The organism is Microvirga sp. P4_A5 (assembly GCF_056402495.1).
This window is the reverse complement of record NZ_JBFUHH010000028.1, coordinates 1-44470: the sequence shown is the minus strand read 5'-3', so window position 1 is coordinate 44470 and position 44470 is coordinate 1. Positions and strand designations below refer to the sequence as shown.

The 44470-nt window shown below is 64.7% G+C and carries 52 protein-coding genes, 1 tRNA gene, 1 pseudogene and 1 other annotated feature; of the genes and pseudogenes, 18 read left to right on the top strand and 36 right to left on the bottom strand.

Annotated elements, in window-relative coordinates; all coding sequences use genetic code 11:
* Positions 1 to 396 (top strand): annotated as a pseudogene (locus AC1DVM_RS10180) (hypothetical protein); the annotation flags it as partial.
* A 252-nt stretch (positions 397 to 648) separates the two neighbouring features.
* On the opposite strand, the gene AC1DVM_RS10175 reads toward AC1DVM_RS10180, so the two are convergent.
* The 4 genes from AC1DVM_RS10175 to AC1DVM_RS10160 all read right to left on the bottom strand — a co-directional run bounded on the left by AC1DVM_RS10175 (position 649) and on the right by AC1DVM_RS10160 (position 5431).
* Positions 649 to 2034 (bottom strand): class II 3-deoxy-7-phosphoheptulonate synthase, encoded by a 1386-nt coding sequence (locus tag AC1DVM_RS10175; RefSeq protein WP_477254197.1) that lies wholly within the window; start codon positions 2032 to 2034, stop codon positions 649 to 651.
* A 109-nt stretch (positions 2035 to 2143) separates the two neighbouring features.
* Positions 2144 to 2683: a M48 family metalloprotease gene (locus AC1DVM_RS10170; RefSeq protein WP_477254195.1), complete on the bottom strand. Its 540-nt coding sequence runs from the start codon at positions 2681 to 2683 to the stop codon at positions 2144 to 2146.
* 97 nt (positions 2684 to 2780) lie between these two features.
* A complete protein-coding gene (gene gor, locus AC1DVM_RS10165; RefSeq protein WP_477254193.1) occupies positions 2781 to 4166 on the bottom strand; it encodes a glutathione-disulfide reductase in 1386 nt (461 codons plus the stop codon).
* Positions 4163 to 5431 carry an O-antigen ligase family protein gene (locus AC1DVM_RS10160; RefSeq protein WP_477254192.1) on the bottom strand — a complete coding sequence of 423 codons (1269 nt, stop codon included), beginning with the start codon at positions 5429 to 5431 and terminating at the stop codon, positions 4163 to 4165. Before AC1DVM_RS10160 ends, gor begins: the two co-directional genes overlap by 4 nt.
* 130 nt (positions 5432 to 5561) lie before the next feature.
* Between AC1DVM_RS10160 and AC1DVM_RS10155 the strand changes: the two genes are divergently transcribed.
* The 3 genes from AC1DVM_RS10155 to AC1DVM_RS10145 all read left to right on the top strand — a co-directional run bounded on the left by AC1DVM_RS10155 (position 5562) and on the right by AC1DVM_RS10145 (position 8581).
* The gene (locus AC1DVM_RS10155; RefSeq protein WP_477254190.1) at positions 5562 to 6530 is read left to right on the top strand and encodes a Bug family tripartite tricarboxylate transporter substrate binding protein; all 969 of its coding nucleotides are present in this window, start codon (positions 5562 to 5564) and stop codon (positions 6528 to 6530) included.
* 81 nt (positions 6531 to 6611) lie between these two features.
* Positions 6612 to 7073: a tripartite tricarboxylate transporter TctB family protein gene (locus AC1DVM_RS10150; protein WP_477254188.1), complete on the top strand. Its 462-nt coding sequence runs from the start codon at positions 6612 to 6614 to the stop codon at positions 7071 to 7073.
* A gap of 8 nt (positions 7074 to 7081) precedes the next feature.
* Positions 7082 to 8581 (top strand): tripartite tricarboxylate transporter permease, encoded by a 1500-nt coding sequence (locus tag AC1DVM_RS10145; RefSeq protein ID WP_477254187.1) that lies wholly within the window; start codon positions 7082 to 7084, stop codon positions 8579 to 8581.
* A 93-nt stretch (positions 8582 to 8674) separates the two neighbouring features.
* On the opposite strand, the gene AC1DVM_RS10140 is transcribed toward AC1DVM_RS10145, so the two are convergent.
* The 4 genes from AC1DVM_RS10140 to AC1DVM_RS10125 all read right to left on the bottom strand — a co-directional run bounded on the left by AC1DVM_RS10140 (position 8675) and on the right by AC1DVM_RS10125 (position 11047).
* The gene (locus tag AC1DVM_RS10140; protein ID WP_477254186.1) at positions 8675 to 8995 is read right to left on the bottom strand and encodes a DUF2853 family protein; all 321 of its coding nucleotides are present in this window, start codon (positions 8993 to 8995) and stop codon (positions 8675 to 8677) included.
* A 165-nt stretch (positions 8996 to 9160) separates the two neighbouring features.
* Positions 9161 to 9667 (bottom strand): DUF2059 domain-containing protein, encoded by a 507-nt coding sequence (locus AC1DVM_RS10135; RefSeq protein ID WP_477254184.1) that lies wholly within the window; start codon positions 9665 to 9667, stop codon positions 9161 to 9163.
* A gap of 32 nt (positions 9668 to 9699) precedes the next feature.
* Complete coding sequence (gene rpiA / locus AC1DVM_RS10130; protein ID WP_477254183.1) at positions 9700 to 10395, bottom strand: ribose-5-phosphate isomerase RpiA; 696 nt, start codon at positions 10393 to 10395, stop codon at positions 9700 to 9702.
* A gap of 181 nt (positions 10396 to 10576) precedes the next feature.
* Positions 10577 to 11047, bottom strand: a complete 471-nt coding sequence (locus AC1DVM_RS10125; RefSeq protein WP_477254182.1) for a hypothetical protein — start codon at positions 11045 to 11047, stop codon at positions 10577 to 10579.
* Between the two features lie 90 nt (positions 11048 to 11137).
* Here AC1DVM_RS10125 and AC1DVM_RS10120 point away from each other — a divergent pair, with 90 nt between their 5' ends.
* Positions 11138 to 11827 carry an HAD family hydrolase gene (locus tag AC1DVM_RS10120; RefSeq protein ID WP_477254180.1) on the top strand — a complete coding sequence of 230 codons (690 nt, stop codon included), beginning with the start codon at positions 11138 to 11140 and terminating at the stop codon, positions 11825 to 11827.
* Positions 11828 to 11892: 65 nt separating this feature from the next.
* On the opposite strand, the gene AC1DVM_RS10115 is transcribed toward AC1DVM_RS10120, so the two are convergent.
* Positions 11893 to 11967 (bottom strand) — tRNA-Val (locus AC1DVM_RS10115).
* A 245-nt stretch (positions 11968 to 12212) separates the two neighbouring features.
* Between AC1DVM_RS10115 and AC1DVM_RS10110 the strand changes: the two genes are divergently transcribed.
* Complete coding sequence (locus AC1DVM_RS10110) at positions 12213 to 12797, top strand: L,D-transpeptidase (protein ID WP_477254178.1); 585 nt, start codon at positions 12213 to 12215, stop codon at positions 12795 to 12797.
* A 46-nt stretch (positions 12798 to 12843) separates the two neighbouring features.
* Here AC1DVM_RS10110 and AC1DVM_RS10105 read toward each other — a convergent pair whose 3' ends face one another.
* The 3 genes from AC1DVM_RS10105 to AC1DVM_RS10095 form a co-directional block, all read right to left on the bottom strand.
* Positions 12844 to 13224, bottom strand: coding sequence for a PIN domain-containing protein (locus AC1DVM_RS10105; protein WP_477254176.1), 381 nt, complete (start codon positions 13222 to 13224; stop codon positions 12844 to 12846).
* Positions 13218 to 13433 carry a ribbon-helix-helix protein, CopG family gene (locus AC1DVM_RS10100; RefSeq protein WP_477254174.1) on the bottom strand — a complete coding sequence of 72 codons (216 nt, stop codon included), beginning with the start codon at positions 13431 to 13433 and terminating at the stop codon, positions 13218 to 13220. Before AC1DVM_RS10100 ends, AC1DVM_RS10105 begins: the two co-directional genes overlap by 7 nt.
* Positions 13434 to 13503: 70 nt before the next feature.
* Entirely contained in the window at positions 13504 to 13869 is a 366-nt protein-coding gene (locus tag AC1DVM_RS10095; protein ID WP_477254173.1) for a gamma-butyrobetaine hydroxylase family protein, read from the bottom strand.
* Positions 13870 to 13969: 100 nt separating this feature from the next.
* On the opposite strand from AC1DVM_RS10095, the gene moaA reads away from it, so the two are divergent.
* The 4 genes from moaA to AC1DVM_RS10075 all read left to right on the top strand — a co-directional run bounded on the left by moaA (position 13970) and on the right by AC1DVM_RS10075 (position 18525).
* Positions 13970 to 14998 carry a GTP 3',8-cyclase MoaA gene (gene moaA / locus AC1DVM_RS10090; protein ID WP_477254171.1) on the top strand — a complete coding sequence of 343 codons (1029 nt, stop codon included), beginning with the start codon at positions 13970 to 13972 and terminating at the stop codon, positions 14996 to 14998.
* Between the two features lie 91 nt (positions 14999 to 15089).
* On the top strand, positions 15090 to 15881 hold the full coding sequence (locus AC1DVM_RS10085) for a transporter substrate-binding domain-containing protein (RefSeq protein ID WP_477254169.1): 792 nt from the start codon (positions 15090 to 15092) through the stop codon (positions 15879 to 15881).
* Positions 15882 to 15931: 50 nt separating this feature from the next.
* The gene (locus tag AC1DVM_RS10080) at positions 15932 to 16834 is read left to right on the top strand and encodes an NAD(P)-dependent oxidoreductase (protein ID WP_477254202.1); all 903 of its coding nucleotides are present in this window, start codon (positions 15932 to 15934) and stop codon (positions 16832 to 16834) included.
* Between the two features lie 75 nt (positions 16835 to 16909).
* Positions 16910 to 16965 (top strand) — a sequence feature (sul1 is cis-regulatory element that is thought to sense ions involved in sulfur or methionine metabolism; They are found in Alphaproteobacteria).
* Between the two features lie 72 nt (positions 16966 to 17037).
* Positions 17038 to 18525: a SulP family inorganic anion transporter gene (locus AC1DVM_RS10075; RefSeq protein WP_477254167.1), complete on the top strand. Its 1488-nt coding sequence runs from the start codon at positions 17038 to 17040 to the stop codon at positions 18523 to 18525.
* An 18-nt stretch (positions 18526 to 18543) separates the two neighbouring features.
* Here the strand turns inward: AC1DVM_RS10075 and AC1DVM_RS10070 are convergent, their stop codons facing one another.
* The 5 genes from AC1DVM_RS10070 to cobT are packed head-to-tail and all read right to left on the bottom strand — an operon-like array spanning position 18544 to position 21807.
* Positions 18544 to 18750: a hypothetical protein gene (locus AC1DVM_RS10070; RefSeq protein ID WP_477254165.1), complete on the bottom strand. Its 207-nt coding sequence runs from the start codon at positions 18748 to 18750 to the stop codon at positions 18544 to 18546.
* 9 nt (positions 18751 to 18759) lie between these two features.
* Entirely contained in the window at positions 18760 to 19551 is a 792-nt protein-coding gene (locus AC1DVM_RS10065) for an enoyl-CoA hydratase-related protein (protein ID WP_477254163.1), read from the bottom strand.
* Positions 19548 to 20198: a uracil-DNA glycosylase family protein gene (locus AC1DVM_RS10060; protein WP_477254161.1), complete on the bottom strand. Its 651-nt coding sequence runs from the start codon at positions 20196 to 20198 to the stop codon at positions 19548 to 19550. Before AC1DVM_RS10060 ends, AC1DVM_RS10065 begins: the two co-directional genes overlap by 4 nt.
* Before the next feature lie 55 nt (positions 20199 to 20253).
* Positions 20254 to 20784, bottom strand: a complete 531-nt coding sequence (locus tag AC1DVM_RS10055) for a thermonuclease family protein (RefSeq protein WP_477254159.1) — start codon at positions 20782 to 20784, stop codon at positions 20254 to 20256.
* A gap of 3 nt (positions 20785 to 20787) precedes the next feature.
* Positions 20788 to 21807: a nicotinate-nucleotide--dimethylbenzimidazole phosphoribosyltransferase gene (gene cobT / locus AC1DVM_RS10050; protein ID WP_477254157.1), complete on the bottom strand. Its 1020-nt coding sequence runs from the start codon at positions 21805 to 21807 to the stop codon at positions 20788 to 20790.
* A 77-nt stretch (positions 21808 to 21884) separates the two neighbouring features.
* Here cobT and cobS point away from each other — a divergent pair, with 77 nt between their 5' ends.
* From cobS to AC1DVM_RS10035, 3 genes are read left to right on the top strand one after another with little or no spacing between them, the layout of a single operon-like run.
* Entirely contained in the window at positions 21885 to 22721 is an 837-nt protein-coding gene (gene cobS / locus AC1DVM_RS10045; protein WP_477254155.1) for an adenosylcobinamide-GDP ribazoletransferase, read from the top strand.
* Positions 22722 to 22742: 21 nt separating this feature from the next.
* Positions 22743 to 22940, top strand: coding sequence for a DUF1289 domain-containing protein (locus AC1DVM_RS10040; RefSeq protein WP_477254201.1), 198 nt, complete (start codon positions 22743 to 22745; stop codon positions 22938 to 22940).
* The gene (locus AC1DVM_RS10035) at positions 22937 to 23641 is read left to right on the top strand and encodes a retropepsin-like aspartic protease family protein (protein WP_477254154.1); all 705 of its coding nucleotides are present in this window, start codon (positions 22937 to 22939) and stop codon (positions 23639 to 23641) included. The genes AC1DVM_RS10040 and AC1DVM_RS10035 overlap by 4 nt, the downstream gene beginning before the upstream one ends.
* A gap of 14 nt (positions 23642 to 23655) precedes the next feature.
* On the opposite strand, the gene AC1DVM_RS10030 is transcribed toward AC1DVM_RS10035, so the two are convergent.
* The 3 genes from AC1DVM_RS10030 to AC1DVM_RS10020 all read right to left on the bottom strand — a co-directional run bounded on the left by AC1DVM_RS10030 (position 23656) and on the right by AC1DVM_RS10020 (position 25811).
* Positions 23656 to 24507 (bottom strand): sulfite exporter TauE/SafE family protein, encoded by an 852-nt coding sequence (locus AC1DVM_RS10030; RefSeq protein ID WP_477254152.1) that lies wholly within the window; start codon positions 24505 to 24507, stop codon positions 23656 to 23658.
* A 90-nt stretch (positions 24508 to 24597) separates the two neighbouring features.
* A complete protein-coding gene (locus tag AC1DVM_RS10025; protein WP_477254151.1) occupies positions 24598 to 25386 on the bottom strand; it encodes an ADYC domain-containing protein in 789 nt (262 codons plus the stop codon).
* A gap of 65 nt (positions 25387 to 25451) precedes the next feature.
* On the bottom strand, positions 25452 to 25811 hold the full coding sequence (locus AC1DVM_RS10020; RefSeq protein ID WP_477254149.1) for a hypothetical protein: 360 nt from the start codon (positions 25809 to 25811) through the stop codon (positions 25452 to 25454).
* Positions 25812 to 26389: 578 nt separating this feature from the next.
* Between AC1DVM_RS10020 and AC1DVM_RS10015 the strand changes: the two genes are divergently transcribed.
* On the top strand, positions 26390 to 27328 hold the full coding sequence (locus tag AC1DVM_RS10015) for a DUF5996 family protein (RefSeq protein WP_477254147.1): 939 nt from the start codon (positions 26390 to 26392) through the stop codon (positions 27326 to 27328).
* A 100-nt stretch (positions 27329 to 27428) separates the two neighbouring features.
* Positions 27429 to 27806 carry a hypothetical protein gene (locus tag AC1DVM_RS10010; RefSeq protein ID WP_477254146.1) on the top strand — a complete coding sequence of 126 codons (378 nt, stop codon included), beginning with the start codon at positions 27429 to 27431 and terminating at the stop codon, positions 27804 to 27806.
* Between the two features lie 9 nt (positions 27807 to 27815).
* On the opposite strand, the gene AC1DVM_RS10005 is transcribed toward AC1DVM_RS10010, so the two are convergent.
* Complete coding sequence (locus AC1DVM_RS10005; protein ID WP_477254144.1) at positions 27816 to 28913, bottom strand: NADH:flavin oxidoreductase/NADH oxidase; 1098 nt, start codon at positions 28911 to 28913, stop codon at positions 27816 to 27818.
* A 206-nt stretch (positions 28914 to 29119) separates the two neighbouring features.
* On the opposite strand from AC1DVM_RS10005, the gene AC1DVM_RS10000 reads away from it, so the two are divergent.
* The gene (locus tag AC1DVM_RS10000; RefSeq protein WP_477254142.1) at positions 29120 to 29521 is read left to right on the top strand and encodes an SET domain-containing protein; all 402 of its coding nucleotides are present in this window, start codon (positions 29120 to 29122) and stop codon (positions 29519 to 29521) included.
* 7 nt (positions 29522 to 29528) lie between these two features.
* Here AC1DVM_RS10000 and AC1DVM_RS09995 read toward each other — a convergent pair whose 3' ends face one another.
* From AC1DVM_RS09995 to AC1DVM_RS09980, 4 genes are all read right to left on the bottom strand, one after another.
* Complete coding sequence (locus AC1DVM_RS09995) at positions 29529 to 31715, bottom strand: CHASE2 domain-containing protein (RefSeq protein ID WP_477254140.1); 2187 nt, start codon at positions 31713 to 31715, stop codon at positions 29529 to 29531.
* 44 nt (positions 31716 to 31759) lie between these two features.
* Positions 31760 to 32920 (bottom strand): FecR family protein, encoded by a 1161-nt coding sequence (locus tag AC1DVM_RS09990; RefSeq protein WP_477254138.1) that lies wholly within the window; start codon positions 32918 to 32920, stop codon positions 31760 to 31762.
* A gap of 86 nt (positions 32921 to 33006) precedes the next feature.
* On the bottom strand, positions 33007 to 33264 hold the full coding sequence (locus AC1DVM_RS09985; RefSeq protein WP_477254136.1) for a hypothetical protein: 258 nt from the start codon (positions 33262 to 33264) through the stop codon (positions 33007 to 33009).
* A gap of 137 nt (positions 33265 to 33401) precedes the next feature.
* Complete coding sequence (locus AC1DVM_RS09980; protein ID WP_477254134.1) at positions 33402 to 33656, bottom strand: hypothetical protein; 255 nt, start codon at positions 33654 to 33656, stop codon at positions 33402 to 33404.
* Positions 33657 to 33886: 230 nt separating this feature from the next.
* Between AC1DVM_RS09980 and AC1DVM_RS09975 the strand changes: the two genes are divergently transcribed.
* On the top strand, positions 33887 to 34387 hold the full coding sequence (locus AC1DVM_RS09975) for a BA14K family protein (protein ID WP_477254132.1): 501 nt from the start codon (positions 33887 to 33889) through the stop codon (positions 34385 to 34387).
* A 51-nt stretch (positions 34388 to 34438) separates the two neighbouring features.
* On the opposite strand, the gene AC1DVM_RS09970 is transcribed toward AC1DVM_RS09975, so the two are convergent.
* The 4 genes from AC1DVM_RS09970 to dusA form a co-directional block, all read right to left on the bottom strand.
* Positions 34439 to 35245 carry an ADYC domain-containing protein gene (locus AC1DVM_RS09970; protein ID WP_477254130.1) on the bottom strand — a complete coding sequence of 269 codons (807 nt, stop codon included), beginning with the start codon at positions 35243 to 35245 and terminating at the stop codon, positions 34439 to 34441.
* Between the two features lie 60 nt (positions 35246 to 35305).
* Complete coding sequence (locus tag AC1DVM_RS09965) at positions 35306 to 35524, bottom strand: hypothetical protein (protein WP_477254128.1); 219 nt, start codon at positions 35522 to 35524, stop codon at positions 35306 to 35308.
* A gap of 54 nt (positions 35525 to 35578) precedes the next feature.
* Complete coding sequence (locus AC1DVM_RS09960; protein ID WP_477254127.1) at positions 35579 to 35803, bottom strand: hypothetical protein; 225 nt, start codon at positions 35801 to 35803, stop codon at positions 35579 to 35581.
* 291 nt (positions 35804 to 36094) lie between these two features.
* On the bottom strand, positions 36095 to 37057 hold the full coding sequence (gene dusA / locus AC1DVM_RS09955) for a tRNA dihydrouridine(20/20a) synthase DusA (protein WP_477254199.1): 963 nt from the start codon (positions 37055 to 37057) through the stop codon (positions 36095 to 36097).
* Between the two features lie 452 nt (positions 37058 to 37509).
* On the opposite strand from dusA, the gene AC1DVM_RS09950 reads away from it, so the two are divergent.
* Positions 37510 to 38160, top strand: coding sequence for a hypothetical protein (locus AC1DVM_RS09950; protein WP_477254126.1), 651 nt, complete (start codon positions 37510 to 37512; stop codon positions 38158 to 38160).
* Here the strand turns inward: AC1DVM_RS09950 and AC1DVM_RS09945 are convergent.
* The 7 genes from AC1DVM_RS09945 to xdhB all read right to left on the bottom strand — a co-directional run.
* On the bottom strand, positions 38136 to 38357 hold the full coding sequence (locus tag AC1DVM_RS09945; RefSeq protein WP_477254124.1) for a hypothetical protein: 222 nt from the start codon (positions 38355 to 38357) through the stop codon (positions 38136 to 38138). The genes AC1DVM_RS09950 and AC1DVM_RS09945 overlap by 25 nt on opposite strands.
* Entirely contained in the window at positions 38354 to 39208 is an 855-nt protein-coding gene (locus tag AC1DVM_RS09940; protein ID WP_477254123.1) for a DNA cytosine methyltransferase, read from the bottom strand. Before AC1DVM_RS09940 ends, AC1DVM_RS09945 begins: the two co-directional genes overlap by 4 nt.
* A 498-nt stretch (positions 39209 to 39706) precedes the next feature.
* Positions 39707 to 40375, bottom strand: coding sequence for a metallophosphoesterase (locus tag AC1DVM_RS09935; RefSeq protein ID WP_477254122.1), 669 nt, complete (start codon positions 40373 to 40375; stop codon positions 39707 to 39709).
* Between the two features lie 27 nt (positions 40376 to 40402).
* On the bottom strand, positions 40403 to 41002 hold the full coding sequence (locus AC1DVM_RS09930) for an urease accessory protein UreE (RefSeq protein ID WP_477254121.1): 600 nt from the start codon (positions 41000 to 41002) through the stop codon (positions 40403 to 40405).
* A 61-nt stretch (positions 41003 to 41063) separates the two neighbouring features.
* On the bottom strand, positions 41064 to 41549 hold the full coding sequence (locus tag AC1DVM_RS09925; protein ID WP_477254120.1) for a nucleoside deaminase: 486 nt from the start codon (positions 41547 to 41549) through the stop codon (positions 41064 to 41066).
* Positions 41546 to 42511, bottom strand: coding sequence for a xanthine dehydrogenase accessory protein XdhC (gene xdhC / locus AC1DVM_RS09920; RefSeq protein WP_477254118.1), 966 nt, complete (start codon positions 42509 to 42511; stop codon positions 41546 to 41548). Before xdhC ends, AC1DVM_RS09925 begins: the two co-directional genes overlap by 4 nt.
* A partial coding sequence (gene xdhB, locus AC1DVM_RS09915) for a xanthine dehydrogenase molybdopterin binding subunit (RefSeq protein WP_477254116.1) occupies positions 42508 to 44470 on the bottom strand: 1963 nt, incomplete at its 5' end. The genes xdhC and xdhB, both read right to left, overlap by 4 nt.

Below are 44470 nucleotides of genomic sequence, written 5' to 3'. Positions count from 1 at the left end.
GCCACCCTCACCGTCCCGGACAACTGGAAGATCGAGGAGATCGAGTTTGGCTTCTCGGCGCAATCGCCCGGCAGGGACGTCTTCTTCTCCATGGAATACGCGAGCAAGAAAAAGCTCGATGCGATGATGAAGACCAACGAGGAGTGGATGAAGGAAAACGAGATCGATTTCGGGAAAAAGCCGGAAGAACGCGAAATGGATTTCAACGGAATTTCGGGAACGGTCCTGCGCTATGACACGACGGATGCGAACGGTCCCACCATCGTCGATTTCATCCTTCTGCCCGCCGGCAAGAACCGCGTCGTGATGCTGACCCTTTGGGGATCGGAAACCGAGCGCAGCAAGCACAAGGTCGCCATCAAGTCGATCATGGACAGCGTCCGCCCCATCAACTGAGAAGCATTTTCAGCCGCCAAGTTTGCCGTGGAACCGCTCCTCGCCTTCGTCGTTATTGAACCATTGAGGCAACAGGAGACGGCAATGTTTAAAGGCGGACTACTTTGGTTGATCGGCATTCCCCTTCCGATCATCCTCATTCTGTTCTTTATGGGTTGGCTGAGCTGATCTTCTTCTGCCTGACTTCCAAAGACCCAAAACTAAAAGGGCGCTTTTCAGCGCCCTCTTTTTTTATTGTCTCGTCGCCGCGTCCTATTCGGCCGCTTCGAGATCGGGCCGCCCGCGGGCCTGCCGCTCGCGCTTGATCATTTCCGAAGTCAGGAACGCGATTTCGAGCGCCTGTTCGGCGTTCAGGCGCGGGTCGCAATAGGTGTGGTAGCGATCCGACAGGTCGGCATCGGTCAGGGCGCGCGCGCCGCCGGTGCATTCCGTGACGTTCTTGCCGGTCATCTCCAGATGAATGCCGCCCGCGTGGGTGCCTTCCGCCTGGTGGACCGCGAAGAAGTCCTGAACCTCGCTCATCACCATTTCGAACGGCCGGGTCTTGTAGCCCGACGCCGCCTTGATGGTGTTGCCATGCATGGGATCGCAGGACCACACGACGGTGCGGCCTTCCTTCTTCACCGCCCGAACGAGGGCCGGGAGATTGTCGAACACCTTGCCGGCGCCGAACCGGCAGATCAGCGTGAGCCGACCCGCCTCGTCCTCGGGATTGAGGCGCTCGATCAGCTTCAGGAGATCGTCCGCCTCGAGCGTCGGTCCGCATTTCAGCCCGATCGGGTTCTTGATGCCGCGCATGTATTCCACATGGGCGTGGTCGAGCTGGCGCGTGCGGTCGCCGATCCACAGCATGTGGCCGGAGGTGGCGTACCAGTCGCCGGAGGTCGAATCGACCCGCGTCAGCGACTGCTCGTAGCCGAGCAGCAGCGCCTCGTGGCTGGTGTAGAAATCGGTCGCGCGCATTTCCGGATGCGTCTCGGGATTGACCCCGATGGCGCGCATGAAATCGATGCTCTCGGTGATCCGCTCCGCGATCTCACGGTATCGCGACGATTGCGGCGAGTCCTTCACGAATCCCAGCATCCAGCGATGCGCGTTCTCGAGATTGGCATAACCGCCCGACGCGAAAGCGCGCAGCAGGTTGAGGGTCGCGGCCGATTGCCGGAAGGCCGAAATCTGGCGCGACGGATCGGGAATGCGCGATTCCGGCGTGAACGCGATGTCGTTGATGATGTCGCCGCGGTAGCTCGGCAGTTCGACCCCGTCGACCGTCTCGGTGTTCGCCGAGCGGGGCTTGGCGAATTGACCGGCCGAACGGCCGACCTTCACCACCGGCGAGGAGCCTGCGAAGGTCAGGACCACCGCCATCTGCAGGAACAGGCGGAAAAAATCGCGGATGTTGTCGGCCGAATGCTCGGCGAAGCTTTCGGCGCAATCGCCGCCCTGGAGAAGAAATGCCTCGCCCTTGGCGACGCTGCCCAACGCCCGCTTGAGCTTGCGCGCCTCGCCTGCAAAAACCAGCGGCGGATACCCTGCGAGTTCCCGCTCGACGGCACCGAGGGCCTCGAGATCCGGATAGGAGGGAACCTGCTGGATCGGCTTTTGTCTCCAGCTGTCGGGCGTCCAACGCTCAGTCATGACACTCTGTCTCCGTGTCGGTAAGGAACCTCATCGCTAACCGCAGAATACGGCACGAAGGGGTCTCTATACACGAGGGAAGCAAAAAGGCGAGTACGGAGAGAGGTGGTCATGACCCGGTTTGAACTCCGGTCGACGCGACACTCCGTCCTTCCGGGGCGCAAAGCGAGCCCGGAACCCAGACGCGCTCACGGTGCCGGAGTTCGTGCCCGATGACGAAGCGGAGCTGCTCCTCGTTGTCGGCATCGATCAGTGCCGAGGTCAGCCAGACGTAGCGGGTCTTTCCGAGCAGACGCAGCGCAAAGGCGTTCATCACCCCGCTGGAATTGTACACGAAAGTCCGCGGAGGAGCCTCCAGACCGAGCCTGTTCGCGCCCTCCACCACCATTGCGTGGATGTGCGGAAACTGGTCGGGCCCCACCATCACATGATGTCCGAACATGTAGGCCCGGACGAGGGCCTGGGTGATCGTCAGCACGCCCCAGATTACAACGGCATAGACGCCAAGCGCGATTGCCATCGGGATGGGTTGCTCACTCAAGGCAACGAATATGACGGTCAGCACCCAAAGCGCCCCGCCGCCCAGAAGCGTTGCCGGGCCGTAAAAGCGCTCTTTCTGATGTCGCATGGCGTTGATGTCGAAGATCACCGGAAATCTCCCTTTTCCGGCAGCCTAACCAGCAACTCCCACTGATAACGATACATAATATCCTATCGATCGCGGTTATCCCCGACTTTCCGCCCCCTCACACCACATCCACCGGCTTCTTCACCACATACGGCACCCGCATCGTCACGAGCTCCTCCGACGCCGTCGGGTGGACCGCGATGGTACGGTCGAAATCGGCTTTGGTTGCTCCCATGGTGACGGCGATGCCGGCGAGCTGGATCATTTCGCCGGCGTCGTGGCCGACGATGTGGAGACCCACGACCTTGTCGGTGGCCCGATCGACGATGAGCTTCATCAGCACGCGGTCGCTGGCGCCCGAAAGGGTGGCATGCATGGGGCGGAAGGCGGTCTTGTAGACGTCGATCTCGCCATAGGTGGCGCGGGCGGCATCCTCGCCGCAGCCGATGACGCCGATCTCGGGCGTCGAGAAGACCGCGGTAGGGATCAGGTCGTAATTCACCATCGTGGGCTTGTTGCCGAACACCGTGTCGGCAAAGGCGTGGCCCTCGCGGATCGCGATGGGTGTGAGCGCCGCGCGGTTGGTGACGTCGCCGATGGCGTAGATCGACGGCACCAGCGTCTGCGAATAGGCGTCGACCGGGATCGCGCCCACCGCGTCGACGGCGATGCCCACCTTGTCGAGCCCGAGACTGGCGGTGTTGGGCCGCCGGCCGGTGGCGACCAGCACTTCGTCCACATGGACCACAGAGCCGTCGGAGAGCGTCGCGGCGATCCCGTCGACGCTCCTGTCGAGGCGCTCCACCGTGCGGCTGAGTGCCAGCGTGATGCCGCGCCGGGCATAGGCCTCGCCCAGCGCGTCGCGCACGTCCTCGTCGAAGCCGCGAAGTAGCTTGTCGCCCCGGTGCAGGAGGGTGACCTCGCTGCCGAGCGCGTTGAAGATCCCGGCGAATTCCACTGCGATATAGCCCGCGCCCACCACGAGGATGCGCTTCGGCAGGCGCTCCAGATGGAAGACCTCGTTGGACGTGATGGCGAGTTCGGCGCCGGGGATTTTCGGCTCCAGGGTCGGATGCGCGCCCACGGCCACGAGGATGTAGCGGGCGCGCACGCGCTTGCCGGTCTTCACGAGGCGGATTGTGTGGGCATCTTCGAGGACCGCGCGGTCCTCGACGATCTCGACGCCGGCATTCCCCAGATTGGTCCGATAGATATCTTCCAGCCGGTCGATTTCCCGGTCCTTGTTGCGGATCAGGGTCGCCCAGTCGAAGGTTGCGCCGGACAATGTCCAGCCGAAGCCCGCCGCATCGTGGAAATCGTCGGCGAAGCGGCCGGCATAGACGAGGAGCTTCTTGGGCACGCAGCCGCGAATAACGCAGGTTCCGCCGACGCGATACTCCTCCGCCACCATCACGCGGGCGCCGTAGCCGGCAGCGATCCGACCCGCGCGCACGCCGCCGGAGCCGGCCCCGATGACAAACAGATCCACGTCGAACGCGCTCATCGGATGGTCTCCTGTTTCATGCGACGCAAGGCCAGCAGCCAGACGATGGCGGCGCCCAGCGACGCCGCCCACCAGCCCTGCCAGGCGCCATGCCCCACGAGGGCAACCGCCGTCGCGCCGGCCATGAGGGCAAGCGCCGCCGAAGCCACGATGCGCTGTTGTCTGGCGATGGACCGGAGGATCTGCAGGACAATCAACAACGTAAGCACGACCCCCACGATGCCAAGCTCCGCCCAGATCTGAATCGCGGCATTGTGAGGGTGGCCCACCCCCAGAAGCTGGCGGTGCTCAGGCGCGACCTTTCGGGCGACCGACGTCTTGTCCATGAGCGGACTGACCCCGAAGCCGCCGCCGAGGATTGGGTCCTGCCAAATGGCGTCGCCGAAGCTGAGCCAGATATCGATGCGGTCGCGCGAGTGATCGTTGGCGAGGCGTTCGTGGACCGAGGCCGGTATCGCGCGGTCGCCGAGGGGCCCGAGCAAGGGCGCAAGCGCCAGGACGGCCACGAAGGCAATGGCAGCCGCCCGCGTAACCAGCCGGGGGCCCAGCCAGGCGAGGATGAAAATCGCCATCGCCGCGTAAACCCCCAGAAACGCCGCGCCACTTTCCGAGCGGCCGATGGCGAAGGCGACAAGCGCGCTCAAGCCGATCGCCGCGACGACGCCGATGGTCCGGCGGCCGGCCAGGAAGCCGGCGACGACCGGCAGGAGCAACATCAGGGTCAGCATCGGGCGGTTGAAGATGAAGGTGTTCGGACGGACATGCAGCGCCCGGCGCAGGGCCATGCCGGTTGAGAGCTCCGCCAGCATCATGATGGCGGCGAGCGCGCAGGAGGTCGCAAGCAGCCAGAAGGATTGACGGGTCATGCGTCCGGGCAGGGTCACGGCCAGCACGAATGCGAATGCGACCGACAGCCAGAACTCGCCGAGCGCGAAAAGCGACGCGACGGGAAATTCGCTCCACCCGACCGATACGACGCTCCAGACGAGGAAAGCCAGCACGGTGAGCCCGAGGCGGGTCGACAGGATGGCCCGCGCGTCTTTGACGAATTCCGAAAGGCGTCCCTCGCTGGCGAGCGCGAGCATCGCCAGCATCGCGGCGACGCCCAGAAAGGCCGGGCTCGACCGATGGGCGACGGCCATGCCGATGGGCAGGATGGCGAGGGTGGCGATGGCGGCGCGCCACAGGGCGCGCGAGCGACCCTCGCTCTCGCCCAGCGGGCGGGAGAGCGGCAAATCCTGACTCGGGCTGACGCGGCTGTTCATAGGCAGGCTCTTACGCCAAGGTTTCCCCGCGATAAAGAACCAACCGCTTGCCGCCCCCGGTTTCCCCCTTTACCGTTCGGCCAGGACGCCGCCCTGAGTTGAATGGCAGCGCCATAAGAGGAAACGAAAGATGATCCATACCCGCAAAAGTCTCTGGCGCGGCGCCATCGCTGTCGCGGCCGTAGCAGGCTTTGTCACCTCCGCTGCCGCGCAGATGGAACTCAAGATCATGGCGCCGGCAGCGCCCGGCGGTGGCTGGGACCAGACCGCGCGTTCCATGCAGCAGGCCCTGACCCAGTCCGGCATCGCCAAGAGCGCCCAGGTCACCAACGTCCCCGGCGCGGGCGGCTCGGTCGGCATCGCGCAATTCGTCAATAGCGGCAAGGGCGACGGCAACCAGCTCATGGTCATGGGCTACGTGATGGTGGGCGCGCTTCTCACCAACAAATCCCCGGTCACCCTCGACCAGACCACGCCGATCGCGCGCCTGACGGCCGAATACGAAGCCCTGGTGGTGCCCGCCGACAGCCCGATCAAGAACGCCAAGGACCTGGCGGCGGCCGTGAAGGCCGATCCCGCGAAGGTGACCTGGGCGGGCGGCTCGGCCGGCGGCGTCGATCACATCGCGGCGGCGCTGTTCGCCAAGGAAGCGGGCGCCGATCCGACCAAGATCAACTACATCCCGTTCTCGGGCGGCGGCGAAGCGCTGGCGGCGATTCTCGGCGGCAAGGTCACGGTCGGAATCTCCGGCTACGGCGAGTTCGAAAGCCAGATCAAGGCCGGCAAGCTGCGCCTGATCGGCCTGACCTCGGCCACCAAGCTGCCGAACATCGAGGGCCAGTCCCTCAAGGACCAGGGCATCAACCTGGAAATCGCCAATTGGCGCGCCGTCGTTGCCCCTCCCGGCATCACCGCCGACCAGAAGAAGGCTCTGGTCGACGCCATGGACAAGCTGAGCAAGTCGAAGGAATGGACCGAGATCCTCAAGGCCAAGGGCTGGGACGACGCGTACCTGTCGGGTGACGCCTTCGCCAAGTTCCTCGCCGACGATCAGGTCCGCACCAAGGACGTGCTGATGTCGGTCGGCCTCGTCAAGTAAGGCTCGCGGCCGGAACCGAATCCTTCGAAGCGCCGCACCCGTTGCGGCGCTTCTTCTTTCCAGAACCTTGCGGGGTTTCCCATGACTCGGCGCATCGACGCGGCAGGCCTCGTCATCGCATTCATCCTGCTGGCCATCGCCGGCGCGATCTGGTGGGACATGTCGTCCCTCAGCATCTCCTCCGTCTACGGCGTCGGCCCCAAGGCGATGCCGATGATCGTCGCCATCGGGCTTGCGATCCTCGCCCTGGGCAATGCCGTCATGGCGTTTCGCGGCGACCTGCCGGCGCGCGACAGCCTCGACTGGCGGCCCATCATCCTGATCATCGGCGGCCTCGCGGCGCTGATCGTGCTCATCAAGATAGGCGGCGGCTTCATTCCCGCGACCGCCATCCTGTTCGCCGCCACCTCCACGGCTTTCGGCCGGCGCGCCATCATCGCCGACCTGGCGATCGGCTTCGTCATCGCGGTCGTCGTGTATCTCCTTTTCTCGAAGCTTCTCACCCTGTCTCTTCCGGTGGGTCCGCTTGAACGTTTGATCTGAGTGCCGCCATGGAAGCGTTTCTCTCCCTCGCCCACGGATTGACCATCGCGATCCAGCCGATGAACCTCATGTTCGCGCTCATCGGCGTGCTTCTCGGCACCGCCGTCGGCGTGCTGCCCGGCATCGGTCCCGCGCTGACGGTGGCGCTGCTGCTGCCGATCACCTTCAAGCTCGATCCCGGCGGGTCGATCATCATGTTCGCGGGCATCTATTACGGCGGCATGTACGGCGGCTCGACCACCGCGATCCTCATCAACACCCCCGGGGAGAGCGCCTCCATGGCGACCGCCCTCGAGGGCAACAAGATGGCCAAGGCCGGGCGCGGCGGACCGGCGCTCGCGACCTCCGCCATCGGCTCGTTCGTCGCCGGAACCATCGCCACCATCGGCCTGACCTTCCTCGCACCCTATCTCGTCGAGCTCGCGGTGAAGTTCGGTCCGGAGGATTATTTCGCGCTCATGTGCGTGGCCTTCGTGACGGTCTCCGCCACCTTCGGGGATTCACCCATCCGCGGCCTCACCAGCCTGTTCATCGGCCTGGCGCTCGGGCTCGTCGGCATCGACATTCTCACCGGCCAGTCCCGCCTCGCCTACGGGGTGCCGGAGCTCTTCGACGGCATCGAGGTGACGACCCTCGCGGTCGGTCTTTTCGCTGTCGGCGAAGCGCTCTATGTGGCGTCGCGCCGGCACATTCACGAGGAGAAGCTCGAACCCGTTCGCGGTTCCCTGTGGATGACCAAGGAGGATTGGAAGCGTTCGTGGAAGCCGTGGCTGCGCGGAACCGCCCTGGGCTTCCCCATCGGCGCCCTGCCCGCCGGCGGCGCCGAGATCCCCACCTTCCTGTCCTATTCCACCGAKAAACGGCTGACGAAATATCCGGAGGAATTCGGCCATGGCGCCATCGAGGGCGTGGCCGGACCGGAGGCTGCCAACAACGCATCGGCCGCCGGCACCCTGGTGCCGCTGCTGACGCTCGGCCTGCCGACCTCCGCCACCGCCGCCATGATGCTGGCGGGCTTCCAGCAATACGGCCTCAACCCCGGCCCGCTCCTGTTCGCCGAGCGGCCCGATCTGGTCTGGGGCCTTATCGCCAGCCTGTTCATCGCCAACGCGATGCTGCTGGTGCTGAACCTGCCCCTCGTCGGCTTGTGGGTGCGCCTGCTCGCCATCCCGCAGCCCTGGCTCTATGCGGGCATTCTGGTCTTCGCCACCATGGGCACGATCGCCGCGAACCCGTCGCCGGTCGAATTGATGATGCTGTCCGCCTTCGGCATCCTGGGCTTCCTGATGCGCCGCTTCGACTTTCCCATCGCGCCCGTCGTGGTCGGCCTGATCCTCGGTCCCATCGCCGAAAGCCAGCTCCGCCGGGCTCTCTCGATCAGCCTCGGCGATCCCATGGTGCTGCTGCAAAGCCCCTTCTCCGCGACCCTGCTGCTGATCGCGCTGGTGGCGCTGGTGCTCCCCTTCTTCCTGAAGGGCATGGGGCGGTTCAAGGCCGTCGAGGATTAGCCGAGACCGAACTCCCCGCCTCGTGCCGGGGGGTGCCTGAATCTGAGGCGACGGGCGGGTCTTTCGCGGCGGGACCCGCCCCTCGATGTCGTCTCAGGCGAACGCGCCCAATTTTCCGAAATGTTCCGCCAGCAGGTAATACACCGTCACGCGGTTCTTGGTCCGGTCGCCCTTCAGCTTGTCGCCCACGGCCTGGATAGCCTTGTCGAGATCCGCGTCGGGGGCGGTCAGCGCCAGCTTCTTCTTGAGGAAGCCGTCACGGATCCGGTCCAGCTCCGCTTTGTCCGAGAAGGACACGAGGGACGAGTCGCGCTTTTGCAGCGCGATCCCGCAATGGCGCACGATGGCCGCGATCGCCTTGTCGTCGGCGTTCGGCGCGTATTTCCTGACGTCGGAAGCCCAGTCAGCGGTCATGGTTCTCTCCGTTGGAAGGCGCCCCGCGACGGGGCGGCAAACGGCATCACAGGACGCCGGCGGGTCATGCTAATGCCGAGCTTGACGATGCGGCAAGTGCCCATCGGAGCACAAAAAAAAGGCCCGGCATTGCCGGGCCTTTGTCGCATCCATCATGCGAAGGGATTACTGCAACTGGTGGCCGCGCTTGTTCATTTCGGCGCGGGCGCGGATCATCACGTATTCGGAGACGTTCTGCGTCCAGGTCGCCAGATCCTTGACGATGTCGTCGAGGAGGCTCGGCTGGATATTGACGTATTTGACGCCGACGGGCGACTTGTAGAAGGCGGCGATTTCCGTCAGCTCCGCCTCGGTGAGCTTGGAGGCGAAGACGCGCGCCACGGTGTCGAGCATCTTCTCCTTCTGGAGTTCGATCTCCGGGCGAAGCATCGCCGTGACCTCGTCGAGGTCCTTTTTGATCTCCGGACGCGTGACGTTCATCTGCGTGAGCTGCTCGAGGAAGGGTTCGGTCATGGCATCGAACGAGCGTGTCATGCCCGAAGCGGTGGCGACTTCCCGCGCCACCGCCACATGACTTGGCGTCAGAGGAGCGGCAGTCTGGGCAAAGGCGGGGGCTGCGAGCAGAGCCAGCGCGAAGGTCGTCGCAACGAGGCGGGTAGCGGAACGGATCATGGGGGTAGCTCCAAGCTGAATAGATGTCATGGTCAAACCTGACCGAGTTCGACGAGCCCGTCGCCGGTGGCGAGAATCGCCCCCGTGCAGAGGCCGAGAAAGAGACCGTGCTCGACGACGCCCGGAATGCGGTTCAGCGCATCGGCCAGCGCCTCCGGCCGCTCGATACGGCCCAGATGCGCGTCGAGGATGAAATGGCCGCCATCGGTCACCAGAGGCGATCCGTCGGCGGTCTTGCGCAGGCGCAAATCCTGCGGGAGCCCCTGGCTTTTCAGAAGCTTCGCGATGGCGATTTCGGTGGCCTTGAGGCCGAACGGCACCACCTCGATCGGCAGGGGAAAGCGCCCCAGGGTCGAGACATGCTTGGAGCCGTCTGCGATCACCAGCATCCGGGCGCTCGCCGCGGCCACGATCTTTTCGCGCAGATGGGCTGCGCCGCCGCCCTTGATCAGGCGGAGCTGGTCGTCGATTTCGTCGGCGCCGTCGATGGTGAGGTCGAGTTCGGGCATGTCGTCGAGGGTTGTGAGCACGATGCCCTCGGCGGTCGCGAGCGTCCGGGTCGCCTCCGAGGTGGGAACGCCTACGACCTTCAGCCCCGCCCGCACCCGGTCACCCAGGGCGCGGACGAAAAGCGCCGCCGTCGAACCCGTGCCGATGCCGAGCCGCATCCCGTCGGTGACGAGAGCGGCGGCGCGTTCGGCTGCGGCCCGTTTGAGTTGATCGCTCACAAGAAGATCCCTGGTCGCTCGTCGCAATGGTCTGGCGGCCGGGTTCGAAACAGCCCGGGCCGCGAACGCCGTCTAGCACAGCGCCCCCCGCGGAAGAAAGAAGGTTTCATCGGCGCGCGACACTAGTGCATGACGCAGAAACCTGTGAACCGGGTTTTCGGCGACATCATGCTCCGGCCCATCAGGGGCGCTGGGGAGAGGCTCCGGCGCCCGGGCGGCTGCTCGGGGTCGAGGCCGGGGCGGTGCTCGCAGGGGCGGCGGAGGCGGGGCTGGCCTGTGGGGTGCACACGACCTTGTCGTCGAAAACGTAGCAGATGCTCATGTCGCCGGTGCGGAAATTGACCCGGAAGACTCCGCCTTCGCGTTCATGCTTGGAAGCCACAAGTCCATATTCCCCAGGTACTTGCGGGCCTGCGCCCTCACCCGACGCGAAGCACAGGGTCACGCCGATGGTGCCCTCCTGCAGGCCGTATTGGCACGAGCTGATCTCGCCGCTGAAGCGGTCGATCCGGTAGATGCGGTTGAGGTCGGTCTGGGGAGCGGGAACGAAATCGAACGGGGCCGCCGCGACGGGCGATCCCGCAGCCGCGAGCGCGAGGCTTCCCCCCAGTGCCAGCGCCGAAAAAAGCGCCCTCGAGCCAACAAAACGCATTCAAAACTCCCGCTGGTAAGATCGAATCAACCTTACGATCATACCATTCCAAAGCTTGATTCTCTCGTCATGTGGAGGTAGCCGAGACCGATGGCCAATTTTGCCCCGCCTATCGCCGTCTTCGATCTCGACGGGACGCTGGCCGACACCGCCGGCGACCTCGTGGCGACCCTCAACGTGATTCTCGATCAGGAAGGCCTGCCGCCCCTGCCGGTGGAACGGGCGCGCGACATGATCGGCGCCGGCGCACGCGCGCTCATCGAACGCGGCTTCGAAAGCGAGGGGCGCGATCTCGCACCCGACCATCTCGAAGCGTTGTTCGACCGCTTCATGGTCCATTACGGCGACAATATCTGCGTCGACACCACGTTGTTCCCCGGCGTCGAGGGCGCGCTCGACCGACTGGAATCCGCGGGATTTCTTCTCGCCATCTGCACCAACAAGGTGGAGGCGCATTCGGTCAAGCTGCTCGCCGAACTCGGCATCGGCCAAAGGTTCGCCTTCAATGCGGGCCGCGATACGTTTCCGTATTTCAAGCCCGACGCGCGCCACATCACCATGACGATCGCGCGGGCGGGCGGCGACCCGCGCCGCGCCGTGATGGTGGGCGATTCGAACACCGACATCGTGGCCGCCCGCAATGCCCGCATCCCGGTCATCGCCGTCCCGTTCGGCTACACCGAAACGCCCGTGCGTCTTTTGGGTCCCGATCGGGTGATCGAGCATTTCGACGAATTGTTCGAATCGGTTTCGGCGCTGACCTGCAAAGCAGCCGCCTGACGCCCCGGGACGGTGGCGTGATGCGCACGCTCGCGCAAATGTGAATTAAAGCCGTCAGGAAGAAATGGTGGGCGCGACAGGGATTGAACCTGTGACCCTTCGCGTGTGAAGCGAATGCTCTCCCGCTGAGCTACGCGCCCTGACTAGCGCCTTCTAGTGTCGTTTTTCCCCTGCCGTCAAGCCATTGCGGCGAAAGCCTCGACAAGTTCTCACGTTCCCAATCATGGCAGCTTTGCTTTAACGCCTTGCTTACGACAAGGCGAAAAGAAGGCAGCGTGACTATGGCGTTCCGGCCGAAACCTCTGTTATGCAGCGGATCTCAAACGCGGCTGTTGCGTTGAGCTATTTCCAACCAGTAGCGAAACTTGGTTATTTCGAGGCAATTATGGGACGCAACCGCGCCGCCCTGACCGGGCTTGTCTGTGCCTTCGCCGCTCTCGCGACGCCGGCCGCAGCATTTACTGCAATCGATCCGCTGACCCGTCAGCCCCTCTACAGCGTCGAAGAATCGGTCCGCGCCCAGGCCTCTCCGGTACCGCGCCAGATCGTCTCGTTCGACGCGCGCCACGCTCCCGGCACCATCGTGGTGTCCACGAGCGAGAGGCGTCTCTATTACGTCCTCGGCGACGGCAAGGCCGTCCGCTACGGCGTCGGCGTCGGGCGTCCCGGTTTCCAGTGGGGCGGAGCGCATTCGGTCACGATGAAGCGCGAATGGCCGGATTGGCGTCCGCCGGCCGCCATGCTGAAGCGCCGCCCGGATCTGCCGCGCCACATGGCCGGCGGCCCGGACAATCCGCTCGGCGCGCGCGCCCTCTATATCGGCAGCACCATCTATCGCATCCACGGCTCCAACGAGCCCGAGACCATCGGCGAGGCGGTCTCCTCCGGCTGCATCCGCATGACCAACGAGGACGTGACGGACCTCTACAGCCGCGCCAAGGTCGGCGCGCGGGTCGTCGTCCAGCGTTAAGAGCACAGCGAAAACCCTCGGCGATCCCCGGATACGAATTCGGGGATCAGTTCCGCTGGGGATCGATCCTGTAAGGGGCGCGGATCCCCGGAAGTTCGGCCGGAAAATCCTTGATATTCCGCGTCACCAGAATGGCGCCCTCCGTGATCGCCGAGGCCCATATGACGGCGTCGGGAAGCTTGATCCGATGGGCTCTGCGGAGTTCGACCGCGCGTTCGGCGATATCGCCGCGCAATTCGACAATCTGGAAGCTGTCCAGGAACGACCTTGTCACCGCCTGAACGGGGGCCGCGGCGCCGACCATCACCTCCATCCACGTGATCACGCTGATGGCCTTGTGCTCATATCGCCCGAGTTCCGACCGGGCTTCCGGAAGAGCATTGAGGTAGTCGATCAAGATGTTGGTGTCGAAGAGCGCCTTTACCATTCGCCCCTGACCTTCTCCTGATAATCGAGCCCGTCGACCTTCCTGTCGCCCCATATCCCGAAGGCGTCCTTGGCGTCGCCGGCTTTCCTGCGCGCCAACAATTCATCGATGGCCTGCCGGATGAGGGCTGAGCGGGATTTCTTTTCGCGATGGGCACAATCGTCCAGCGCCTTGATCTGCGGATCTTTTATGTCGACGAGGATGCGCATTTTGCCTCCATATATGATATCAATGTCATATATCAAAATGCGATGCGGCGCTACGTTCGTGGACCATCCTTTATCGCGGCTCTCGCGCCAGCCCCTTCGCCGAAAGCTCGTCCAGGTAAGCCTGCCACCGCGTCGAGCGCTCGGTGCCGAGCTCGAACAGGTAGTTCCACCCGAAGATGCCGGTGTCGTGCATGTCGTCGAAGACGAGCCGGACGGCATAATTGCCCACCGGCAGCACGCTGATGATCTGGACGTTGCGCTTGCCCGGCACGGTCTTGCGTTGGGCCGGGCTGTGGCCCTGCACCTCCGCCGATGGCGAGGTCACGCGCAGATACTCGGCTGGCAGGTCGAAAGCCGTGCCGTCGTCGAACGCGATGGAGAGGCTCTTCTTGTCCTTCGCGAGCCGAAGCTCGGTCGGCCAGCGTTCGGTCGCCATGGATTGATCGCATCCCCGTTTGGTGATTTGACGCTAGCCTGTTGAGAGTTAAGTTCCAAGCCAGCCACCAACCTCCGAGAAGACAAGGAAACGCGCCCGTATGCGGGGATCCCCTGCCCTTTCAGATCACGACCGGCGGCTTGTCGATCCGTTCGGGCGCGCGATCACCTATCTGCGCGTCTCGGTGACGGATCGCTGCGATTTTCGCTGCGTCTATTGCATGTCGGAGGACATGGCGTTTCTGCCCAAGCGCGATCTCCTGACACTGGAGGAGCTCGACCGGATCTGCACCGCCTTCGTGCGAAACGGCGTGCGCAAGCTTCGCATCACCGGCGGCGAGCCGCTGGTGCGGCGGGATATCGTGACCCTGTTCCGGTCCCTCTCGCGGCATCTGGAGACCGACGCCCTCGACGAACTGACCGTCACCACCAACGGTTCGCAGCTCGCGCGCCACGCGGCCGATCTCGCCTCCTGCGGGGTCAGGCGCATCAACGTGTCGCTGGATACCCTCGAGGACGCGAAATTCCGCCGCATCACGCGATGGGGCGACCTGACGAAGGTGCTCGCCGGGATCGATGCGGCGCAGCGCGCCGGTCTGAAGGTCAAGATCAACACGGTGGCGCTGAAGGGCGTCAACGAGGACGAGATCGAGACGCTTTTGACGTGGGCTCATGGACGGGGCATGGACCTGACGTTGATCGAGGTGATGCCCCTTGGGGAGATCGACGGCGAACGGGTCGATCAATATCTGCCGCTATCGCTCGTGCGCGCCCGCCTCGCGCAACACTTCACCTTGAGCGAGAGCGAGCACCAAACCGGCGGCCCCGCCCGCTATGTGGGCGTGGCGGAGACCGGCGGCCGGCTGGGCTTCATTACCCCGATGACGCATAATTTCTGCGAGAGCTGCAACCGCGTCAGGCTCACCTGCACGGGCCAGCTCTTCATGTGTCTCGGCCAGGAGGACGCCGCCGATCTCCGCGCGCCCGTTCGCGCCTCCGACGACGATACGGGCCTCCGGCAGGTCATCGCCGACGCCATTTCGCGAAAGCCCAAGGGTCATGATTTCATCATCGACCGCCGCCACGCCCGGCCGGCTTTGAGCCGCCACATGAGCGTGACAGGCGGGTAACGTGCCAACCCCTTGCAGGGATAGGCTTTCGGCTCGATTGACAGGCGCGGGCTTTCGGCGAATATCGCTGCGTGCTCACGGATTGACCATTGTGCTGAACGGGCTGCGTATCTGGCCGAGGCTGCTGCTGTGTCTGACCCTCGCCGTCGGGTCCGCGGTGGCGTTGCCGGCATCGGCCCAGCAGCCCGCCCCCATCCGCATCGCCATCGAGGGCGCCTATCCGCCCTTCAACTTCATCGACCAGAACAACGAATTGCAGGGCTTCGAGGTGGACCTCGCCAAGGCCCTCTGCGACGAGATGAAAGCCGAGTGCGTGCTGGTGCAGCACGAGTGGGACGGCATCGTGCGCGGGCTCCTCAATCGCGAATACGACGCCATCATGTCGTCCCTGGAGATCCTGAATCGGCGCGAGAAGCGCATTTCCTTCTCGAAGCCCTATTACCGCATCCCCGCGATCTTCATTGCGCCCAAGGACAGCGAGATCAAGAACCTGACCCCCGAGGGCCTCGCCGATTTGAAGATCGGCACCACCATCCGGAGCGACCACGCGGATTACCTCGAGCGCCATTACCGCCAATCCTCCATCGAGCTCTATGGCAGCCCGGTCGAGGCCACCCTCGACCTTCTGGTCGGCCGCATCGATACGGTCTTCGGCGACAAGCGGGCCCTGGTGAAATTCCTCGAAAGCCGCGAGGGTGAATGCTGCCGTATCCTGGGTGCTGCCCCGGACAAGCCTGCCTATACGCGCCAGTTCTACGGCATCGGGCTTCGCCAGGAGGACAGCGAGCTCAAGGCCCGGTTCGACGCGGCTCTCTCGGCGCTGCAATCCGACGGCACCTACGATCGCAYCCGCGAAAAGTACCTTCCCTTCGACGTCAAATAGAGCCGCCGGAAAAGCGCTTCGCACTTTCCGCCATCCTGTTCTAGAACCGCATCAGCGACACGGATGAGAGATGCGGGAGCACGCGGATGGCGAAGGTCGGTTTCATTGGGCTCGGGATCATGGGTGCGCCCATGGCGCGCCACCTCAAGGCCAAAGGCCATGAGCTCACAATCTACAACCGCACCACCGCGAAGGCAGAAGAATGGGCCGTCGCCCATGGCGGCACGGTCGCGAGCACTCCGCGGGAGGCAGCCGCGGGTCAGGAATTCGTCCTCGCCTGCGTGGGCAACGACGACGATCTTCGGCAGGTGACCATCGGTCCCGACGGCGCATTCGAAGGTCTGGGCCAAGGCGCGATCTTCGTCGATCACACCACGGCCTCGGCGGAAGTGGCCCGCGATCTGCATGCGAAGGCGCTCGAGAAAGGCGCAGGCTTCATCGACGCGCCGGTCTCCGGCGGTCAGGCAGGGGCGGAGAACGGCGTCCTGACGGTCATGTGCGGCGGCGATGCCGAGGTGTTCGCCAGAGCCGAACCGGTGATCATGAGCTTTGCCCGCGCCTGCCGCCTTCTCGGCCCGGCGGGGTCGGGGCAGCTCACCAAGATGATCAACCAGATCTGCATCGCAGGAATCGTCCAGGGACTCTCCGAGGGCATCCATTTCGGCCAGAAGGCCGGGCTCGACATCGAGGCGGTCCTCGACGTGATTTCCAAGGGCGCCGCCGGCTCCTGGCAAATGGAAAATCGCGGCAAGACCATGAACGAGGGCAAGTTCGAATTCGGCTTCGCGGTCGACTGGATGCGCAAGGACCTCGCCATCTGCCTTGCGGAGGCCCGCAAGAACGGCGCCACCCTTCCCGTCACCGCCCTCGTCGACCAATTCTATGGGGACGTTCAGGCCAAGGGCGGACGGCGCTGGGACACATCGAGCCTCATTTCGCGCTTTGGAAAATGAATCCCCCCGACATGGCAGGTTTGCGCCTGCCATGTTGCCTTGCCGCACCGATCCGGGTCAGGGGAACGGCATTCGACAGGACCCGGTGAAACCCCGGGTGGCTCTTCCGGCCGCCGACCCGCCGGACAACGCAACATTTTGGAGATTTCAGCTCCCGAACGTTCGGGCGCGGCTCCGTGTTGCCCTTGACCGTCAGATTCAAAATGCAATCCCCCGTCTCTCGCGACTATCGCGAATGGTTCTCCAACATCCGTGGCGACATCCTCGCCGGCATCGTCGTCGCCCTCGCGCTGATCCCCGAGGCCATCGGCTTCTCAGTGATCGCCGGCGTCGACCCGAAGGTTGGGCTCTATGCCTCCTTCGCGATCGCCTGCGTCGCCGCCTTCGTCGGCGGGCGCCCCGGCATGATTTCGGCCGCCACGGCCGCCACGGCGGTCCTGATGGTCACGCTGGTGAAAGAGCACGGCCTGCAATATCTGTTCGCCGCCACCATCCTGATGGGCGCGATCCAGATCGGCGCCGGGTTCCTCAAGCTCGGCCGGCTGATGAATTTCGTCTCGCGCTCGGTCATCACCGGCTTCGTCAACGCACTCGCGATCCTGATCTTCATGGCGCAGTTGCCGGAACTGATCGGTGTGCCGGCGCTCACCTATGCGATGATCGCCGCCGGGCTCGCTATCATCTACCTGTTACCGCTCGTCACCAAAGCCGTTCCCTCGCCCCTCGTCGCCATCGCCGTACTGACGACCATCGCGTGGTGGACGGGCATGGATCTGCGCACGGTCGGCGATCTCGGCGAATTGCCCTCGACGCTTCCAGTCCTCGCCTTTCCGCAGGTTCCCTTCAATCTCGAGACGCTGCGGATCATCCTGCCCTATTCGCTCCCGCTCGCCGCGGTCGGATTGCTGGAATCGCTGCTGACGGCGCAGATCGTCGACGACATGACCGACTCCACCAGCAACAAGAGCCGCGAATGCATCGGCCAGGGCGCGGGCAATATCGCGTCGGCGCTGATCGGCGGCATGGGCGGCTGCGCGATGATCGGCCAGTCGGTCATCAATGTGCGCTCCGGCGGACGGGGGCGGCTGTCGACCTTCGTCGCCGGCGCCTTCCTGCTGTTCCTCATCCTGGTGCTCGACGATCTCGTGCGCATCATTCCGATGGCGGCTTTGGTCGCGGTGATGATCATGGTGTCGATCAGCACCTTCTCGTGGCGCTCCATCGTCGATATTCGCCGCAACCCGATCACCTCATCGGTGGTGATGTTGGCGACCGTCGTCACGGTGATCGCCACGCACGATCTCGCCAAGGGCGTGTTCGTCGGCGTGCTCCTGTCCGGCATCTTCTTCGCCGGCAAGGTCGCCCGCCTCGTCTCTGTCGAACGCCGCATGTCGGTGGACGGGCTGGAATGCGCCTATGCGGTTCGCGGCCAGATCTTCGTCGCGTCGGTCGAGAGCTTCCTCGCGGGGTTCGATTTCGACGATCGGCCCGCACGCATCGTCATCGATGTCAGCCACGCGCATTTCTGGGACATCTCGGCGGTCGGCGCTCTCGACAAGGCGGTGTTGAAAATGCGCCGGGATGGGGCCGAGGTGACGGTCATCGGCCTGAACGAGGCCAGCGCGACCATGATCGATCGCTTCGCGCTGCACGACAAGGACGGCAAGGAAACGCCTGTCTCCGTTCAGTAAATCGGCGTCGGCGCCGCCCTACCGCCGGCCCAGCGTCATGAAGGCCACGAACCCGCCGATCGCCAGCGCCAGCAGGATCAGCACCGCCTGTTTGGTCTCGGCCGACAGGGCGGCGTCGCGATACATCTGCGACAGGGCGGCGGAGCGTTCGGGATCGCGGGTGACGAAGAGGCCGACGACGGCGAGGAGCGTCACGAGACCGAGGATCAGGTAATTGATGCGCATCCCCGTCTCCTATCGTCCGGTGAAACGCGGGGCGCGCTTCTCGCGAAACGCCGCGATGCCCTCGGCGAAATCGTCGCTGAAGCCGGCCTCTCGTTGAAGCTCCGCTTCCAGCGCGAGCTGCGTTTCCACATCGTTGCCGAGGCTTTTCGCCAGGGCCTGCTTGGTCAGGCGATAGGCGAGCGCCGGGCCCTCCGCCAGCCGGGCCGCCAGTGCCGCGACCTCGTCGCGGAAGGTCGCGTCGTCGAACACGCGATACACCAGCCCCATGGCCTTGGCGTCGTCCGCCGCGATCGGCTCCGCCGAAAGCATCAAGGCGAGCGCGAGTTTCGGCCCGACGATGCGCGGCAGGATCCATGTGCCTCCCGCGTCAGGAATGAGGGCGATCTTCGAGAAGGYCTCCTGCAGATAGGCCGAGCGCGCCGCCACCACCATGTCGCAGGCAAGCGCGATATTCATCGAGGCGCCGACCGCCGGGCCGTTCAAGGCGGCGATCGTCACCTTCGGGTGATTCATCAATTGCAGGATCAGGGGATTGTAGTCACGGGCGAGCGGAGGCCCGAGATCGATGCGGCCCTTCGCGTCGCGCGGCAGATCCTCGGTGAGATCCTGCCCCGACGAGAAGCCCCTGCCCTCGCCAGTCAGCACCACGACGCGGATGGAATCGTCCTGCGCGAAATGCGCCAGCGCCTCGCGCAATTCCCGATGCATCGCGCCGTTGAGCGCATTCAGCTTGTCGGGCCGCGACAGCGCGACGGTCGCAACGGCGCCTTCGGTCGCGCAGCGCAGGGTCGTCAGGCTCATGCGGCATTCTCCTGCTGATGACGCGCCAGCATAGAGCGGACTTCCGCCCGAAGCACCGGCAAAAGCTCAGCTTCGAACCAGGGATTTCGTTTCAGCCAGCCATTGTTGCGCCAGGAGGGATGCGGCATCGGCAGGACGCGCGGGCGACGCGGCGCGGCAAGGATTTCCCGCCACCGTTCGACCGTTCGGGTCAGCCCGTCGCGGAAATCGTCGCCGAGATGCCAGGCCTGGGCGTATTGGCCGATCACCAGGATGAGTTCGAGATTCGGCAAGGCCGAGAACAGCGGCACGCGCCACGCCTCGGCGCATTCCCGGCGGGGCGGCAAGTCCCCGCCCTTTGCATCCTGCCCGGGAAAGCACGAGCCCATCGGCACGATTGCCACCTGAGCGGCATCGTAGAAGGCGGTCTCGTCGATGCCGAGCCAGGACCGCAGCCGCACGCCCGACGGATCGGAAAAAGGCCGGCCGCTCGCATGGGCCCGGGTGCCCGGCGCCTGGCTTGCGATGCACAGGCGCGCCGAGGCGCTGCCCTGGAGCACGGGACGTGGTTCGTGAGCAAGAGCGGCCCCATAGAGCGGCGCGTCGCGGCAAATCCGGCAGGCCCGCAATTGGCGGGACAGGGTATCGAAATCGGCAGGAGAGGACATCTGCCGACAGATAGGGTGCCGGGCTCGGTTTTTCGACCCGACAGGACGTCGCTGCCTATTGGTCCATCGGGTGAAGCCGCCGCCAATCGCGCGGGGTGTCAAAGGACCCGGCCCAGAGGCCCGCCCGTTGCGCCATGGCGGCCCTCTCCTGCGGCGCATAATCGCCGTAGCCGAGAGCCCATCCGGACGCCACCATCCGGGACCCGAGATCGACATCGCCGACGAAGCATTTCGCCAGCACGCGCTTGTACTTGTCGCGGCCGGCCGAGCGGCATCGGACCTGATTGCGCAGGACGAGCGACAGAAGCGCGTCCCGTGCCATCTCACCGCAGGAATACGGTTTTCCGCCGCGCTGGCAGCGCTGCTCGAGTTCGGGCGCATCGATGCCCTTGAGGCGAATTCTGGTGCTGTCGATGCGGATCGAATCCCCGTCGGTGGCGATGGCCCGGCCTTCGAGAACCCGGCCGCTCGGGGTGAGAACGAGGCTCGCACAGCCGGCAAAGCCGGTGGCCACGAGGAGCGAAAGGACCCCGCTGGTGCGCAGCCGGCTTCGCGTCAGAGAATTGCTGCTTCCGCCTCGAAACATGGATCACAACCGTTCCGATACTCCGGCCTGGCCGAACGTCGCCATGTTACGATGCACCGTTACGGAAGTTTTGACAATCCCGGCCGCCAGAGCCGCGCCCGAGCCCTCGCCCAGACGCATGCCCAGCGCCAGAAGGGGGATCTTGCCGAGACGCTGGAGCACGTCCTGGTGAGCACCTTCCGCCGAGAGGTGGCCGGCGACGCAATGGTCGAGGGTCGCGGGGTGGATGGCGTGAAGAATGGCGGCGGCGGCGGTCGTGACGTAGCCGTCGAGAATCACCGGGATGCGCTGCAACCGCGCCGCGAGAATCGCGCCCGCGATGGCGGCGATCTCGCGTCCGCCGAGACGGCGCAGAACTTCGAGGGGATCGCCCAGATGCTCGCGGTGGCGCGCAATCGCGCCCTCGACGGCGGCGATCTTGCGCTTCACGCCCTCGTCGTCGACACCCGTGCCGCGCCCGACCCAATGGGCGGCGTCGCCGCCATAAAGGGCGGTGTAGATGGCCGCCGCGATGGTGGTGTTGCCGATGCCCATCTCGCCGACCGCCAGGAGGTCCGTGCCGCCGGCAAGCGATTCCATCCCGAACGCCATGGTGGCGACGCAGGATTTCTCGTCCATCGCGGCGTCCTCGACGATATCGTTGGTCGGCAAGTCGATGGCGAGGTCGAAGACCTTGAAGCCGAGGCCGAGATCGGCGCAGATCTGGTTGATGGCGGCGCCGCCGGCCGCGAAATTCTCCAGCATCTGGCGGTTCACCTCCGGGGGAAATGCCGAGACGCCCCGCGCCACGACGCCGTGGCTGCCGGCGAAGACGCAGACCATGGGACGGTCGATCGAGGGCGACCGGCCTTGCCACGCCGCCACCCATTCGGGCAGCCATTCCAGCCGGCCGAGGCTGCCGGCGGGCTTGGTCAATTGCCGGTCGCGGGCGCGCACCGCCTCGACCGCGTCCTCATCCGGCCCGGGCATGGTGGCGATCAGGCGGCGGATATCGTCGAAAGGGGTGCCGGCTTCGTCGGTCATGGTGGCTCCAGCCCATCGGGGCATTGCGGAATTCGAAGAGGCGTGACCTATAGCGGGCGTTCCGTGCGGGGTGAAGCATGTCAGACCAAATCCACCAGAGAGGCCGCGCCGCGCCCGATTCATGGCGGCGGTGGCTGGTCGGGATCGCGCAGGCGGTGCGGTTCTTCTCGCGCCTCCCGGTTCCCAGGCTTCCCTTCGAATCGGGGGACGCTCATGCGGCGCCGGCCTTTTCCGATCTCGTGCGGGTCGTCCCCGTTGCCGGCCTGATCATTGCGATTCTGCCGGGTCTCGTCCTGGTCCTGGGCCTGGGCCTCGCTTTCGGCCCCTTTCTGTCGGCCGCTTTGGCGGTCGCGACTCTGACGCTCATGACCGGCGGCCTGCATGAGGATGGGTTGTCCGACACCGCCGACAGTTTCGGCGGGACGACGCGGGAGCGTCGCCTCGAGATCATGCGCGACAGCCGCATCGGCTCCTTCGGCGCCTCGGCGCTGGTCCTGGCCTTCGCCTTGCGAATCGGCGCGCTCGCGGAAATCGCAGGCCGCAGCACGGCCCTCGACGCCATGCTGGCCTTGGCCATCGCCGCCTCCCTGTCGCGAACCGCCGCGTTGATGCCGCTGTCCTTCCTGCCCCCCGCCCGCTCGGACGGCGCCGCTCACGCGGTCGGGCGGCCGGGCCGGGAGGCCTCCTTGTTCGCCGCTGCCCTCGCGGCCGGCCTCGCATGGGCGCTTGGCTTCCTGACGGAATTCCCCCTCGCGGGCAGCAGCTTGATGATCGCCTTCGCGGGTGCTGTCGGCTGGTTCATGACGCGGTTTGCCGAGAGGCATCTCGGGGGACAGACCGGCGACATCGCGGGCGCCACGCAGCAGCTCGCCGAAATCGCCGCGCTGATCGGTCTCTTGATCGCGCTTCGATGATGCCGACATAAACCGCAGATGATGACCCGCGCTTCCAGCCCCTGCATCCGGGTGTGCATCCTCGACCCGGAAACCGGCCTGTGCGAGGGTTGCGGCCGCACGAGCGAGGAGATCACCCGGTGGTTTCGTCTGAGCGAGGAAGAGCGCCTCGCCATCATGGCGACCCTGCCGGAGCGGATGCGCGCGGCGTTTTCCACCGGGGACGAGAAGACCAAATGAGCATGCCGGGCATCCGTGGCGCCGGCGTAATTCTCATCGCCGCGTCGTTCCTCATCGGGTCGCTCGGGGAGCAGGACATCGCGGGGCTCACGCCACGGGATGCCGCGCTGGTGGTCGGCTTCTTCGGCTTCACGCTGATTCTGGCCGCGACGGTCGTGGATGGGTTCGGCCAGCACTGGACGCACGGGATCCAGGCCGTGGCGATTTCCTCCGGCCTCATCATCGGCGCGCTCGTCCTCTACCATTCGCGCTCTGAATTCCAGACCGTGATCGACCGCACCATCGGCGATGTCGCGGCGGGTCGCACTGTCGTCACGCCAGAGGGCGAGGTGGTGGCGGCGCGCCGCAGCGACGGCACCTTTCTGGTCTCGGGCCGGGTCAACGGGCGGGAGGCGCGCTTCATCTTCGACACCGGCGCCAGCACCATCGTGCTGCGCGCCGAGGACGCCGAGAGCCTCGGGGTCAAGCCGGAGAGCCTCCATTATTCCATCCCCGTCTCGACGGCGAACGGGCTGGCGCTCGCCGCCCCCGTCACCATCGCGTCGCTTGCCGTCGGGCCGATCACCGAGCGCAACGTCAGGGCGCTGGTGGCCAAGGCCGGGGTGCTGCAGGTCAACCTGTTGGGGATGTCGTTTCTGGAGCGCCTCGCCTCCTACGAGGTGCGCGGCAACCGCCTGATCCTGCGCGGCAAGGGCGCCTAGAAGGCCGCCCTCTTCTAGAAAATCAGGCTCAGGGCGAAGCGCACGCACACGAGGAGCAGGAAGATGCCGAAGGCGACTTCGAGCCGGCGCTTCGAGAGGGTGTGGGCGAACCGTGCGCCGATGGGCGCCATCCAGGTGCTGGTGGGCACGAACAGCGCCAGTCCCAAAAGCGAGATATAGCCGAGCGCCATGGGGAATTGCAGCGCCATCACGTCGGGATATTGGGCCGCGCGGGGCAGACCCGCATAGATGTAGCCGATGGCGCCGGGGATCGAGATGAGGATGCCGAGCCCGGAGGACGTGGCGACCGCCTGATGGATCGGCCGGTTGTAGAAGGTCATGAACAGGTTCGAGAGCTGGCCGCCGCCGATCCCCATCAGGGCCGACAGSACGCCGATGAGCCAGCCGTAGACCACCATGATTGGCTTGGCCGGCATGTCGAGGCCGAAGCGCCACGTATCCTTTCCGAACAGCAGGCGGATGGCGGAGACGCCCGCGACCACCACGAAGACCGTCTTGAAGAGATCGGCCGGCGCATAGCGGGCAATGAAACTGCCCATGATGACACCGACGACGACCGGCACCGCCCAGACCCGCAGGATCGACATGTCGACCGCGCCCTTGGCGTGATGGGCGCGGAAGGAGCGGATCGAGGTCGGGATGATGATCGCCAGCGAGGTGCCGACGCAAAGCGGCATCCGCACCTCTTCGGGCACGCCGACCAGCCGGAACAATTCATAGAGGATCGGCACCGCCACCGCGCCGCCGCCCACGCCAAAGACGCCGGCGAGCAGCCCCGTCAGCGCGCCGGCCGCAAGCATCGAGACCGCGAGCCACGTGAGATCGAAGAGAGAAATGCCGTACATGAATCACGCCCCCGAAACTGCCGACCGCCTCTGTGGGGGAAAACATCCCCTGCGGCAAGCTTCATCGGGCATGCGGGCGCCAGTCGCGGCTCAGTCGTGGCCGACCGATCGGTTGAAGAGAATGGCCTTCGGCGCCGCCCGCATCGCCTCCTCGGTGCAGGCGAGCGGACCGAGACGGCCCGCCAGATGGTCGTGGCGTTCCGCCAGCGCGCCGAGCGTGATGTTTTGGCGAATGCGCGGATGAGCGACGCAGACCGCGCCGTCCTCGCTCCATGCGGCCTCGAAACTCATGTCGGGCCGCATGTCGGGCGATTGGATGCCGAACCGGTCATAGATATCGACCGCGGTGCCGTTGCGCGTGGTCGGCCGGTCGTCGCCACCATAATCGGCGCGCAGCATATGCACGCAGGCCCGATGCAGCGACGCGAGCGGTACCTCGTCCGTGGCCTCCCATGGGCGATATCCCATCAGGACGCATTTTCCGGCGGCGCCGCTGGTGCAGACGAAATCGAAGCCGCCCGAAGGATTGGAAAGGGGAAATCCCACGCGACGACCGCGAACGTCAGGCTCGCACAGATCGGAAGGCGGCCGATCGGCGGAATGGATGGCAGCCAGACGGTAGAGCGTGACAGGCCCGCGCGCCGCCGCGTCGTCCTCACCGATCTCCGCGATGCGGATCTCCGAACCTGAATCCTGGCCCGAGAGCCTCAGGGTGAGGCCGATCAATTGCCGGCGTTGCAAAACCCGTCCGTCGTCGAGGCGCAGCACGAACTCGGAGCGCTCCACCTGGAAACGGCCGCTCAAGGCCGCGGCCTTGTCGATCGGGAGAAAGCAAAAGCTTAGGGCAACGACAAATAACGTGCTGACGATATTGCGCATGGGGGAGGCTCAATTCGAACCTCCCCCAGACAGAGAGATTCATCCGCAAGAAGGGACGCAAGGGATCACTGGAAAACGACGACCGACCCGTCGCTGAGAACCACRGAATCGAGCTGCAGGCGGCTCGCATTCACGTCCCGGCCGTTGGTGCTGAGGCCATTGGTGCTGAGACCGTTCGTGCTGAGGCCATTCGTGCTCAGGCCGTTGGTGCTGAGACCGTTCGTGCTGAGGCCATTGGTGCTGAGGCCGTTCGTGCTCAGGCCGTTCGTGCTCAGGCCGTTCGTGCTGAGGCCGTTCGTGCTGAGACCGTTCGTGCTGAGACCGTTGGTGCTGAGACCGTTGGACATCTCGCTCGCATGGGCGATCGATGCCGTAGAGAATCCGAGAGCAACTGCGACAAGAGGAATATAAAAATGAACCGACATGTCCGTCTCCAATGAGGTTAGCGAGCGGCCTTTTCTGATTTCGTTTGGCCTCGCCCAACGGAATATATGTGTAATGACATAACAGTAAAGAATTAGAATAACGTTTCACTCAATTTTAGTAAAAATTCTGTAAACTCTGCAGTCTTGAGATGAATTTTGAAACTAATTGCAATTCTTGATGTCAATTTCCCTAGAGTCACGGCGGATTCGGCCGGATTGCCTCTCGGGCACAAAAAAAGCCCAGGCTCCGGGACGTCGCGCGGGGAATAACTCGCGCGCCACGTCGACTACGGGCCTGGGCTGATTGGGAATCCCGACGGGCGCTCGCATCGTTAGGCGAGCGCTGGAACGATCGAGCCGGAGTACATTCGTCCTGACCCGATCTCATCGAAGCCAAACAGTAACGCCTGCCGCTTCGAAGTCCTCGCAATGACCGCTGGGATAGGCCTGATATGGGGAGCGGACAGCGATCCGCAAGGGGCCCCGACAATCAACCGTGATCGCCAGTGCGATGGAAGCGCGCCTTCAGCCCGCTATAATCCTGCGACGATGAACCGGTCCGCGAAGGGAACACGTTCATGCCAGACGAGACTTGGCCGACCCTGCCCTATGCCGAATGGCGCGACACCGCCGCCACCCTTCAATTGTGGACGCAGATCGTCGGCAAGATCCGCCTGGCGCAGACGCCCTGGCTCAACCACGGTTGGCAGGTGCCGCTCTACGTGACCGCGCGGGGCCTCGGAACCGGGCCCATTCCCGCGGGGTCCGAAATCTTCGACGTCGAATTCGACTTCGCCGGACACCGCCTCCTCGCGCGATCGAGCAGCGGCGATGAAGAGAGCTTCGCTCTCGCGCCGCAATCGGTCGCGGAGTTCTATGAGACGCTTCTCGCCGCGCTTCAGCGCTTGGGCGTCACGGTGGCGATCAACGAGATCCCCAACGAGGTGCCGGACCCGATCCCGTTCTCTCAGGATCGCGTCCATGCCACCTACGAACCCGCGGCCGCTCACCGCTTCTGGCGCGCCCTCATCCGGATCGACCGCGTTTTCGGGCTGTTCCGCAGCGCTTTTCTCGGAAAGGCCAGTCCGGTCCACCTTTTCTGGGGCAGTTTCGACCTCGCGGTGACGCGCTTTTCCGGACGCCCGGCACCGCTGCATCCCGGCGGCGTGCCGGGCCTGCCGGATGCCGTCACCCGCGAGGCCTATTCGCACGAGGTCAGCAGCGCCGGCTTCTGGCCGGGAAGCGAGGCGTTTCCGCAGGCAGCCTTCTATTCGTACGCGTATCCCGAGCCGGCCGGGTTTCGCGACAGGCCGGTGACGCCCGGCGCGCATTTCGACCCTGCTCTCGGCGAGTTCATCCTGCCCTACGACGTCGTTCGGCAGGCAAGCGACCCCGATGCGCTGCTGCTCGACTTTCTCGAGACGACTTATGCGGCGGCGGCGGAATGCGGGAAGTGGGATCGCGTCTCCCTCGAATGCGCGCCGGGCGTTCCCGGAAAACCCCGCGCCATCGCGTGAGAGCGCTGGTGGTTTCCGGAAGCCTTTGTGAGGAACCAAGGGCCTCGCGTCAGGTTCACGTCAGCATCTTATGACGCTTACAAGATCAGGGAGATCAAAAATGCGGAAGACGCTTATCCTGGCCGCGGGCCTCGCTTTGGTGACCACATCCGCCTTCAGTCAGACGTCGTCGCGCGAGCGTGAAGATGGTGGCGGTCGCGGGTGGTACGAGGGGCGCGGCGGTGGTGGCGGCGCAGAGCGCGGGCGCGATTTCGGCGAATGGCGCGGACGCGTCATGCGCGAGCACGACGAAAGCCGCGGCGGCGAATCCGGCGGCGCGAAATTCTTTCTTCGCAGTGGCGACACGCAACTTCGCGTGGTCTGCGGCGACCGGGAATCGACACGGTCCTGCGTCGACGCGGCCTTGCTGATGCTCGACCGCGTCAAGGAGCAGGGATCGACGACGCGCGCGCCGACCTCGCCTGGCAGCTCTCAGTAACCTTCGATGTCACACGTCGAAGAGTTGACGGTGGCCCGCCGGCTGTGAGCGCAGATACTGGTTGGCCGCCTTGACGCGGGCGCCCAGATGAGCGGCGGCATGCCAGGGCCAGCGGGGGTTGTACAGAATGGTGCGCGCGAGGGCCACGCAATCGGCGTCGCCGGTTCCGATAATGGCTTCGGCCTGATCGTAGCCGGTGATGAGACCCACCGCGATGGTGGGAAGATTGGTCGCCTGCTTGACCGCGCGCGCCAGCGGCACCTGAAAGCTCGGGCCGACGGGAATCTTCTGCGCCTGGCTCAGGCCGCCGCTCGACACGTGGACGGCATCGCAGCCTTTCGCCTCGAGGGCCTTCGCGAACGCTATGGTCTGTTCGATGTCCCAGCCGCCTTCCGCCCAGTCCGTTCCCGACACCCGCATGCTGACGGGCTTGCCGGCGGGAAACGCTTCGCGAACCGCATCAAAGACTTCCAGGGGAAAGCGCATCCGGTTTTCGAGGCTGCCGCCATATTCGTCGTCGCGCAGGTTGGCGAGAGGCGAGAGGAATTGATGCAGCAGATAGCCGTGCGCGCCGTGAAGCTGGATGGCGTCGAGGCCGAGCCGCGCCGATCGCTTCGCCGCCGTGACGAAGGCATCGCGAACGCGCGCGAGGCCGTCGCGGTCGAGCGCCAGAGGCGGGTTGTCCTGCGGGGCAAACGGCACGGCGGACGGCGCCACGGTTTGCCAGCCGCGATCCTGATCGGGCCGGATCTGCCCGCCGCCCGCCCAGGGCACATGGGTGGAGGCCTTTCGTCCCGCATGGGCGAGCTGGATCGCGATCGGCATGTCGGAATGCCGGCGCACGGATTCGAGAACCCGCGCGAGCGCTGCCTCGGTCTCGTCGGACCAGAGACCGAGGTCGTCGGGGCTGATGCGCCCCTCGGGGACAACCGCGGTCGCTTCGATGATCAGAAGACCTGCTCCCGAGAGCGCGAGATTGCCCAGATGAATCGTGTGCCAATCCGTCGCGCAGCCGTCTTCGGCCGAGTATTGGCACATGGGCGCGATAACGATGCGGTTTCTCATTTCGAGAGAACCGACGCGATAGGGGGTGAACAGCGCGCTCATGGATGATCCTTATGCCCGACCTTTCGCGCCCGGTCCGGGCGCGTGCGAGGTGCTAGTTGTAGGAGCGCGCCGTCGAGTTGCAACCCTGCGGCCGGGTGCCTCCCTTGCTTCCCGCGCATGACACGCCCTTGCGGTGACTTGACCAATGGCGCGACATCCCCGACACCGCCTGCTCGACAGAACGACGCCCGGAGACACGAATCTCGATGCCCAGCAAATTGCCAGAGCCCCCCTTCCGCGTCGGTCGTTCGAAAACCGGTCTCGGATTGTTCGCCACCGATGTGATCGAAAAGGGCGCGTTCATCGTCGAATATGTGGGCCGCAAGATTCCGAACGCCGAGGTCGAGGACCGGGCGGGCGCGCGCTATCTGTTCGAGGTCAACAGCCGCTGGACGGTCGACGGCTCGCCGCGCTGGAACGTCGCGCGCTACATCAACCATGCGTGCCGGCCCAATGCCGAACCGATCATCTCCCGCGGGCGCATCCGCATCATGGCCAAGAAACGCATCAAGCCCGGCGAGGAGATCGCGTACAATTACGGCAAGAGCTATTTCGACACCTTCATCCGGCCGCATGGCTGCAGATGCCCCAAATGTTCGCCGGCTTGAGAAGAATCTAGGTCGTCCCGTAGCGCCGCAAGTCGGAGGTCGCCGCTTCGAGCCGCTCGCCGAGCCGTGCGTAGAAGGCACGCAGGTCGGGAAACGAGAGATCGCTCAGGCGCATGCATTCCGAGAGCCTGCGGCGCGCGACGACGGGGTTCTCCATATTGGCCAGAAGCTCCGTGTGGCACGCTTTCAAGGCGAGGAAATCGACCGTGCGCGCGGTGTCGGGGTCGCCCACCAGGATGAACAGTTTTTCCTTCTCGCGCTTGCCGCGCAGATCCAGCGCGCCGACTTCCAGATAGGCGAAGTCGCTTGCCGCCACCGAGACGCTTTCGGCCACCAGCGCATCCGCCGCGAGCGGCTTGGCCTGACCCTCGACCCGCGACGCCACGTTCACCGCATCGCCGACGACCGAGTAGTTGAAGCGACTTTCCGAACCCATATTGCCGACCAGCGCCGGTCCCACATTGATGCCGATGCCGATTGCCACATCGGAGAGCGGATCGGGCCGCCGGCGGAAGTGAAACGCATCGGTTTCGTTGAGCTCGCGCAGCGTCTCGCGCATCCGCAACGCGGCCCGGCAGGCACGCGCGGCGTGATCCGGCATCTGCAGCGGCGCGTTCCAGAACGCCATGATGGAATCGCCGATATATTTGTCGATGGTGCCGCCCTCGGCGAGAATGTCCGTGCTCAGGCGACCGAACAGGGTGTTGAGGAACTCGACCACCTCGGTCGGGGACAGCCTCTCGCTCAACGCCGTGAAGCCGCGAATGTCGACGAACAGGATCGTCATCGACCGCTCATCCCCTCCCAGCCGGAGACTCGCGGGATTCTTCTCGATCTGCGCCAGATAGGAGGGCGCGACGTAGCGGGAAAAGGCCTGGCGCACGAACCGCCTGTCGCGGTCGGACACGAAGTAGCGAAACGAGATCATCGACACGTAGAGAAACAGGCCGGTGGCGCAGGAGGACGTGGGGTCCAGCAGCACCCCTCCCCGGCTGAACGCGATCCACGCGCCGACGCAGGTGAGCGCCGCCATCGCGCCGCCATAGCAGAGCGCGGTGATGGGCGCGCATAGCACGGCGACGAGGGTCGTCAATCCTGCGAGAGCGAGCATCCATGCCCATTCCAGCGGGTCCGCCCAATCGGGACGCCGCAGATGTTCGCCCGCCAGGATCTGCTCGAGCGCCTGGGCCTGCACCAGCACCCCCGGCACGCTGTCGCCCAGCGGCGTCACGCGGTGGTCGTAGAGACCGGTGGCGGACGTCCCGACGAAAACCGCATGGCCGTCGATGAGCGGACGCAGTCCGGCATCGTCCGCGCCCGAGAGCACGCTCCAGGCCGACACGACCCGGTCGCGACTCTCACGGCCGAACCGCACCCGCAATTCGCCCGACGAGGTGGTGGGAATGTCATAAGGACCGACCCGCACATTCGTGACCGCGAACGGCTCTTCGTTTCGGCTGTGAACGAGCAGCGTCGAGTCCTTGTGCATCACTCGCAGCGTTTCGAGAACGAGGCTCGGATAGATGCGCGCGCCGCCGTTCCACAGCAGCGGCAGCTGGCGGATCACGCCGTGCGTGTCGAGCGGGCTGACGGTGATGGCGCCCACCCCGCGCGCCGCCGCGTCGAGTTCCGGCAAATTGCGGGTCGCGGCGGAGAACGAAGGCAGCGCCATTCGCGGGTCCTGCCCGGTGAACGCCATTCCGGCCTTCAGCCCGGGGCGTTCGTCGTTGACGCCCGGGATCGCCGCGAAGCCCAGAACCACGGGCTTGCCCTCGAGCGACGCCGCGAAGGACCGATCGTAATCGGGCACCAGCGCGGAGAGCGACCGGTCGACGCCGAAAGCCGCCATCACCTCCGGCTGTTCGACCAGGCGTGCCGGCGACAGACGGTCGGGTTCCGGAAAGACCATGTCGAACGCGATGGCGGCGGCGCCAAGCCCACTCAGTCGCTCGACCAATCGGGCAAGCTCGCTGCGGGGCCAGGGCCATTGGCCGAGGCGCGCAAGCGACGCCTCGTCGATATCGACGACCCGCACGGGAACGTCGCTGTCCGCACGCGGCTCGGCGCGCTGGAACGCGTCGAAGACGAGTTCGCGGGCGAGCCGCAGGTTATACGGGTCGGCGATACGGAAGGCGGTGCACAAAACCACGAGAGCGAAGCCGAAGGCGAGCGCGATGGATTGGGCTCGGGTCAACACGGGAAGCCTGGGCCGATGCCCGAGCCGCCGCCGCAGCCGCTTCATCGGCTGCTGCCTCGCTGATCGCTCTCAGTACCCGTGTCCGGAGTGTCCCTCGACCCGAAATCCGAACGCTGCCCGCCGTCGCGGGAGCCCCGGCCGCCGGAACGCCCGCCGCCACCGTGACGGCCGCCATCGCCGTCCCAACCTCTGTCGCCATGCCCGCCCTTGCCGCCGTGATCGCCCTTGCCCCCATGGTCGCCCTTGCCGCCCTTGCCACCCTTGCCGCCATGATCGCTCTTGTCCTCGGTCCGCGTGGGTGGCTCCGGCGCGATGGTGTTTGGCGTTGGTTGCGGGGGAGCCGCCGGAGGCGTCGCGGGTGCGGGTGCGGGAGGCGCCGGATCAGGTCGGGAGGGCGCCGGGGGCGAGCGAGGCGACGACGGCGCCGCCGGCGCGGGTCCCGCCGCCGCTGCCGCCGTGCTGGCTGCCGCCGGAGCAGCGCGATCCTTCGAATCCGGATCGACAGGCGATGCCGCAATGTCCCCGCAGGTACGTACATCCGTCCTGAATTCAGGCCGCAGGCTCGCATTGCGCGCTCGCACGTAGGGGAAATTCGCCCGCAACCGGGCGTTCCGATCCTCCCGGTCCGCGAGCGAGCGGATGGGGCCGCTGCGCGGAACCACGATCGCGTCGCAGGCGCCCCGCACCACCGTGCAGGCGCCGGAGCGATCGCAGACTTGCGCGGACCCGTGGAAGAGCACGAACTCGGTGCTGCCGTCGGGCAGGACCGCGAAGTCGAATTCCGTACCGCGAACGCCGATCGTCGCGGTGGGCGTGCGGATCGCATAGGCGGGCTTGGGGCTGCTTCCGCTGATGAAGCGGAACGTTCCCCGAAGCGCGCTGACGACGAAACTGCTCATGGTACGGCGGTTGCGCAGGACCGAATTGTCGATCAGAAGCGACGATGCGGGCCCCACCACCAGGCGGGTATTGTCCACGAAATCGATCTGCGCCTCGCCACTCGGGCCGGTCTGGATGCTGTCGCCCATATAGACGGGCTGCTGCACTGCGAGGGGCGAGCGTCCCTCGGAACGGAGAGCCGACGCGTCTGGAATGACGCCGACCGTGCGCCCGGACGCCTGCTGCGCGGAGGCGGGGCTTCCATTAATCTGGATCAGGAGAAACGCAAACACACTCGCCGAAACGCTGAGACAACGAGGCATTTATGCCTCCAGTGCGGTCAGGTGTTACGGCTTCGACGATACGCTTCGCCCCCCGCAGCGGCAATGGACGCAGGCAGGCCCGAACGTCACGTCTGGTGGGGCATAAGTATGGTTTTGCCCTCGCGGCCGGCATCCGGCGCATCGAGGACGATCGGGGACCTGTCGGGCGCGACCCCCGGATTGTCGGCGCGCCGCAGCGAGAGCACGTCGGTGTTGAGCGCCCACAGGCACAGGCCGATGCCGACGACGAGCGCGAGCCAATTGAGCATCCGGTCGCTCGTCCATCCCACCGGGATCGCGACGTCGTGATGGGGTTTTCTAGGGGGCGGCAGGTCGGTGGGCATGGCGATCCTCTAAGCCGGACAGCTTTGAGGCGCAGGAACACGCCGGAAAGACCGGAGGCTGACTTTCAAGCCGCCGATGAAACAACCCTACGCGCATTCGCGCCTGATTGACAGGCAAATGCGAGGTCCGCTGCCTCTCAGGTGTTCTGCAGGAGTTCCGCGAAATCGTCAGGCACCTCGCCGAAGGTGGCAACGATGCGAATGCGGTCGACCTCGCCGGTCTCGTCATCGGCCGTGACCTCGATGGCGGCGGCGCCACTTTTGCGCTGGGCCGTGCTCTCCGCCATGCGCTCCGCCTGCGCCTCCGTCTTCGCCACGGTGCGCACGGTCGGCACCAGTCGCTTGCGGTGGATTTCGAAGGTCTGGACCAGATAGGTGGTTCGCAATGTCATCGCGCCTGATAGCCCAGCGGGACGGAGCACGCCAGCACGCAGATGAATTCGGCGGGAGCGGCCCCGGTGTGGAAAAAGTCGTCGCGTCGTCTCGCGAACGCTTAGTTTCCTTGTAGCGATGCATTATTCCACATTACGAAAGATTAATCCTAGCATTCAGTTTCGGTTCACGCCTAGCGGGCCAGTCTTAGTGCAGGCAACGACCCGCCTTGTATGCTTAAGGAGTGGACATGAAACGTATTTCGGCCGGAATATTGATAGCCTCGTTGGGGCTTTCCTTCATCGGGACTACGATGATCGCCGCTGAAGCCGCGCCATTTCCTTCCCTCAACCGGCAAGGGCCTGCCGTCGACATCGAGCACGTTCAATATCGTCGTGACCACAATCGCCATGTGGAGCGGCGCCAGGGCCGCTGGGACCATGGAAGGCGGGGTTTCGAGCGCAGGGGGAACCTTAGCTACTACAACGGGCAGCGCGGCTATCGGGAGTATCGGCGCGGCTATCGCCACCACAACGGCTGGTGGTTCCCGCCCTCGGCCTTCATCGCCGGCATGATCGGCGGCGCCATGGCGAGCCAGCCGCCGGTCGTGGCCGTGCGCCCTGCGCCCATGCCGCTGAGCGCCGCGCATGTGCGCTGGTGCCAGGATCGCTGGCGCTCCTATCGCGTGTCGGACAACRCCTATCAGCCTTCGAACGGCCCGCGTCAGTCCTGCGTGTCGCCCTATCGCTGAAACGCCATCCGGAGGCGGCTCGTCGAGCCGCCTCTTTTTATCGGCGCGTTGTCAGCGCGATTCTTTCGAACGCCACGTAACGGTCGATTGATTGAAGATCAGCGCGGCAGGATCGGATCGCACCGCGGCTTCGTAGCAGGCTTGCGGACCAAGACGGCCCCGCAATCGCGGATAACGGCTCGCGAGTTCCTCGAGCGTCACGTTGTCGGCGATGCGCGGGTGAGCCACGCACACCGCGCCATCGGGACCCCAGGCCGCCTCGAAGCGCATTCCGGGCGCGGGATCGACCGACTGAATTCCGAACCGATCGTAGAGATTGATCTTGATGCCGTTGCGGGTGGTCGGGCGATCGTCGCCCCCGTAATCGGCCCGCAGCATATGCATGCAGGCGCGATGAAGATCGCGCATCGGCACGCCGTCCCGCTTCTCCCACGGGTGATATCCGAACATGATGCATTTTCCTTCGGCGCCGCTCGTGCAGGTCAGGCCGAAGCCGCCCTTGCCATCCGGAAACGCAAACGCCATGCGCCGATTGTCGGGATCGGGCTCGCAGAGATCGCGGCGCTCCCGCGTCCCGGGATCGCTGACGGACATCCGGTACAGCGGCAGCGGGTCGCCGACCTTCGGCCTGTCCTCGTCGAATGCATCGATCCGCACCTCCGCTTCGCCATCCGGTGAGGCGAGCGTCAGGCTCAATCCGACCAGCTGCTCCCGGCGCAACGCGCGGCCGTCGCCCAGTCTCAACACCAGTTCGACCCCGTCGAGCTCGATTCGCCCATCGAGCGCGACGGCAGCCCCGGCAGCGAACGAGAGGGCGAGCGCCTGGATGAAGGCCGCGAAGAGAAAAGTGCGAGTCATTGACAAAAACGGCCCCTCGCCGAGACGAGAGGCCGACTCCGAAATGCAGTGAGACGTGGATTACTTGAGGACGACGCGCGTGCCATCCTGCAGCGTCACGGCCTTGACCGCGGTGACCTCCGACGCGAAACCGCGAAGGCTGAAGCCGTTGGTGGCAAGACCATTGGCGCCATTCGGCGGCGGACGGCCGTCGGGACGCGAGAAGAACGCGAAGGCTTGAGTCGCGGCCAGGGGGCCGATCGCCAACGCAAGGACGAATGCGCAGCTGCGTACGATCATTTGGTTTCTCCTGATAACGATGGATACATCGCGGTCGGTCGCGGTACGCGGCGACTATTTCAGGACGACGCGCGTGCCATCCTGCAGCGTCACGGCCGTGACCGCGGTGACCTCCGACGCGAAGCCGCGAAGGCTGAAGCCGTTGGTGGCAAGACCGTTGGCGCCATTCGGCGGCGGACGGTCGTCGGGACGCGAGAAGAAGGCGCTGGCTTCGGTCGCGACGGAGGCGCCGATGGCGACAGCGACAGCGAATGCGAGGGCACAGATACGGATGGACATGGCATTCTCCATAAACGAAGCATCCTCGTGGGATGCAACACGATGAGTTTATGGTTGATATAACGTTTCAATAAAGCCCTGATCGCTGCTTATTCGTCATCAAGCGGTCGGAGAAGTGCCCCGGCGCACGTGTGGATTACTTGCGGTTGCTTTGACTGGGAGAATTTATTTTGGTTGCGAGACCATAGATGCCGGTTCTCGATCAACGCCCAGCGCTCTATCATCATTCATCGCTGTGCGGACTTCCTCGTCGTCGGCGAAACGAAGCCTGGCAGATGCTGGGGACCGGAATCAGGCGGCGTCTTCCATGGCGCCCGCGTCGCGGGACACGCAGGCCACCGCATCGCGCAGGATCCGCAGGTCCGCGCCGGGCTTCACCGCTTCGGTGGCCAGATGGCGGCGATAGGCGCGCGCGCCGGGACGGCCGGTGAACAGGCCCAGCATGTGGCGCGTGATGGTGTGAAGGCGGTGGCCTTCGGAAAGCCGCGCCGCGATATAGGGTTCGTAGGCCTCGATCGCCTCGAACGCATCGGCGACCGGGGCCGCCTCGCCGTAAAGCTCGGGATCGACCGAGAGCAGGATTTCCGGCTCGTGATAGGCCACGCGGCCGAGCATGACGCTGTCCACGTAGCGCAGATGCGCGTGCGTTTCCGCCATATTCCTGATCCCCCCATTGATTCCGACGGGTAGCCCCGGGCGCGCCGCTTTCAGCCGGTAGACGCGGCCGTAATCGAGCGGCGGCACGTCGCGGTTTTCCTTTGGCGACAGGCCCTTCAGCCACGCCTTGCGCGCATGGACCACCATCTCGTCGCAACCCGCCTCAACGACGGCGTCGGCAAGGGTGTCGACGGCTTCCTCCGAATCCTGATCGTCCACTCCGATCCGGCATTTGACCGTCACCGGCAGCGAGACGGCAGCCTTCATGGCGGCGACGCATTCGCCGACGAGCTTCGGTTCCCGCATCAGGCATGCGCCGAAGCGCCCGTTCTGCACCCGGTCGGAGGGGCAGCCCACATTGAGATTGATCTCGTCATAGCCGTAATCGGCACAGATCCGCGCGGCCGCCGCGAGCTCCGCCGGATCGGACCCGCCGAGCTGCACGGCGACGAAATGCTCCTGCGCATCGAAGCCCAGCAGCCGGTCGCGGGGCCCGTGCAGCACCGCGCCGGTCGTCACCATCTCGGTGTAAAGCCGCGCCCGCCGCGACAGGACGCGGTGCAGGCTCCGGCAAAACCGGTCCGACCAGTCCATCATCGGCGCAATGCTAAATTTATTAATGATTTCAGTCACTTAGCTATCAAAGTAGGGTTTTGCTGCGATTGGGGCGACAATTGATATCAAGCACTTAGCATGTGTTTCGATTTTCTAACCAAAAATTTGCTACCGCGTAGCAAGTTTGGAATCTCTGTAGCAAATTTTCTAATTAGATCGTTTCAAAACAATGAGTTAGATGTCGTTTTCGCGATTGTCGGTCCAACCAACACTTCTGCCGACTTTGACGGATAAGTCTTTGATTAAACCGCAATATCTGTGGTGAGATATTCGAACATCGCCCGTGCGGCTTGCAACACCCTCTCCAATCACACATCGTGCGTCATTAGAGGCCAAGCTTGGTGGGAGACGTTGTAGTGACGACTGGATTTGTCCACATTATCGAGTCCCCGTCATCTCAAGATTTACTAGATGGACGGACCGAGGGTCGCTCCATGGGTGAGGCGCTCCAACTTGCCGGGATTCCGTACTGTTACTCTCTCGCCACCGATTTGCAGACGCTCCAAGCAACACTGGGGGTTCGCTTGCATGAGGCGATCAATCACTTCAAATCGACGCCAATCTTGCACTTCAGTGCTCACGGCAACACAGATGGCATACAGCTGACGAGTGGCGCTTTTTTGTCGTGGGCTGACCTTGATCTGCTGCTGAAACCGATCCACCACACTTTTGGAGGTGGATTGCTGATTTGTCTGTCTTCCTGCGAAAGCTGGTCAGGGATGCAGATGGCAATGAATGATGGACCGGAGCGCCCCTTCTGGGCACTTGTTTCTCACAAAGGGAAGCCAACTTGGTCCGATTGCGCCATCGGATACATCGTATTCTACAACCGTTTCTTTAAAGACCAGACTGTCGAAGCTTCTGTGGAAGCAATGAAAGCCGCAACAGGTGATACAGAATTCGCGGTGTGGTTTGGCGAGCAAATCAAAAACAACTGGATGATGCGCGCTCAAGAGACGCTCGATAAGGCTCTAAGCGATCCCGCAAGCAGTCCAGGTCAGGGGCTTGGCATTCTTGGCATGATGGGACATTTACCGCCGTCTGACGACCCGACGACAGGTTACATTACTGCATCGGGAGTCTGAGCGAGCAGAAATCTTAGACGGACGATCTCGTCCGCGGCTTCCTTCGTCAGACCGTGGATATGGTCGTCGTCGCGGATGCTGCCAGCCTGGGCGCTCGCCCGCCACATCCTTATGCTCTCAGCCCTCTCCTGCTGCTCCTGGCGCAGGCGGTAGAGGATGTCGTCGGATGCGACTCTTAGGATTTCGTCGTTAATCATTTTAGGCCGCGACCTTGACTGGCTCCATCGGAAAGGATGGCGAATGCTGCTGCAGCCACTCTTGAAACTTGCCCGTTCCCAATGGCTCTAAGGCGGTCCACCCGAGCGGCCACCCCATCAGCCACTCGACCCACGTCGGGTTCAACAGGCCACTTGTTCGCGGAGACTCGTCTGCGTTGACTGCGGTTGAAAGGCTGCAGGTTGAATACTTCTCCACTCTCCCTAGACCGACCTCCAGCCCCTCCGGCTGCACATCGCGAGCCCTCGGTGTCGACCACTTCAAGACCTGAGCCGACAGCTTCGGTTCCCCGCGACTGTTCCACTTTCCCTTCGCACGATTTACCGCATCGTCCGCTACCGGCGTCTGCCACAATCCAGATGCGCTCTCGCAGATGCGGAGCGCCGGCGTCGGACGCAGACACGACACCCCATTCCGCATCGAACCCCATCTCGGCCAAGTCTCCGAGAACTCGTCCAAGCCCTCTAGAAGTGAGCATTGGGGAGTTTTCCACGTAAACGTATCGAGGTCGTACCTCGCGAACGATCCGTGCCATTTCAGACCATAGGCCGCTTCGCTCTCCGTCGAGGCCAGCGCCTTTGCCGGCAGCGCTGATATCCTGGCAGGGAAAGCCGCCAGAAATGACGTCAACACGTCCGCACCAAGGTCGTCCGTCAAAGGTGCAAACGTCATCCCAAATCGGGAAAGGCGGGAGAATTCCGTCATTTTGTCGGGCGACAAGTACGCTTGCTGCATAGGGATTGAATTCGACGGCACAGACAGTGCGCCATCCAAGCAAGTGACCGCCGAGAATTCCACCACCAGCGCCTGCGAAAAGAGCCAACTCATTCATAGTCCCCCTTATATAGTATTGTTCCTCGATTATAAATGCAGCGCAACGTTTCTATTAGCGTCCGTTGGCACTTATTCTTGCTTATTACGCTGATATCGAGATTCTATTATAGGGATGATGACGTCATAGTATGATTGATTTTAGCTATGGTGCAGAAGTTTTCGATAGCTCCTCGACGCGATCTTCAGCCTTGCGCATGTCCGGCTTTGAAGTTTCGCTCATCTCGTCCGCCTATTTTGATCGATTTCCACAGGCCATTTTTTTGCTACATCCGTGCTACGCGCATCGAGCTTGGCATTTTAAGTATTTGAAATGGCTCACGAATCGGCGCTGTCCCACCTTTCCATCATCGGTGCAACGGACAGTTTATGAAATAAATCAGTCACTTGAATTGGTATCCGGCCAGTCTTGGTCGCGTTCGGGTGGGCGTTACATACAGGAATCGGGGTGCCTTTGCGACTCCCCGCGAATGGCCGGCCCTCGTGATCCCGGCGGCATTCATCGCGGCCCATCCCTCGCGGTCAGTTCCAAAATCGTCAGATCGCCGCCGAAGACCCGGCCGGTATCGATGAAGACCACGTTGCCGAGGGCCGTCACGCGATCGACGGGTGTGTGTCCGACGATGACGGCCTCGACACCCTCGATCCGATCCTCATGACCACCCTGAATACGCTCCCGCGACCACAGACAGGCGGCAGCGACGCGCGCGTCTGTGAGCGCCGCCGGCAGATCTCCCCAATGGGAGACGGGGCAATCCGCATGGACGATCCCCACGAGGCCGCGCGGAGTCTCGATCTCCATCGCCAGGGGCAGCGCCGCGAAAGCCCGCACATACGGAATGCGCTCCGCCGGCGACAGGGCGATGAACCACTCGCCGCCATTCGCCGCGTAGGAGGCGCGGTCGAGATCGCCGGCGGCGAAATCGACCGCCATCTGCTCGTGATTGCCGCGAACCGCGTGAAACCAATCGGCCCCCAGATAGTCCGGCGCCCGCTGCGAATCCGGGCCGCGATCGACGAGATCGCCGACGCTGAAGAGACGGTCGCGGGCCGGCTCGAACCGGATGCGTCGGAGCGTTTCATCGAGTGACGAAAAGCACCCGTGAATGTCGCCGACGACGAAGTCGCGTCCGCTCAGGTTTCGTTGGAAGTGCTTGACCGCGTCCAACCGGCCTCGCCCGTCGTTGAAGTTGCCTCAGTGATCGTGCTTGTGGCCGTGATGCCCGCAGCCGCAATCCGCGCCGTGCTTGTGGTCGTGGTCATGCTCGTGATTGTGGGCATGATCATGGCCATGGCCGTGATGCGCGTGGCCATGGTCATGATGGCCGTGGTCGTGATGATCGTGGTCGTGATGATCGTGGTCGCAGTGATGGGCGCTCTGTTCCGGCTGGAAGCKGCGCTCGACCGGCGTCGCGACGCAGCCTTGGCCGCGGGCCAGTTCGGCAAGAGCGGGGCTGTTCTGGATGTAGAGGGCATCGCCGGTGAATTCGGCAAGGCCGTGCTGGCTGCCGAGATGCCAGGCGAGGCGCATGAGGCGGAGCGGGTTTTCAGCTCGCACTTCCAAAAGCTTCTCGGCGGCGGCCTTGACCTGGACGAGCTTGCCGTCCTCGAGCCGCAGGGCGTCGCCGTCGTTGATCACCGTCTCCATATCGAGATCGAGATGGATGTCCGTCCCCGCCTCGCCCGTCAGATGCGCATGGCGCTGGCTTCTTGCCGCATGATCGAGGGAGATCGTATCGACCACGCGGTCGAGCTTGACGGCGGGCTTGCGGACGATGGTGGCGACGCGGGGCATGATTTGTCTCTTGGCGAAGGTTCGGGGTGGGCCTGAAGATAGGGATTGGACGGCCGATCTCCTAATAACTCACCTTGTCGGCCTTGTCCGCCCACGCGTCGAACACCGCGCGCGCCTCGATGCTGGGCACATGATCCATCGGGATCACACGCTCCGGCACCGGCTTGGCGATCTCCTCGTAGATCAGGCTGTCGTCGAAGCCGATATCGGCGGCGTCCTGCCGGGTATTGGCATAGACGATGCGCGAGACCCGCGCCCAATAGGCGGAGGCCAGGCACATGGGGCACGGTTCGCAGCTGGTATAGAGCGTCGCGCCCTGGAGCGAGAAATCGCCCACCGCCTCGCAGGCGCGGCGGATCGCCGTCACCTCGGCGTGCGCGGTGGGATCGTTGGTGGAGGTGACCTGGTTCCAGCCCTCGGCCAGCACCTGTCCGTCGCGCACGATCACGGCGCCGAACGGGCCGCCGGCGCCGTCGTTCATGTGCTCGCGCGACAGCGCCACAGCCCGGGTCAAATGGCGGAAATCGTCGTTCGGATGGTCGGTCATGAGGCGCTTTTATCGTCAAGATGAAGCGGAGGCGAGGGCTTTGAGCGCTCCCGCTCGCGCAGGCGGAGAAGCTCTGCCGTGACGGCGGCCGCGATGACCGCCGGGTCCTTGTCGGTGATGCCCGAGACGCCGATGGGGCACACGAGCGCCTCGATGCGATCCTCGCCGATCCCGATTTCACGAAATCGCTTCTCGAACCGCGCCCGCTTCGAGGCGCTGCCGATCAGGCCCACATAGGGAAAATCGCGTCGAAGCGCGGCGGCCGTGATGGCAAGATCGAGAGGGTGGTCGTGCGTCATGACCAGCACGAAGCCCTCCGACGGCGCGGCGGCGATCTCGGCCTCGGGGTCCTTCATCAGGACAGGCCGCGCATTCTGGGGAATATGCGCCGGAAAGGCATCCGGCCGGCCGTCGAACCAGCGTATGTCGAAGGGCAGCGGCGCCAGGGCGAGGACGAGCGCTCGTCCCACATGGCCGGCGCCGAAGAGCAGCAGGGGCGTGCGGCTCTCGCCATAGGTTTCGCGCCACTGGGTCCACCGGTCGTCGCCCACCGAGGATGCGATCTCGCGCGCCACGCGCCCGTCGTTGAGGCGGCATTCGAGAACGAACACGCCCTTGTCCTCCAGCGCCGCGAGACGTTTCACCTGCGCCAGGTCGCGCGCATCGAAGGTCTCGACGAGGATCTTGACGCGTCCGCCGCAGCATTGGCCGAGATCGGGACCGAGCGCCTGGTCGATCAGGCGTGCCTCGGCTTCTCCCGAGGCGAGCATTTCGCGGGCGATCCCCAGCATCTTCAATTCCAGCTGACCGCCGCCGATGCTGCCATGGAAGGCGCCGTCGGGCCGCACCACCATGCGGGCACCGGCCTCCCGCGGCGCCGAGCCCTTCACGTCGTGGACGCCGATCAGAGCGGCGGATTTATGCGCCGCGAGAATGTCGGCGAGCTGCCGCCAGGTCYTCACCCGCCGCTCCGTGGCGGCATGGGCCTGCCGCGCAAGGCCTCGCAGGCGCGCAGGATCGCCTCCGGCGTCGCCGGCGCATCGAGCGGCACCGGCTGCGTCGGATCGATGGCGTGCACCGCATCGGCCAGCGCGCAGAAGACGCTGTTCGCCAGCATGATCGGCGGCTCGCCGACGGCTTTCGAGCGATAGATGGTGTCCTGCGGATTTGCGTTGGGATAAAGCGCAACGCGAAAATCCTCCGGCACGTCGGACGCCACCGGAATCTTGTAGGTGGAGGGCGCATGGGTCAGCAGGCGTCCCTGCGTGTCGAAGACGAGCTCTTCGGTGGTGAGCCAGCCCATGCCCTGCACGAACCCGCCTTCGATCTGGCCGATATCGATGGCCGGATTGAGCGAGCGTCCCACATCGTGGAGGATATCGACGCGCCGCAACTGGTTCTCGCCCGTCAGCGTATCGACGATGACCTCCGAACACGCCGCCCCATAGGCGAAGTAGAAGAACGGGCGGCCCGTGGCCTTGGCGCGATCCCAGGTGATATTCGGCGTCTTGTAGAAGCCGGCCTCGGAGAGCTGGACGCGCGACAGGACGCATTTCTTCGCGAGTTCGGCGAACGAAAGACTTTCATTACCGACGAATACCCGGTCGTCGCGAAACTCGATCTGGTCTTCCGGCACGCCGAAGGCGTCGGCCGCGTGCGCCGTCATGCGCCGCTTGATCGCCAAGGCGGCGAGGCGCGCCGCCATGCCGTTGAGATCGGAGCCCGACGATGCCGCGGTGGGCGAAGTGTTGGGAACCTTCGCGGTGTTGGTGGCCGTGATGCGCACGCGCTCCATGCCGATGCCGAATTCCTCGGCCACCACCTGCGCCACCTTGATGTAGAGCCCCTGCCCCATCTCGGTGCCGCCGTGGTTGAGATGCACGGAGCCATCCTGATAGACATGAACCAGCGCGCCGGCCTGGTTGAGATGGACGAGCGTGAAACTGATGCCGAACTTCACCGGCGTCAACGCCAGCCCGCGCTTCATGATCGGAGAGGATTCGTTGAACGCCGCGATCTCCTTGCGCCTCTCGCGATATTCGCTGGTACGCTCCAGAGTTTGCACGAGACCGTGGAGCGTTTCGATCTCCTCCACCTCCATGCCGAACGGTGTGAGATTGCGGCCCTCGCGATAGAAATTCGCGTAGCGCACGTCGAGGGGATCGCGGCCGGTCTCCCACGCGATCCGGTCCATCACATGCTCGATGGCGAGCATGCCCTGCGGTCCGCCGAAGCCCCGGAAGGCGGTGTTCGACACGGTGTTGGTCTTGAGCCGGCGCGAACCCACATGCACGGCGGGGAGGAAATACGCGTTGTCGGAATGAAACATCGCGCGATCGACGACGCCGCCCGACAGATCCGCCGAATTGCCGCAGCGTGCGAGATGCTCGACGCTGTAGCCGCCGATCCGGCCCTCGTCGTCGAAGCCGATCTTCCAGTCGCAGCGGAAATCGTGCCGCTTGCCGGTGAGCACGAAATCGTCATCGCGGTCCAGCCGCACCTTGCAGGGACGCCCGGTGATGTGCGCCGCCAGCGCTGCGGTGACGGCCCATTGCGTCGCCTGGCTTTCCTTGCCGCCGAAGCCGCCCCCCATGCGGCGCGTCTCGCATGTCACGTAAGAATCGGGAACGGCCAGCACGCGGGCCACCACGTGCTGGACCTCCGTCGGGTGCTGCGTGGAGGAATGCACGAACATGTCGCCGTCCTCGCCGGGGATCGCGAGTGCGATCTGCCCTTCGAGATAGAAATGCTCCTGCCCGCCGACGCGGAACGTGCCTTCGAGCCGGCGCGGCGCCGCGGCGATCGCAGCATCGGCATCGCCGCGACCGAACGCGTAATCCGGCATCACGGTCTCGTCGCGGGCCAGCGCATGTTCGACGGTGATGCTTGGCGTCTCGGCCTGCGTCCCGGCCCGCGCCAAT

Bases quoted from the DNA above. Each gene is read 5' to 3' on its own strand.
- AC1DVM_RS10010 (WP_477254146.1), top strand. From the start codon at position 27,429: ATGCGGAAGACGCTTATCCTGGCCGCGGGCCTCGCTTTGGTGACCACA.
- AC1DVM_RS10070 (WP_477254165.1), bottom strand. From the start codon at position 18,750: ATGCGCATCAATTACCTGATCCTCGGTCTCGTGACGCTCCTCGCCGTC.
- AC1DVM_RS09940 (WP_477254123.1), bottom strand. From the start codon at position 39,208: ATGAATGAGTTGGCTCTTTTCGCAGGCGCTGGTGGTGGAATTCTCGGC.
- AC1DVM_RS10100 (WP_477254174.1), bottom strand. From the start codon at position 13,433: ATGCGCATCCTCGTCGACATAAAAGATCCGCAGATCAAGGCGCTGGAC.
- AC1DVM_RS10055 (WP_477254159.1), bottom strand. From the start codon at position 20,784: ATGTTTCGAGGCGGAAGCAGCAATTCTCTGACGCGAAGCCGGCTGCGC.
- AC1DVM_RS10175 (WP_477254197.1), bottom strand. From the start codon at position 2,034: ATGACTGAGCGTTGGACGCCCGACAGCTGGAGACAAAAGCCGATCCAG.
- AC1DVM_RS09950 (WP_477254126.1), top strand. From the start codon at position 37,510: ATGGGTGAGGCGCTCCAACTTGCCGGGATTCCGTACTGTTACTCTCTC.
- AC1DVM_RS10150 (WP_477254188.1), top strand. From the start codon at position 6,612: ATGACTCGGCGCATCGACGCGGCAGGCCTCGTCATCGCATTCATCCTG.
- AC1DVM_RS10125 (WP_477254182.1), bottom strand. From the start codon at position 11,047: ATGCGTTTTGTTGGCTCGAGGGCGCTTTTTTCGGCGCTGGCACTGGGG.
- AC1DVM_RS10110 (WP_477254178.1), top strand. From the start codon at position 12,213: ATGGGACGCAACCGCGCCGCCCTGACCGGGCTTGTCTGTGCCTTCGCC.
- AC1DVM_RS10000 (WP_477254142.1), top strand. From the start codon at position 29,120: ATGCCCAGCAAATTGCCAGAGCCCCCCTTCCGCGTCGGTCGTTCGAAA.
- AC1DVM_RS10025 (WP_477254151.1), bottom strand. From the start codon at position 25,386: ATGCGCAATATCGTCAGCACGTTATTTGTCGTTGCCCTAAGCTTTTGC.
- moaA (WP_477254171.1), top strand. From the start codon at position 13,970: ATGCGGGGATCCCCTGCCCTTTCAGATCACGACCGGCGGCTTGTCGAT.
- AC1DVM_RS10015 (WP_477254147.1), top strand. From the start codon at position 26,390: ATGCCAGACGAGACTTGGCCGACCCTGCCCTATGCCGAATGGCGCGAC.
- AC1DVM_RS10035 (WP_477254154.1), top strand. From the start codon at position 22,937: ATGAGCATGCCGGGCATCCGTGGCGCCGGCGTAATTCTCATCGCCGCG.
- AC1DVM_RS09925 (WP_477254120.1), bottom strand. From the start codon at position 41,549: ATGACCGACCATCCGAACGACGATTTCCGCCATTTGACCCGGGCTGTG.
- AC1DVM_RS09945 (WP_477254124.1), bottom strand. From the start codon at position 38,357: ATGATTAACGACGAAATCCTAAGAGTCGCATCCGACGACATCCTCTAC.
- AC1DVM_RS10095 (WP_477254173.1), bottom strand. From the start codon at position 13,869: ATGGCGACCGAACGCTGGCCGACCGAGCTTCGGCTCGCGAAGGACAAG.
- AC1DVM_RS10040 (WP_477254201.1), top strand. From the start codon at position 22,743: ATGACCCGCGCTTCCAGCCCCTGCATCCGGGTGTGCATCCTCGACCCG.
- AC1DVM_RS10105 (WP_477254176.1), bottom strand. From the start codon at position 13,224: ATGGTAAAGGCGCTCTTCGACACCAACATCTTGATCGACTACCTCAAT.
- AC1DVM_RS09965 (WP_477254128.1), bottom strand. From the start codon at position 35,524: ATGATCGTACGCAGCTGCGCATTCGTCCTTGCGTTGGCGATCGGCCCC.
- AC1DVM_RS10060 (WP_477254161.1), bottom strand. From the start codon at position 20,198: ATGTCCTCTCCTGCCGATTTCGATACCCTGTCCCGCCAATTGCGGGCC.
- AC1DVM_RS10005 (WP_477254144.1), bottom strand. From the start codon at position 28,913: ATGAGCGCGCTGTTCACCCCCTATCGCGTCGGTTCTCTCGAAATGAGA.
- dusA (WP_477254199.1), bottom strand. From the start codon at position 37,057: ATGATGGACTGGTCGGACCGGTTTTGCCGGAGCCTGCACCGCGTCCTG.
- AC1DVM_RS10120 (WP_477254180.1), top strand. From the start codon at position 11,138: ATGGCCAATTTTGCCCCGCCTATCGCCGTCTTCGATCTCGACGGGACG.
- AC1DVM_RS10155 (WP_477254190.1), top strand. From the start codon at position 5,562: ATGATCCATACCCGCAAAAGTCTCTGGCGCGGCGCCATCGCTGTCGCG.
- AC1DVM_RS10075 (WP_477254167.1), top strand. From the start codon at position 17,038: ATGCAATCCCCCGTCTCTCGCGACTATCGCGAATGGTTCTCCAACATC.
- cobT (WP_477254157.1), bottom strand. From the start codon at position 21,807: ATGACCGACGAAGCCGGCACCCCTTTCGACGATATCCGCCGCCTGATC.
- gor (WP_477254193.1), bottom strand. From the start codon at position 4,166: ATGAGCGCGTTCGACGTGGATCTGTTTGTCATCGGGGCCGGCTCCGGC.
- AC1DVM_RS10135 (WP_477254184.1), bottom strand. From the start codon at position 9,667: ATGATCCGTTCCGCTACCCGCCTCGTTGCGACGACCTTCGCGCTGGCT.
- AC1DVM_RS09985 (WP_477254136.1), bottom strand. From the start codon at position 33,264: ATGCCCACCGACCTGCCGCCCCCTAGAAAACCCCATCACGACGTCGCG.
- AC1DVM_RS09990 (WP_477254138.1), bottom strand. From the start codon at position 32,920: ATGCCTCGTTGTCTCAGCGTTTCGGCGAGTGTGTTTGCGTTTCTCCTG.
- AC1DVM_RS09970 (WP_477254130.1), bottom strand. From the start codon at position 35,245: ATGACTCGCACTTTTCTCTTCGCGGCCTTCATCCAGGCGCTCGCCCTC.
- AC1DVM_RS10160 (WP_477254192.1), bottom strand. From the start codon at position 5,431: ATGAACAGCCGCGTCAGCCCGAGTCAGGATTTGCCGCTCTCCCGCCCG.
- AC1DVM_RS10140 (WP_477254186.1), bottom strand. From the start codon at position 8,995: ATGACCGCTGACTGGGCTTCCGACGTCAGGAAATACGCGCCGAACGCC.
- AC1DVM_RS09980 (WP_477254134.1), bottom strand. From the start codon at position 33,656: ATGACATTGCGAACCACCTATCTGGTCCAGACCTTCGAAATCCACCGC.
- AC1DVM_RS09960 (WP_477254127.1), bottom strand. From the start codon at position 35,803: ATGTCCATCCGTATCTGTGCCCTCGCATTCGCTGTCGCTGTCGCCATC.
- cobS (WP_477254155.1), top strand. From the start codon at position 21,885: ATGTCAGACCAAATCCACCAGAGAGGCCGCGCCGCGCCCGATTCATGG.